This is a genomic window from Runella sp. SP2, assembly GCF_003711225.1.
Taxonomy (GTDB): Bacteria; Bacteroidota; Bacteroidia; order Cytophagales; family Spirosomataceae; genus Runella.
On sequence record NZ_CP031030.1, the window covers coordinates 4,782,354 to 4,840,024 of the forward strand.

A 57,671-nucleotide genomic window follows, 5' to 3' on the forward strand; every position below is an offset into this window, starting at 1 on the left:
GCTGTGGAGAGGGGTTTGCCCTAAAATATTTTTTCAATAAAAAATGGGATGTTACAGGACTAGATTTTAGCGATTTTGGTTGCGAAACCAATAATCCTGATGTCAAACAATTTTTAATTACAGGGAACATTTATCTAAATCTCCAAAAAATCACTCAGTCTGGACAAAAGTATGATATCATTTGGTTAGACAATGTTTTAGAACACGTAACAGACCCTCTTGAATTATTGAAAGATTTAAAACAAATCTCAGCACCCACAACAGGTATTTTAATCATTGATGTACCCAACGATTTTTCAAAGATTCAAGAAAAGTTAATAGAGTTGAATAAAGTAAATCAACCATTTTGGGTTGTACTACCAGATCATTTGTCATACTTTAATCAAGAAGGTCTGGTTAATATTTGTAAAACCGCAGGATGGGATAAAAAAGGATTATTAGCAGATTTCCCTATTGATTGGTTTTTGCTCAATGATGCCTCTAACTATATTAATCACAAATCAACAGGAAAACAAGCTCATTTTTCTCGAATGATTGTTGATAATTTAATGCACGATATTTCAATAGAGAAAACCAACAAGCTTTATGAGGTCTTAGCTGAAATGGGGTTAGGGCGAAGTATTATTGGTTTTTTTCTCAACAAATAAGATGATGAGAAATTATAAATGCTTAAAAAATAGAGTCTTCGAAAACTCCCATTATTCACTACTTCCAATACGAGATGAAGACAAAGTCTCGATTATGAATTGGAGAAATGAACAAATTGATGTTCTCAGGCAAAAAGAGCCTTTAACACTAGAAAAGCAAGATTGGTATTTTAAAAATGTAATTTCACCGTTGTTCGAACAAGCAAATCCGCCTCAAATTTTATGGAGTTTTTTTAAACAAAATGAGTTAATTGGTTACGGTGGTTTGGTGCATATTAGTTGGGAAGATAAGCGCGGAGAAGTCTCTTTCTTGTTAAATCCAGCACGGATAGAAGATAATCATACTTATAGAGAGGATTTTCTAAACTACCTCTCGCTTTTAAGTAGAGCTGCATTTGAAGATTTAAGTTTTAATAAAATTTACACCGAAACTTTCGACATCCGAGATTTTCATATCAGTGTTTTAGAGGAGGCTGGCTTTTTAAAAGAAGCGATACTAAAGCGCCACTGGCGGATAAATAACCAATGGGTTGACTCAATTTTTCACTGTAAATTTCAAAAGTAGGTAATTATTATGTTTCAAAATAAAAGAGTTTTTATCAGTGGCGGGGCAGGTGTCATTGGACAAGAGCTTGTAAAAAAGCTAACAAATCAAGGTGCTTTATTATTTGTTGGAGATTTAAAGTCAAAGCCACAAGCTTTTGATGATTCGGTTTTGTATCGTCAAGGCGATTTAAACTATATTACAAAAGAAGAAATTGAGAGTTTTGCGCCCGAATATTTCTTTCACCTTGCTGCAACTTTTGAGCGTTCTACAGAATCGTACGGTTTTTGGGAAGAAAATAACCTTCACAACCTTCATTTGTCGTCGCATTTGATGTCAATCATTAAGGATACGCCAAGCATCAAGAGAGTTGTCAATTGCTCTAGTTATCTCATTTATGACCCCAAATTATATAGTTTTGATACCTCTGCGATAACAGCAACACGATTGTGCGAAACAGACCCCATCTATCCGCGTAACTTAACTGGAGTTGCCAAACTTAATCATGAGATAGAATTACGTTTTTTACATGACCATAAATCAAGTCAATTTACGAGTGTTAGTGCACGCATCTACAGAAGCTATGGTCTAAATTCACGTGATATTATTTCCCGATGGATAAGAACGTTACTTGAGAATCAACCATTAACCGTATTTCGTAAAGAAGGTCTTTTCGATTATATATTTGCCAGAGAAGTTGCTGAAGGGCTCCTGAGATTAGCAGCAAATCATCAATGTGTAGGTATTTACAATTTAGGAAATGATAATGCACGTAGGGTATCCGAAGTTCTTGAAATCCTCCGTAAATATTTCCCCAATTTACAATATACAGAAGTAGAAAGTGATATTCCTTTTGAGGCGTCGCAAGCCAATATGGATAAAACTTTTCAAGCGATTGGCTGGAAGCCTACATTACAATTGGAAGACGCCATTCCAGAAATGATTGAATTTGAAAAAACGAATGGCTTTGAAGACACTACGGTTCATTACAAAAATGTACTTATTACCAGTATTTCAAAAAAAGTACCGCTGATTGAAGCCGTTAAAAAAGCGGCTAAAAAACTAGATAAGTCTATCAAAGTTTTTGGAGGTGATATTTCAAGTGATTGTTTAGGAGCCTATTTTGTTGATGTTTTTTGGAAAATGCCTTCAATTTCAAAAATTACCTTAGAAGAAATAGTTGAGTTCTGTAACGAAAATAACATTAACTGTATTATTCCAACCCGAGATGGAGAGCTAATTTTTTGGGCAAAGCATAAAGCACAATTGGAAGGACATGGAATACATGTTATGGTGTCGCATGAATCTACCGTTGCACTTTGTTTGGATAAGCTTGAATTTTCTAATAATCTAGCATCTCACAATGCTATCCCCTCTTCTAAAGATATTGAAACATTCACAGGCATTTCAAAATTTGTTGTGAAAGAAAGGTACGGAGCGGGTTCAATGAACATTGGTATCAACCTTTCAAAAGAGCAGGCACTCGACAAAGCAGCTACACAACAGTCACCTATTTTTCAACCCTACTTTGAAGGGCAAGAAATCAGTGTTGATGCTTATATCTCCAGCGAAAAAAAAGTCATGGGTGTCGTTTCTAGAACCCGTGACCTTGTTGTTAATGGTGAATCACAAATTACAACGACAATTCAAGACTCTGATTTAGAACAATTTTCGGCAGCATTCCTAGAATCATTAGATTTTTATGGCCACGTTGTTCTCCAAATTATCAAGGATAGCAGCCAACAATATCATATTATAGAATGCAACAGTCGCTTTGGAGGTGCTTCAACATTGAGTATTGCGGCGGGTTTAGACTCATTTTATTGGTTCCTATTAGAGTCAAACGGCACAAGCATTGGTTCTTATCCATTTGTTAAAGCCCAAAAAGCATTAAAGCAAATAAGGTATCCTAGTGATGTATTGATATGATATTAGTTTTTGACTTAGACGATACCCTTTATGAAGAAATTACGTTTGTTCATAGTGGGTTCAGAGCGGTATCTTCCTTTTTATCTGAAGGAGATAAAAGCAAATCAGAATCCATTTTTCAACAATTGGTAACCATTGAACACGAGCAAGGTAGAGGTAAAATATTTGACGAGGTTTTACAGGCGGAAAATAAATGGTCTAAAGCCAATGTAAAAAAGTGTATATCTATTTATAGACTCCATTTTCCAAATATTCAACTTCCTGTAGCTACCATTGACTGTCTAAAGAGATTCGCTCTCTATTCAAAATATATAGTTACAGATGGTAACAAGGTTGTTCAGGCAAATAAAGTAAAGGCGCTAGGTATTGATACATATTTCAAAAAAGTATTTATTACGCATCGTTATGGCGTTCATCATGCCAAACCCTCGCCCTATTGTTTCAATAAAATAGCTTCACTTGAAGCCACTAACCCTTCAAACATCATATATATTGGGGATAATATCTCGAAAGATTTTGTAGGGATTAAGCCTCTTGGTTTCAAAACAATACAAGTCTTGACAGGTAACTACAAACACTATCAGAAACCTGAACCGTACCAAGCTGATATAAAAATAAACGATTTAAGCCAACTTACCCAATCGCTGATTGACAGTCTAAAGCATTGTTAGTTAATAATTTTCTAACTAATGATAAGAAGTGTATATTTGTTTCATAATTTAATTATAACAAACTATGAAAACATTAATAATTATTTTTATTTCATTGGTTGCAATTATTGCAAAAGCTCAAGATCAGTCACCTGATAGGTGGGTAGATGATGGAGAAACAACAAAGATTACTCTACCACAAAATGGCAAGTTAAGTGTTACTAAAAACGCTGTATCTGACTTATATGTAATGGAAAATGTTGCTCAATGGAAAATGTCAGATGCACCTTTGGATTTCTTGAAAATTTTAAATGCCACTGGGGTTAGCGAGACATTCATCCCCATGTTTCTTGGCCATAATCAAACAGATAATAGAGCAAGTATGTTTATGATTGGCTCAACTAATTATAATAATGACTATGGAGTCGAACCCATTGTTATTTTTGATGCAAGAAAATATGGTGATGCTGAGGCGCTAACAGATGGCTCAGAAATTGCCAATAGAGCACTTTTTAGATGGCAGAGTTATAAAACCCCTTACATGACCCTTTCTGCTAAAGGTGCATTAGGCATTGGTACAATAACTCCTCAAGCCCAATTACATACCACAGGCTCGGTTCGGTTTGAGGGTGTACAGGGAGGACTAGGAAATGCACTTCTTACAACTGACGCTCAAGGAACTTTATTAAGGAATTTCTTGCCAAACAATTCAACCGTTGCGATAGCTACTACCTCTCCTGCTATCAATAGTCTGCCAAGATTTAATCAATCGAACGTACTGGTTAATAGTCAATTGTACGACAACGGTACCAATATAGGCATTGGCGGCGTTCCTGTTCCAAACGCAAAAGTAACCGTCTATGGAACCATAAATGCGCTCTCTGACGCACGTACAAAACGTAATATTGCTCCAATAGCCAATGCGTTACAAATAGTAAACCAATTGAATGGTTACTATTACAACTGGAATACTTCCGACGAAAAGCAGGTGGGGTTAATCGCTCAAGAAGTTGAGAATGTATTACCTGAGTTAGTATCGCACAGCGAAAGCGGCACCAAGTTCCTGAACTATGACGGCCTGACCCCCGTTCTAGTAGAAGCTATTAAAGAGCAGCAACAACTTCTTCAACTGCAAGCTGCCCAAATAAAAGAGCTTCAAAAAGAAATCGAAAAATTAAAAAAACGATAATGTTTGCCAACGAAATTCAAATTGGTCACGTGACCATAAGCCCCGACCATAAGCCGTTTATCATCGCCGAAATGTCGGGTAATCACAACCAATCGCTTGAACGAGCGTTTGAATTGGTGGATGCAGCGGCCAAAGCTGGTGCTCATGCGCTTAAACTTCAAACCTATACACCTGATACCATCACGTTCAACGGAAAATCCGAAGAGTTTTTTATTCATGATCAAGACTCTCTTTGGAAAAATCAAAATCTATATCAGTTATACCAGCAAGCTTACACACCTTGGGAGTGGCATGGACCTATTTTTGACCGAGCCAAGTCTTTGGGAATGCTTGCTTTTAGTAGCCCTTTTGATTTGACTGCCGTTGATTTTCTTGAATCGCTGGAAGTTCCCTGTTACAAAATTGCCTCGTTTGAGAATACAGACCATACTCTTCTCAAAAAAGTGGCCAAAACGGGTAAACCTGTCATTATGAGTACAGGAATAGCAAGCATTGCCGACATTCAAGAATCGGTTAAAGTACTCAAAGACAGTGGTTGTACTCAACTCGTACTCCTAAAATGTACCAGCACTTACCCTGCAAGCCCTGAGAATACGCACTTGCTGACCATTCCGCACATGCGCGAGCTCTTCAGATGTCCTGTAGGGCTTTCAGATCACACGATGGGCATTGGTGCGGCAGTGGCTTCAGTAACGTTAGGTGCACGGGTGATTGAAAAACACTTCACGTTGCGTAGAGCTGATGGAGGCGTGGACTCCGCATTTTCCCTTGAACCTGAGGAGATCAACGCTTTGGTGGTTGAATCAGAACGGGCATTTTTAGCAATGGGGCGAGTTAACTACGAATTATCGCCCAAAGAGCAAAAAAGTCTTTTACATAAACGCTCGCTGTACGTGGTCAAAGATGTCAAAGCAGGTGAGGCTTTCACGGCGGAGAATGTTCGCAGTATTCGTCCTGCCAACGGATTGCATACGCGTTATTACGAGCAAATTTTACAAAGCCACGCTTCGCGCGACATTGAAGCTGGTACTGCATTAGAATGGGGGCTAATTGCCTCGTCATAGGAATGACCCAAATCAAGAAACAAACATTTCAGAGTACGATTTTTTCTTACTTAAGCGCAGCAGTTGGCTTGGTAACTCAGGGGTATGTTATCCCTAATTTCTTTGCAACTGACCAAAATGGGCTCATCAGCCTGTTTTTGTCGTTGATGCTACTACTGCCCTTATTTGCTAACCTTGGATTCAACGGAGCGGGAACACGCTATTTCCCCTATTTTCGTGATGCCAAAACCAACGACCATGGCTACGTATTTTTAGCCCTGCTCTTTTCCTTTATTGGGTTTATTATCGTCGTTGTTTCGCTTTGGTTTTTCAAAGAAGGGCTTATCGAAGAATACCAAAAGAAGTCCATTCTGTTGGTCAAATATTACCCATATTTGCTACCTATCGTGGCTTTTATGCTGATATTCAACGTCTTTGATGTTTATTCTCGTCTGCATTACGACTCCGTGACGGGTACGTTTTTAAGCCAATTTGTATTGCGCCTCAACAACCTGGTGGTGGCACTTTTGTATGCCTTACGTTGGATAAACTTCGACCAATTCATGGTTATTTGGTGCACAGGAATTTCACTGCCAATGGTGCTCATTGTACTCAAAACCATTCGAGAAGGGCGGTTTTCGTTACGCCCTGATTTTGTTTTTTTGAAACAATCCCAATTATTGCTTCCCATTCTTAAATTTTGCGCGCTCTCCATTATTGCCTCGCTTTCTTCGCAAATTGTCCTCTACATCGACAAAATCATGATTACCGATATGATTGACTTGAATGCCGTAGGGGTCTATAGTACAGCATCGTTTTTTGGGACGGTCATAGCGATGCCTATGATTGCAATGCAGCTTATCGCAGGGACTGTGGTAGCCGAAGCGTGGAAAAATAACGACCACGAAAATATTGCCAAAATTTACCAAAAGAGCTGTTTGATTCAACTTTTTGTAGGGCTGTGGGTATTTCTCGGAATCTGCGTCAACCTCGACAACATTTTCGAGTTTTTACCGCCCGCCTACGAAGCGGGTCGATGGGTGATTGTGTGGATTGGTCTTTCAAAAGTGTTAGACATGGCAACGGGCATCAACGGTACCATTCTTAACACCTCAAAGTATTATTACCTCGATACGATTTTCTTTATTGTCCTTATTTTTTGTACCGTATTACTAAATCACCAATTGATTCCTACTTTCGGGATTGAAGGGGCTGCGATTGGAGCGGTTGTTTCAGTATTCATTTACAACCTTTGCCGTTATGGACTCCTTTGGTATTTATTTGGCTTTCAACCTTTTAATTCCAAAAACGCCATTGTTATTGGGATGGGAATTGCTTCTTTTGGGCTAGTGAGTTTACTACCAAGTTTAACAGGCAGCCCGATTGCCATACTTGGAGACATGGCTTACCGTTCCATTACCATTACGTTGCTGTTTGTGGGCGGATTTTATGTGATTGGCTACTCCCCAGAATTTAACCAACAGTGCAAAACTATCTATCAAAAAATCTGGGGAATAATAAAATAAGACTTTCCAAGTTTAAATTAAAAACTTGGAAAGTCTATTTGGCCCTAACTTATGGTTTTCTTAACCAATAATTGAGACAAGTTTGTCCGTGGCCGTAGGTTGACACTTTCATTACCTCCGCTGCTTTTCCTTCAAAACCTTTGTTAAATTTTTCAATTTTAAAACCAGCCTTTTCAAAAATCGGCGGACAGATAGTCTCAGTTAAAATCAACGGGTGCATTTTGTTGGTCACATAATGCTCATCAAACGACAAAAATGCCCTTGCGCCAGGTTTTAGATAGGTATATAAATTGGCGATGATTTCGTCAAAATTATAACAGTGGTCAAGCACGTTGATACTAAAGATAAAGTCAACTTGCCCTACCAATTCAGGAATAGACTCTTCGGCGGGCGTAGAAAAAACTTTCCACGCGTCACGTAAATCCGTCCACGGAATTTCGCGCAATACGTCGTCGGCCATTGGTTCCAATGCCACCAATTTGGCATTTTTAAAATATTTACCACGCAGCATACTCCCTGCTCCCACATCCAAAACTACCTTGCCCGCAAACTCATCCGCTTCAAATCCCCATGCTTTAAACAAGACACTTGTTTGCTGCAAAAACCCTTCCGTTTGGCGCCATGTGTCGTTTTTGTGAAAAGCGAACTCTCCTTTTTGGGCCTCTGCTTTCCATTTACTAGGGTCGGCGGCCGTTTTAGATTGACGTGTTGTTCGAAAAAAGACCTCAATGAGTGGTTCTAATTGGCGATATATCTTCCCGATAAGCGACATAATATTTCTTTAAGTGAATAGTTGAAAGAAGGTACAAAGATAAAGCAAATAGCAGTCCTTTTTGGCCTAGGCTACATTTATTCCTACCTTTGACAATTAGTGAATCCCTATTTTGTGACTAAGCGACATCATTTTCATGACTCGACATTTATTCAACGTCCATAGTCCGATTACCTATTTCATGGCACTGGAAGTGATTCGCATCGAAAAGATTCCCGTCGAAGCAGTTACCCTTCTCATTAGCCGTAATTTCTTGCCTCCAGACGACACTTACCAAGCTATACCACTGCCTTTTTCGCATTATCCGATAGATTCGTTTGCTGTTCAAATCACTTTTTGGAAATCTTGGAAGAAGGTGAGAGAATTTGACCAATGGCTTGAAAAAATAACGCAACAGCAGCCCTTTGTTCTCTACGCTGCCCATGCTTACAGCAGTATTTTTCACCTCATGGTGACGCATCCGATGTGTCAGGGCTATTATTATATTGAAGAAGGGTTAGTGGCTTATCGACCTCCCGCCGATTGGGACATTCAGAAGCCCTTTAATCCGCTTCGTTCGGTACTTTATTATCTTAATTTCGGTCAAAGGAACCTTCCAAACCGTAGTTTTTTTACGACAAAATTGGGACGTTATTTGGGTGCATTTGGCGTATCACAACACTCTTTTCCTACGCTTACCAACCTCCAGGTAGTTGGTTTACCTTTCCCTAAGATTGAAGCTGAGGAAAAGTACCAGTGCGTTATTGTTCATGACAATATTTATGACCACCATGGTCTGACACCAGACACCTACCTTCGATGGATTGACGTGATTGTGACCGATGCCCTCAAACGTGGTTTTACCGGTATTCATCAAAAATTTCACCCCGCTCAAGGGCAAGCCTCATTGCAGGCCATTGAAGCGTTTATGCAGCAAAAAGTCGCTGGGAAGGCAAGCCTACACACATTAGGTGCCTCTGACTCTATCGAACAAATTTCCCTCAGTCAGCGCCCTGTTATTTATGTTTGTATAAGTAGCGTTGGGCTTTATGCTCATTTGGCTGGTTCGGAGGTTGTGAGTATCTACAAAATCTGTTGCCAAGATCAGCCCGTTTTTCAAGATTTTGGGCATTTGTTGCCGAGTTTTTACCTCGAAAATGTCACTTATTTGTCGTATCCATCTCAAACTTAATGCCCAATGAATCAACCATTGGTTTCAGTCATTGTCCCTTGTTATAATTACGGTCGGTTTATTGCCGAAACGCTAGAAAGTCTTCAAAATCAAACACTTCAAAATTGGGAGTGCGTCGTTGTCGATGACGGCTCTACCGACGATAGTGCTGAGGTTGTACAAAAATTTGTAGAAAGCGACCCCCGTATTCGTTACGTTTATCAGCAAAATCAGGGACTTCCTGCCGCTCGCAATACGGGGATTAGGGCCACAACAGGGAAATACATTCAGTTTTTGGATTCTGATGATTTATTACAACCCGACAAGCTCCAACAACATGCGGCGTATTTGGAAACACATGCTGAGGTTGAACTTGTCTATGGCGGGCTACGCTATTTTTACGATGGTACCTCTGAACTTATTTTTTCTCCCCAACATAAAAACACCCCTTGGACCCTCGATAAATCTGGTGAAGGAATAGAACTTTTGCCATTTTTAGTGATTTCTTGCGTCATTATGCCTCCCATGCCCGTGATGCGGCGAACGACAATAGAAAAAGTAACTGGGCTTTTTACGGAAGATTTACCTTCGTGTGAAGATTGGGAGTTTTGGATTCGGTGTTGTTATAAAAACGTCCAATTTACTTATTTGGATTTGCCCAATACCTTGCCGCTCATGCGCTTACACCAAACCAGCATGACCCGTAATCGCATCGTCATGGTCAACAGTTTTATTGAAGTTCGGCAACGGTTACGCCCCATTTTACCCACCCCTCAGCTAGTCAAGCTCAACGAAACGTTATTAAATAATGATTTTGTTGAAAAATGTATCTTAACCCTCGAACGTGAAGGGCGTATGGCTGCGATACGCGAAGCATTTTACTTGTCTATTGAACGAAAAAGTAGTATTTTACTCGGGTGGAGTGTTTTACTTTTTGCCTTACCGCCAACGTGGGCAGTAAAGCTTCTTCAACTCCAACGTTCATTTCACAAACGTTTTTATCACTGGGTATTTAAAAACTAAACTTATGAGAACCGTACCTTTATTTCTACTACTTTTCTGTGCCTACGTTACCGTAGCCCAAACGCAATTTTCGGTCAGTTTTCCCAAATCAAAAGGAAGTACCTTCGACGGCCGTTTAATGCTTTTCTTGGCCAAAGACAACAAATCTGAGCCGCGTTTTCAGGTGAGTGACGAAGCCAACTCTCAGCAGCTTTTTGGACAAAACGTGGACGCTTGGCAAGCCGACAAACCTGCATTGGTAAGCGCCACCGCTTATGGCTACCCTGTCAAAGCCCTCAAAGATTTTCCTGCGGGTGAGTATTGGGTACAGGCCCTTTTGCACAAATACGAAACGTTTAAACTCAAAACAGGCCATACCGTAAAACTACCGATGGACCGCGGCGAAGGTCAAAACTACCGCACAGCTCCAGGTAATTTGTATTCAAAACCCTTCAAGATCAAGTATGACCCCAAGGCCAAACAGGTAGTAAAAATTGTACTTGACCAAGAAAACCCACTTTTGCCCGAGCCCAAAGACACGAAGTACATCAAACACATCAAGATTCAGAGCAAACTCCTGACCGAGTTTTGGGGACGCCCCATGTATTTGGGGGCTCACGTACTTTTGCCGCATGGATTTGATGAACATCCTGAAGCAAAATACCCCATTTGTATCAACCACGGCCACTTCCCCGCCGACTTTGATGGTTTCAAAGAAACACCTCCTCCTGCCGACATGGACACGACGGATTACATCGCTCGTTTTGGGATTTATGGGTATAAAAAATTCGTTTGGCAAGAAGCCTATAATTTTTACAAACAATGGACAAGCAAGGATTTTCCTCGAATGCTCATCGTCGAAATCCAACACGCTACGCCTTACTATGACGATTCGTACGCCGTCAACTCGGCCAATATGGGGCCGTACGGCGACGCCATCATGTACGAGTTGATTCCCCAAATTGAGAAACAATTCAGAGGCATTGGGCAAGGTTGGGCGCGTTTTCTCTACGGTGGCAGCACGGGAGGCTGGGAAGCTCTTGCGGCCCAAGTGTTTTATCCAGATGAGTTTAACGGCTGTTTTGCGGCTTGTCCTGATCCCATTACGTTTGAAGCCTACACGGTTGTTAATATTTACAAAGACGAAAACGCATACTTTTTGCCAAGCGACTTCAAGAAAACGCCGCGCCCTGGAATGCGCAACTACCTTGGCCAAGTAAAATGTACCATTGAAGAAATCAACCAGCGCGAACTGGCCATTGGCGACAACTCCCGCTCGGGCGACCAATGGGATATTTGGCAAGCGACCTACTCACCAATGGGCGAAAATGGGTATCCTAAGCCTATTTGGGACAAAGAAACGGGTAAAATCGACCATAGTGTAGCAAAATACTGGTCAGAAAACTACGATTTGATGCACATTCTCAAACGCCAATGGGCGACAGTCGGGAAAAAATTACAAGGAAAAATCCACATCTACTGCGGCGATATGGACAATTATTACCTCAACAATGCGGTCTATTTAATGGAGGATTTCTTAAAAACAACCAAGAACCCGCATTACGACGGCGAAGTAAAATACGGCGACCGCTTTGAACACTGCTGGAACGGCGACCCCAACGTGCCTAACTACGTGTCGCGGCTTCGATATAATACCATGTATATTCCTAAAATCCTGAAGCGTATCGAAGCAGGTGCACCTGCAGGAGCCGATTTAAAGAGTTGGCGGTATTGATATTATCTAGCACTTCTATTGGCTTTTATAACAGTAGAAGTGCTAGATAAACGATTGTTTATCCAGCCAGTTGTTAGTAACTTGCATAGCCAATAGACTAATACAATGCAGCATCTTGAAAGAATTACGATCGACCCAGAAATATGCCATGGGAAGCCTGTCATCCGTGGGATGCGTTGGCCAGTAGAAGTTATGATAGATATGATAGGCTCAGGAATGTCTTTTGATGATATTTTGAACGACCACCCAGAACTGGAACGTGAAGATATTCTTGCTTGCTTGAGTTACGCAAAACTATTGGTTTCTGGATTTTCATTGAAAGAAGCTGCCTAAATGAAATTTCTTTGCGATGTCCATATTTCCTTTAAGCTCGTCAAATTTTTGTCGAACAGCGGCTTTGAAGCATTTCATGTCAACTCTTTAGAAAATAAATGGCACACCAAAGATTCAGAAATTTGTCAATTTGCTGATAAAAACGACTTGATTGTTGTTACAAAAGACGAAGACTTCCGAAATTCCTTTTTTCTTAGGCATAGTCCGCGCAAATTGGTTCGTGTAATTTTAGGCAACATCTCTAATCAAGAATTACTCACTTTATTTGAACAGAATTTACTTCTAATAAACAAGTTACACAAAGAAGGTTCCTTCTATGTTGAATTAGGGCATGGTACCAATATCTACAAACTGCCAAATCTCTAACAGTTCCTAAATCGTATGAAACTACTCTGGTGGGGAGGAATAATGGGATTATTGATGATAGCTGGCTGTCAGCGAGCCAGCAAAGTACCCAAACATAACCCATACTTTTCATTGACTGATACCACGGAAGTACGCGTACCGAACAGTGTTTGGGAAGAAGTTCTGGACGATGGTGTTTATACCGTTACGCGGGAGGGCTCAACCGAAGCTCCTTTCACCAACGAATACCACGATTTTAAAGGCGAAGGCAACTATCACTGCGCCGCCTGTGGGAATTGGCTATTTCGCTCAGCCCAAAAATACGACAGTGGCACAGGTTGGCCCAGTTTTTGGCAACCTGCTACACCTAATTGTCTGTTGTTTCGCAAGGACTATTCAGAACGTGAAGAACGCATTGAAGTACGCTGTCGGCGATGCAATGGGCATTTGGGTCACCTTTTTTACGACGGCCCCGCTCCTACTCGGCAGCGGTATTGCATGAATTCGTTGGCGTTGAAGTTTGTAAAAATAGCTTCAAATAACCATTGATAATCTCCAAAAACTCCACAAAAAAAGCCGCTCCAGTGGAACGGCTTTTTTCTTAACAAGCTTCTCTAAACCTTCAAAATAATTAATGTTCTACTTCTTCCTCTACGTGGTGGCCGTTGCCGTTTGAGGTACCATTATTGAAAGCATACACTGCTTCAGCTGCTGGCTTTTTGCCCAAACGGAACTTCAAACGCTCCACAATCCAGTACATGGTTGGAACTACAATCAACGTAAGCGTAGTACTGAACAACAACCCGTAGATAATGGTATAAGCCAGTGGCCCCCAGAACAAGGCACTAAAACCTCCAATGAAAATTTGTGGATTAAATTCGGTAAACAACGTCACGAAGTTGATGTTCATCCCCAATGCCAACGGAATCAAACCCAAGATACAAGCTGAGGCCGTTAACAGTACGGGCGTCAAACGAGCGGCTCCTGCTTCAATCAACGCCTGACGAGTGGGGTAACCACGGGTTTTTAATTCGTCTGTAAACTCAATCAACAAGATACCGTTTTTAATCACAATCCCCGCCAAGGCAAAAATACCTACCCCTGTCATGATAATAGACATGGTTTTTCCCGTAATCATGAATCCAAGGAATACACCAATCAAGCTAAACAGTACCGTAAAGAAGATGATAAGTGGCTTGCTAGTAGAGTTAAATTGGGTCACCAAAATCAAGAAAATCAACAAGATAGCCCCTAAAAACGCTACCCCTAAGAACTGCATTGACTTCATTTGTTCTTCTTGTTCACCCCCCAAACGAATCGTATAACCTTGCGGAAGGTCTAGGCCATCCACCACGTCTTGAATTTGGGCATTCACATCGTTGGCATTGAACCCACCAAGTACGTCCGACGACAACGTCACTACGCGCTCTTGGTCTTTGCGGTTGATACCACTGTAGGTAGTTGCATAACGAATGTTGGTCAATGTACTCAAAGGAACTTGGCGCAATACACCACCAAGGTTCATATCGCGATATACCACGTTCATGCTCAACAATTTCTCAATCTGGTTGCGATCTCCTTCTTTTAACCGTACCATGATCGGATAATCATCTTTATCATCACGGAATTTCGACACTTCAGTTCCGAACAGCGCTCCACGAATTTGCAACGCAATCTGCGCCGTGCTGATACCCTCACGGGCTGCTTGCTCGCGATTGATGTCAATCACAATTTCAGGTTTGTTCAACACCAAATCCGATTTCAATTCTTCAATTCCTTGAATTCCTGATTTGACGATGGCATTTTTTACTTTTGCGGTAACATCAACAAGTTGGTCAAAATCTTCGCCCGCAATCTCAATCGTCACTGGCTTGCCCGTTGGAGGCCCATTACTTTCTGGTTCAGCCGTTACTTGTGCGCCTGGAATTCCTTTTACTTTCTCACGCACTTTAGCCAAAATATCAGCCGTAGAAACTCCGTGATGAATACGTTCTTCGACACTCTTGAATGCCACCGTAATTTTTCCTTTGTGTGGCACTACCGTACGGTCGGGGTTGAATGGATCGCCCGCGTTGATACCAATGTTCGTAATCACCGAGGCTACGACTGGACTATTTTTTCCAATTACGCTATACACCCGGTCTTCCAACTGCTTCATTACCTCGTTGGTTTTAGAAGCATCCGTTCCTTGCGGCATCACGCAATACACATACACAAAATCAGGGTCACCACTTGGGAAGAAAACTGATTTTGGAGGAAAAGCTCCCATCAACACAAACGTTCCAACTAATATCCCAATCACTCCCGCAAATACGCCGTAAGGACGGCGGCCCGTAATTACCCACGCAATCACTTTACGGTAACCGTTTTTGAGACGTGGAAATACGTTTTCTTGGAAAGGAACAATGATTTTTGGGGTCAGAATGTAGTGGTTAAATACATATAGGATAGCAATAAATAAAAGCAAGTTACCAATCCCAAAGTTAATCAGATACCCTACCCCCGCGAGTCCTAGCAACACAAACAATGGGGTGCGAATCGACTTAAATGATTTATCCTCGTTGGCATGTTCTTCAACGCGTTTTAGTGAAGACGCGGCAAAAACGGGGTTCATTACGTAAGCCACAAACAACGACGCAAACAAGGTGATAATCAGCGTCAATGGCAAGAATTTCATAAATTCACCCACAATACCTGGCCAAAACAACAATGGCAAGAACGGCGCGATGGTCGTCAGCGTACCCGATAATACTGGGATAAACACCTCACCTGCCGCATACGAAATGGCTTCGGTACGGGTCAGTTTTTTATCGTCATTATAAACGCGGTGGGCGTTTTCAATCACCACAATCGCGTCGTCCACCACAATCCCGAGTCCCAATAAAAACGCAAAGAGTACAATCGTGTTAAGGGTGAACGTAATACCCGTTGCCGAAGCAATAACGGGGAATAACACAAACGCCACCAATGTTGATAAAGGCACTGAAAGTCCAACGAAAATCGCATCTTGAACCCCCATAAAGAACATAAGTACCAATACTACGAAGATAAAGCCCAAAATAACGGTGTTGAGTAGGTCGTTCAACTCTACTTTGGTACGCTCCGAACTATCGTTGGTCAAACTTACTTTTAAGCCGTCAGGAAACTTCGTTTCTTCGTATTTTTTCAAAATTGCCTTAATCTCATCCGCCGCCGAAATAAGGTTTTCACCTCCCCGTTTGATGACGTTGAGCGTAATTACCGTTTTTCCATCTAAACTTGCATAGCTTTGTTTTTCGGCAAAACCGTCTTTCACTTCGGCAATTTCTGCCAAACGAAGTGTAGCACCTGTCGAAGAACGAACAATGATGTTTTCCAATTGACGTACATCTTTGAACTCCCCTACTACGCGCAAGTTACGGCGAACGTTGTCCACGTTTAACTCACCACCCGAGACGTTGATGTTTTCACCCTGAATCGCGTTTTGAATTTCGTAAAACGATACCCCTGCTGCCTGCATTTTGTACAAGTCGAGGTTGATTTGGATTTCGCGATCAAGCGCCCCTACGATGTCCACCCGCGTAATTTCGGGCAGCGACTCGATTTCATCTTTGAGTTGTTCGGCATAATCTTTCAACTTTTTCAACGAGTAATTCCCCGCCAAGTTGATGTTCATAATTGGAAACTCCGAAAAGTTTACCTCCTGCACCGAAGGGTCTTGCTTACGGTCAGACGGAAGGTCCACCAACGCTTTATCAACGGCATCCGCTACGCGTTGTTTGGCTTCTTGTGCCTTGATTCCCGTCGAAAACTCCACCGTAATCAACGAGAAGTCTTGAATCGAGTTTGACTTAATTTTTGTTACCCCACTCGCCGCTTTGATTTGCTTTTCGATGGGTTTCGTAATGACAGTTTCAATATCCGAGGGGCTCGCGCCAGGATAAATCGTCGAGACAATCACCGTCGGAACGGCGATTTCAGGAAACTGTTCTTTGGGCATCGTGAAATACACGAACAAGCCCGCAAGAGAAATTATAGCTGTAAAAAGATAGACGGTGGTTTTATTTTCTAAGCACCAGCGCGTCACTTTGAAGTCTTTTAGGGTTGTCATAACCTTACGGTTTAGGTTAATCGTTGTCAATTAATTGGTTACCAACATCAGTACGGTTAACCATTAACGAATAACAATTAACAGTTTTTAGAAACTGATTGCCTGACCATCGACCAAGTCTTGATAGCCGTCTGTGATGATTAAATCGCCCGATTGGAGTCCCTCCAAGACTTCGATTTCTCCGTTGTAAGCTACCCCCGTTTTTACCTTGCGGCCTTTGGCTACTTTTTTGTTACCCTCGGTAACGGCTACGTACACCACATCGCCAAACTCGGTACTTTGAATATAATTTTGCTTGATTACCAACACATTAGACTTATTGATATCGGCAATATTCAACACCGAAAGCATGTTTGGCTTAATGTCTGAACTGGTCGGAATCGCCACTTCGATTTTGAAGGTACGGTTAGCTGGGTTTACCAATTTGCTAATGAACGTCACACGGGCATTGATTTCACGGTTCAAATCGGGCAAAACTACCTTTACAGCGTCTCCCATTTTGATGTGACTGATATAAACGTCAGGTACGTTGGCCGTTGCTTTGAGGCTTCCCAAGTTCACGATACTTGCCAACGGCATTCCTGGCGCAGCTATTTCACCCGTTTTGGCCATCACGCGCTCAACGGCTCCACTGATAGGCGCATACACGTTGTACAAATCCACTTGTGTTTCGAGAACGGCCAAGTTTTTCTCCAACGCTTCTTTGTTGTTTTTGGCTTGCAAATACTGGATTTCTGTTCCAATTTTTTGGTCCCAAAGTCCTTTTTGCTTTTCAAACACAACATTTGCCAATTCCATTTGTGATTTCAAAGCCGCAATCTGGTCGCGCAGAATCGCGTTGTCGATTTTGGCTAACAGCTGCCCTGCTTTCACCGTTTGTCCCTCTTTTACGTAAACCGTGGTATAAGTACCCGCCATACGAGGGGTAGCTGTTGCCGTATTTTTGGTTTCAACCGTTCCTTGAATTTCAATAAAGCTTTTGAAACTACGCGTTTGAAGCGCTTCCGTAACCACAGGAAACACTTTCTCAGCGGCCTTCATACTTGGGTCAGCCGCCTTGATTTCGGCATCCAGCTTGGCAATTTTTTCGGTCAATGTCTTTGACTCTGCTTTCAATTTAGCAAGCTCTTCTTTTTTACCCGCCAACGAATTATCTGTTTTTCCGCCACCACAGGCAGTCACAAACACCGAGAGGAAGAGCACCGCTACACCCGCGCGAAGCCCTGTGTTGAAAGGAGTTTTTTTATTGCTAGTATATGTTGTCAACGTACTCATAATAAAGTTTTTAAAGATTAGAAGGATAATTTTCCTTTTGCTTTGTCGAGGTCGATTTTGGCAAGTAGCAAATCATACAACGAAGCGAAATAGTTGGTTTGAGCTTCTTTCAAGGCCGACTCAGCATTGATGACCTCGATGTTTGACCCTGTTCCTGATTGGTATTTGATTTTAGAAACCCGCACCACTTCTTGGGCCAAATCCATGTTCCGTTTTTGACTCTTCAACGTTTCAAGGCCATTGATGATGGTAATGTTGGCACTCCGAATCTGCAAGTCAATCGACTGCTCCACCAGACTCATACTTTGTTTTACTTTGTCCACCGTAAACTTGGCTTGTTGGATTTTGTATTTTTTCGCAAAACCATCAAACACAGGGATACTCACGCTCAAGCCGATGTTAGCGTTATTGAACCAAGGAGATGTAAACAACTCCGAAAATTTATTACGCCCCGTGTTATAGCCATAACCTGCAAACGCCGCCACAGTAGGATAATATCCCCGCTTGTTGTTTTCAACGTCCATTTCAGAAAGCAATAAATTGCTTTTTAGAATTGAATAGTCAATACGCTGGTCATAACTAAATGCGGCATTGTTTTCTGCTTTGACATCCGCTTCAATTCGAGCCACTTCATTTTCGTTGATACGGTCACTAAGTACAATGACTTCATCAAGTTTCATCCCCATCTGGAACTTGAGCATGTAATAACTCAAATCTACTAAGTTTTGTACCTTCGAACGCTCCGTTTTGAGGTTGTTAAGTGAGACTTCCAAACGGTCAACATCGAGTTTTTCAACAAACCCTTTTTGGTTCATGGCACTCATTTCGCGGGTCAAGCTATCCAACCGTTGAATGTTCAAGTCCAAAAGTTTGGCTCTTTCCTCCGCTACTAACACGCTGTAATACGCTTTTGAAACGTTTTCAGCCACTTGAATCTTTGATTGAGTTACATTTTTAACGGCCAATTCACGATAGGCTTGGGCGGCTTTCAGACCGAGTAACCATTGAGCATTAAAAATAATTTGGTTGAGCTGTGCTGCTGCATTGCCTGAGTACTTTACTCCAAAAGGAATAGCAACTGGAGGATCATCGGGTGAACCCCCAACGAATGCTGCTGGTAAAATCGCTTTTTGGATAATTAAGTTATCCAAAATGTTGACCGAAGCACTCACTTGGGGCAACCCTACTGAGCGAATTTCTCCAATGCGCGACTCGGCGCTTTGGGCGTCAGTTTGGGTATTTTTTACATTGATGTTGTGCGTTAATCCGTATTGAATGGCTTCTTGAAGAGAATAACGCGTTTGGCTGTACGTCGGAAACAGTGGCAGCATAAGCAGTACCAGCCATTTCCATTGCGGTCGAAATTGTGGCATATAGTAAAGTGTTGATTGTAAAATTGTGGGATTGTAAAAAAAATGAGCTGTTAATAGGTATTCTTTTGACTAAAAAAAGCCATGGTGGATATAGGCGTTGAAAGCTGTTTGGTTACATATTTCTCATACAGATTTAGTCCTTCGATGGTCACGATTCCGCGTAAAAAGTGGTCGAGTAGTTCCAGTTGCGTATCCAATGGGTTAAACTGTCCCAGTGGAAAGAGGTACGGATCTAAGCCCATTTCTACTTGTTCGAGTCTCAAACGCGACAGTATATCTACGTTGATAGTGGAGCGGTACAATCCCATTTCAATTCCTTTTAAAAGGTTTCTTTTGACCATCTCAAGGATAAATTCTTTTTTATACTTAGAGAACAAATCCCACGCTTGTGGGTAATACCTCTTGATGTCAAAAATGGCTGTTGGGTTCATTCCCGCCATCGTTTGGCGCATCATTTCAGAAGTCATAACTACCTCTGCAATCGGGTCGGGCGCTTCATTTTGCATTTGTTCGGCAATGGTACGGTCACAAGCAAAATGGTGCTCAACTCCTGCATACACCATCGCGTTTTTGTCTTCAAAATGCTGATAAATGGTTTTTTTAGAAATGCCCAATTCCCTTGCAATGTCGTCCATCGTTACGCTTTTTACTCCGTACCGAAAAAACAATTCTTGGGCTTTATCTAAGATTCTTTCTCTCACTCTTACTGTACTTAGTTTTTCACTTTTTCTATACGAAACTTAGGAAACTCAATGAAAGTTCAAAGTTTCCAAAGTTTTTTCAAAAAAAGTCATGGCTGTGTTTTAGGCTCTAAGTATCTAGAAAGTTGATTATTATCTATAATACAAAATAAATGGGCGATAGTGACAACCCTATGTCAGTAGGGTTAACTTTTTTTTATGAAATTTTGAGGCGGTACGCAAAAAATAAATTTTGTACTTTTCAAATAATAAATTTAACCTTAGTTATTTTTCAAAAATTGGATTACGTCCAAAAATATCAACCGCTACAAAAGTAAAAACCCACTTTACGGTAGCATACAGAAACTACGTAAAGTGGGTAAAAACAGGGACGAAAGGGAAGAAAAGGAGGATAAACCTGCGTTTACAATTCTTCGTTTAGGAGATTTTCCGCCTTGAGCTTAATATTTTCTTCTTCTACTAGGCGGTTGATTTCTTTGATTACATCAAAAAAAACGACTAGCTTATCCAAGGGTATTTGGTCGCGCAGCATCGTATTAAACGAGATGACTCCTTCGCGGGCTTGTTCACGTTTTCTTTTCCCTTCATCGGTCAAAAAAACTTTCACAAAACGCTTATCGGTTTCGTCAGTTTCTCGACGAATCCAGCCGCGTTCTTCCAACGCTTTCAGTGTTCGGGTCAGACTGCGGGGTTCCATCCCGATTGACGGCCCAATCTTGGTAGCAGGCGTCCCGTGTTCGAGGTCAATATTTAGCAGCACATATCCAATGGCCATCGTCATGTCGTAGCGACGAGACGCATAGGTATTGTACATTCTCGAAATGGCGTGCCAAGCCCATTTAATATGAAAATCCACCGTTTTTTCCTTGCGCATTGCCTATTGTGAGTTGGTATCAGTTTAGGCAAATATAGAAGTTAATCTTTAACTTAGTAGGCTTGCATACTATTTTTATTATACTGCCAAACGAAATTTAGTAGCGTACTTACGAACAGCGCGACCAATAAATAACCCACCAATCAGACCTGGCATAATCCAAGTGGCAATATAGACTGCTTGAGGCGCTTCGGGAAAAATATAGCGGATGTTGACTAAAGCAAACGCGGTAAACGTAGCAATGTACGACCCACCCATCCGCTCAATGTGAATAAAAAACCATTCTTTGGTTCCGTACTTTGCTTTTTCGGGAGCAAGATACTTCCGAATATCGTAAAGGGCATTGGTACCGCTAAAAAAACCAAATGCTAAAAATAATATGCTCATCGATGAAAAGTGCCCCGTTTGAAAGAAATGTTGGACGTAATACATACCATACCCCATCATTGTCAATGACGCTGCCCCCATGACCGACGAAATTGCCCAATCATACCATCGAACGGGCTCACTTCCACGTTGTTGTAGGGCTCTTTTTCCCGTAAAACACATGTAAAAGCTAAAAACAGCAATGCCTGTCAAAAACAAACGTCCATCCGTAAAAGGGCTCACTAATACCAAACCCACCGAAGAAAACGCCACAATCACCATCGACCAATAATACACCAAGCCCGTTCGGTTGTGAAGGGTATTCCCTTTTTTGGAAAGCATCGGAACAATTCCTACCCCAAGGGCTAAAAACCCAAAAGCAATGTGCGTGATAAGGAAAAAAGTTTTCATGGCCTGTGACTGGTTATTGGTTGATTGATGAACCAAAACTCGTACAAAATCAGGCACAAGGATAGCAAAACACGACGAAGCGTCGCATCTTTGGCGTGAAGTGTCGCCCCGAAAGAGTGGAGAAATTAGCGTCTGGTCTCTGCAAACGCACGACAAGCTTCTACTAAAGTTTCAGTGTCTTCGTCGGTATGCCAAGCGCTCAACACAATGCGGGTGTTGGCCCTGTCGGTTGGCTTAGGATAGGCAAAACTATACACAAAAATACCCCGCTCAAGCAAAAATGGATACAAGTCGTCGTGGGGTGTGTAAAACACTGGAAATAAAGCGTTAGAAGCATTAAAAAGCCCCAAAGGAGCAAGTTGAGTAGCGCATTGATGAATGTTTTTAACCAAACGTTGGTATGCCTCGGCATACAGGTCAGTGGCGTGTAGATACGCGTACAGGTGATCAGGGGCAATGGGTGAGCAACCGCCAAAGTAAGCCGTCGAACGAATTTTTTGTAGGGTATTTTTATCCGAAAATACCACTCCGCCTGGGAGTCCCATCGCTTTGGCCAAAGACGCCGTAACAATGACCCGAACGTGGGGTAACGACGGAATTTGCCCCCAAATACCTTTTCCCTCTTCGCCAATCACTCCTAATCCGTGCGAATCATCAACAAGCAAGACCCATTCTCGGTCGTCGGGAAGGCGTGTTATCCAATCAAACGTGTATAATTTTCCGCGTAAAGCATCCACGGAATTAGTGACTAAGCATACTTTAGCTGTATCCTGAAAAGACGATGGTTTCACTAAGTTTTCCACCCACTCCTCAAAACTCTCCGCTGGAATCGACACTTGAGGCAAATGCCACACCGCAGGGTGGACATCGGGAGAATACACAAACTCGTATCCATCTAACATCAAATGTCGAATTGCCACTTGCCCTGCCAACATCCCAGACGACAACGTCAGCGCGGCCTCCGAACCTGTCCAAGCCGCTAATTTAGCCTCTGCTTGTTCATAGATACGCAACTGAAGGTTTCCGTTGCGCGAGCTCCCATACACACTTCCGTACGCGTGCAATCCTTCTTGGATTAAAGCTTGAAAAGCAGGATTTTGCGGCAAACCTAGGTACGCCGTACCGCTAAAATACAAGTACGTTTTTCCATCGAGCACAATCGTCCGATTAGGCAAGTGGGTAATTTGATGATAACTAGCAGAATTCAAAACAGGTCAACGTTGGTACTAATGCAATTGTGCACCTGTACCGTTTTCGGTGGCAAAAATAATTTTTCCAAAATCAAACTGAACTCCCGTTGCAGGGTCGTTGGCGATAAGCAACGTACCGTCCATGTCCACGTAATCGAGCATGGGAAGCAAGTGCGCAATCGCCGAAATACCCACGCTGCTTTCGTTCATGCAACCTACCATCGTTTTCAGGCCAAGGGTTTTGGCTTCGGCCAACATTCGGCGTGCGGGCGTAAGACCGCCGCATTTGGTCAATTTTACATTGATTCCGTGAAAATAGCCCGCACATTTGGCCACATCTGCTTCCACAATGCAACTTTCATCGGCAATGCAGGGCAGCGCACTTTCGGCATAGACTTGTTTCATTCCCGCCCAATCGTCGGCACGCAGGGGTTGTTCGATAAACTCAACACCTAATTTTTTTAATTCATAACTATACTCGATGGCTTGCGTCGCCGTCCAAGCGCAGTTTGCATCTACCCGAAACACCGAATCAGTATGGCTACGTAGGGTTCGGACAATATCCAAATCCTCGGTTGTACCCAGTTTAATTTTGTACAATGGCCAAGGAAATTCCTTCATTTTAGCCACCATTTTATCAATGTTATCAATCCCGATGGTGTAATCGGTAATCGGTATTGCATCAGCTGAAAGCCCCCACGCTTCGTAGAGTTTTTTCCCTTGTTTTTTTGCCCAAAGGTCGTTGGCAGCTTCGTCCAAAGCACATTGCGCAAAGGGCATATCGTGAAGGTATTGGTTGGTCAACTGCCAAAACTCCTCGGGAGATGTTAGGGTATCGTTTTCAATCAAACCTCTTATTTGCTCCAAACGGCCTATCATTCCGTCAATAGTAATACCGTAGTATTTATTGGAAGTAGCCTCTCCAAAGCCCCGAAAACTCCCTTCTCGAAGTTCTACAATGAGCGTAGGTTGCACATCGCGCGAATCGTGTGCGATGGTAAAGGTATGGCGAAGCCGTAAGTCGAAGCGATGAAAGTGTAACTGCATACGTCTAAAAACAAAAGAGGAGACAAAAGTACATCTTTTCTCTCCTCTTTGCGTTGCTTAATCCGTCGAAAATCCTGGCGGACAAATAATACTATAAAATGTATAACTCAGGGTAATTGACGTGTAGTAGTATTTATCGCGGGTAGTTGGATTGCCAAGTTGGAGTTTTTGACCCAATGGCACGTTATCTCCCAAATCGTCCAAGTAATCGGTAAAAAGAACCCTAGTACCAAACTCAAACTCTAAACTCCACGGTCGTTTGAACTCCCATTTTACTCCCGCCCCAAAAGGAATGTTCATTTGGGTTGTTTTGTAGTCGGCCGTTTTTGTGCGCGGTTTAAATTTATAAAAACCCAATCCACCCATGAGGTAGGGTGTCCAATTGACGTCTTTGCGGCGTTGTGAGTAATTAAGAAAGTTATACTCAAGTATCAAATCCCCTTCAGTTACCCTAGAACGAAACGACCCATTACGGGCCTGATTGAAAGGATCAGACGAGCGACTGTCTTTTGCCCCAATGATGCCCATATTTCCACCGAGTCGCAACGAAACTGCTGGCGACATATTGTAACGCACAAAAGCATGACCTCCAGGCAAATAGTTTTTAGGGTTAAAAAAGGGGGCGTACTCTCCCTTGTAATTAAACCCTCCTAGTCCAGCGCCTATGTTCCACCGCTGAGCTGCGGCCTGTAAAGAAAAGGCTCCCAAAAGGAAGCCGATAAAATAAGTGTGCAGTTTGCTATCCACGTATGATAAATTCTTGGTTTTTGCCCTTGTTAACTTTTAACGAAGTCCAATGAATTAACGAATTGGCGGGCATTTAATTTTAGTAGGTAACACATACGTTACGGTGATGCTAGAGAGCATGTAGGCATCTTTCCGAACAGGATTTGCTCTCGGATCTCCTTGTTGCCATCCACCTAAAGGACCATTTGCAAACGGATCGCTAGTTGGGTCATTGGGATTGACAATTCTGGCCACTGTTTCAGTACGATCACGTCCAGTACGTGCTGCAATTCGCTCAAGCGTACGGTTTGACATCGCTCGTGCCATGTCATTTTTAAGAATGTCAGGATTTGGATAAAAACCACTTGCATCATCCAAAAAATCTGACCCAGAAAAACGGAAGCCACCTTCTACCCCAACATTCCACTGGTCATTGATTTTCCAAGTAAAGCCCAATCCAAAAGGAATTGAATACGTTACCAACGAGTAAGGTTTCTCAAACCCTGGCTGTCCTTGGCCTTCCGTGCCTAGTGGTTGAAGGGCTATCCAGCGCTTGTTTTTAGGATACCTGTCGTAAGATGTTGAATCAGGAACCATTGCTTTCGGATTATGAGCAAGCAGCGCAACTCCAGCAAAAATGTAAGGGGTAAACTTTGCGCGACGATTTGGGCTACGTCCATCTCCCCAAAACTTGTAAATACCTACCAAACTAAATTCTTTGAGGTTGTTACGAAAGTGCAAGTTCCGAACATAAGAACCTGAAAACGGCGTACCTCCGCGGTTATAATACTCATCGTCACTAAAAATTTGTGCCCACGTAAACCCAAAACGAGCTGCCAAATGCGGTGTATAATGCTTCGTATAAGCGGCATTGATGTTCCAGCGCATGGTCTTAAACAAGGTATTCACTGGGCTTCGATAGGGTGCCAAATCACCTGCATAGCTAGACGTCCCCGCCCCAAAACTCACGGTAGAGTACTGCTCAAATGGCGTTCGACGACGACGTTGTGCTTCCGATTGGAGCGTCACAAACAGCGTAAACAACACGATTCCGACAATTATCTTATAATTCATTCGCTTTACTGGATTGATGCGTGACTTTGTGTTCAACGCAAAAATGAATCTTTTTATTGAATATCCCCGCAAAAATCGCGCCTAAGATTAATTACGGGCATCTAACCCCCAATGTAGTTTTGTACGTAGGGTTTGTACAAAGTTATCTTGTTTAAATTTAACCAAACGTGCTTTAAAAACCGATTTCTTTAACGTCAGTGACACCGCTACATCTACAATGCGAAAACGGGAATCTAACGAAACAAGAAAGTTGTTACTACGACTTTCCACCCGAAAACTTAGCTGACTTCCATCAGGAATAATCATAGGCCTGACATTGAGGTTATGGGGACTAATCGGGGTGATGACAAAAACTTCATTGGTTGGTAAGACGACAGGCCCACCGCAGCTCAATGAATAACCTGTTGACCCCGTAGGAGTTGACACAATAAGCCCATCTGCCCAATACGAATTTAAAAACTCTCCGTCTAAATACGCATGAATCGTAATCATCGACGAAGTATCGGTTTTTGTGATGGTAAAATCGTTCAGTGCAAAATTGTAGTCTTCAAACAAATCATTGTCTGAATTGAGGCTAACTAAGGTTCGTTCTTCTAGCTGGTATTGACCATCAAACAGCGCGCTAAGCTGAGCAGGAATACATTCTGGCGAGACGGTGGCTAAGAAACCCAAGCGCCCCGTGTTTATCCCTAAAATTGGTATCTGACGCGAACGAGATTGCATAACCGACTCCAACAGTGTACCATCGCCGCCAATGCTAAAAATAAAATCAGCATCGGGCGCCCCGTGCGGATGCGGGTACGTTTTTGGCGTATGTGGCTCTATTCCAGCTTGAAGAAGATGGGTATAGAAGGAAGCAGAAATAGAAAAATCTACCCCTTTGTCTCGAAGAATATCAAATAAAGCCTGTACATAAGGCTGAGTTTCTGTGGTAAAACTACGTCCGTGGATGGCGATTTTCATCGGTATCGCTTCTCTAATAAGTAAGGACGCAAAGGTAGAACTTTCTACGATTAGGTTTCTAAATAACGTAACAATAAATCAAGGCGATGACGGTCAGGGTTTTCCACGGGTGCATTACCAAAGACGTTCTCTACCGTGTAGCCAAAGCGTTCTAGGGTGGCTACTACGGCCGACACTTCTGTACGATTTAGCTTCAAAGTCAGCGTGGCTTCATCAAGTGCGCCGTACTCGGCTCCCGAAAAAAAGCTGCTAATAATTTTTGTGCTGTTGGATTCGACCAATCGGCTAATTTCGGTCAATGAATAATCTCGGTTGGCCATTTTGAGCACAATCACCGCCCCTTTTTCTTGGACTCCAAGCAAATTGGCAAACTTAGAAATCATGTCACTTACCAAAATTGTACCTGCATACAAATTGTCTTCGTCCAGTACTGGAACCGTGTCCAATTGGTAGTGGTTAGCAATTCCCATTACTTCAAAAATGTGTTGAAATGATGTTGCATGAACTGGGTTTGGCGGAAGGTTTAAGTCCGAAAGCTGCTTTTCGTCGTCAGGTAAACTCAATAATGTGTCCTCACTGAGCAAGCCTTTATATTCTTCCTCTTCCACCAAGGCCAACTGACGTAGGCCATACTCGTCCATTAAGTCAACCGCCTGCCCCACCGAATCGTACGGTCGTAAAACGGGGGTCGTAGAGTTAATAAGTTCTTCAGCGAGCATGTTGATGTGTATTTTTTGGAAAACTTAGAAAAGTTATTTAAAGTTTCCAAAAATATTCTGTGAATTTATTACAAACAGTACCAGTAAGCCCCAATTGTCGCTTAAAGTTTCTCTACGATAAACTCAACCCTACGGTTGCGACGGCGCTCTGCTTCGGATGTTCCTTTGGAAACGGGGCGGGTAGAACCCAAGCCTTTTGCTCCCACCCGCGCGGAGTCAATGCCTTTGGCTACCAAATACTTTTTCACGGCGTTGGCACGGTTTTGCGATAATTCTACATTTTTATCAAAATCACCCAAATTGTCGGTATGACCTTCTACTCGGATTTCCATGTTGGTATTTTCGCGCATGAGTTGAACGAGACGGTCGAGTTCAGAGGAAGAGGCGGGTAATAAATCAAACTTACCCGTATCAAAATAAATATTGTTGAGCGTGATGCTTTCTCCTACTGCCACGGGATTGAGGACAATTTCGTTGGCTACTTCCTCTCCTGCCTTGGCTTGGGTCAAATCAAACGCACCACTAGCAGGAAAATATCCTTTGGCCGCGGCTACGTATGCGTATTTATTACCCGCATCCAAGCTAATTTTAAATTTCCCCGACGACGCCGACAACTGCATCGAGTCCAGTCCATTGTCTTCACTCGGTACGACGTAGCTGATTTTTGCGGCAATCGGTTTTTTCGTTTTAGCATCTATCACCGTTCCCCGCAATGTCACCACTTTGGCTACGGGCGCTTCTGGTTTGCTCTCAATGGGCGGCACGGGCGTTGGTGTATTGGCAATAACAGGCGGTTCTTCTTTTTTAGGTTCAGGCTTGGGTTTGGGCGGTACTCTTCTCGGGTTACGAATGTGTACACCAAAGTAATTCCAATACCGCTTTCTTCCGTAATCTTTTCCCTCAAACATATCAAATACCTCTACTCCTGGATCAAGCCTTTCGTAATATACCGAAAATTTCACCACGTCGCCTGGGTAAACCGTGCGGGTTTCGGGAGCAACAGGGATACCTACCGCTTTGATAAATTTGTATTTCTTCGCTGTATTTTTGGGTTCGTACAAACGAGTTTTAGGATCCACCTCAATGGTATTTTGATCTAAATTTCCTTGACGGTCACCGAAAAAATCGCGAAGAGTGGGATTGCGTTGCGCAAACTCAAACCTAAAATGCAATATCGTATAGTCATCGGTCAGCTCCACTTTGGTAAGTGCCACTTCGGGCTGCGACTGTTCTTCAACGTAGGGGCTTAACGTGGTAATTTTCTGAGCCATCGCCCCAAATGAAACCCATAAAAATAAAAGTAATGCGTAGCGTAGTCGTTTCATGGTCTTAGCAAAGATTCTTTTTACTCGCCCGAATAACGTCTCTGAAAAAAGATTAGTGCTATTTGTTTGTTAAAAATCGTTAATTCTCCGCCATTCAACTCCACTTTTTGACCATTTCTACCAATGTATATTTTTAAATGGAAAAGTATTTAGATAATTGTCTAATTATTTAATCAACTATGAATACCCTTTTCCGTGCTCTTAACGACCCCACTCGACGGCAAATTCTAGAAATCTTGCGGGAAGGCGACCTTACTGCGGGAGAAATTGCCGAACGGTTTGACATGACCAAACCGAGCATTTCTCATCACTTAGATTTGCTCAAGCAAGCCGAACTCGTCAGTGCCGACAAACGAGGCCAATTTATCTATTACACCCTCAATACTACCGTTTTAGACGAATTACTGTCCTGGATTTTTACCCTTAAAAACCAATGAAAAAGATCTTAGAATACCTCACCTGGGTCGCTATTGTGCTTCCCCTTGTTTATCTATTTTTGGTGTGGAATCAACTGCCCGACATCGTCCCAACGCACTTTGGCCCAAGTGGTAAACCCGATGCCTACGGGCCTAAATGGACGCTTATGATATTAAGCGCCGTTTCCGTTGGCGTATATTTTTTGTTGCGGTACGTTCCACAGCTCGACCCTCGTCTCAACCAAGCTAGTTTATCAGAACATTATCCCAAATTAGTGCTGCTGATTGTAGCCTTTCTAGCGTTGGTGCATTGCTTGGTTATTCGCGCCTCCCTCTCGGAAATGGCAGGCGAGAGCTTTACGACGATTTTGCTGGTCGGGGTATTTTTACTGTTTGCAGGGATTGGGAATTATTTTAACAACATTAAATCGAACTACTTTGTAGGCTTCCGTACTCCTTGGACGCTCGAAAGCGAAAGTGTCTGGCGCAAAACCCACCAATTTGCTGCCAAATTGTACTTCGGAATGGGGCTATTAGGCGCTTTTGTGGTCATTTGGCTACCCGAATTGTGGAGGCTTTTTTGGACGCTAGGGTTAATTTTTGGCTCAACAATCTGGATTGTGGCGTATTCATACCGTGTATATCAACAAGAAAAAAAATGAAAAAGTGGATAAAAGTACTCTTGTGCTTAGGAATTGGACACACGAGTTTTTCGCAAACGTGGTACGAGGGTACTATTTCAACGCTCAAATTTGGGCTCAAAATAACTACTACTTCCCAAACCGTCCAGGTTTTTATTCCTGAGCAGGGAATGTTTGAGCAGCCCTTAAAAAACACTGTATTTCAGGGAGATAGTTTGCGAGGTGAGCTAAAAAATGTCAATGTTTTGCTCAGCGGCAAAATGGATTCTTTATCGTTTGAAGGTCAGTGGAAACAAAATGGTTTTCCTACCCCGTTGCATCTAAAACGGGTAGCAGAATTATCGTTTTTTAAACGCCCCCAAATGCCTAAAGCGCCTTTTCCGTACCGCGATGAAAAGGTCAAATTTACGAACCATGACGGTTCGATTACTTTTGGCGGAACGCTCACCTTGCCCGAAGGAAAAGGCCCGTTCAAAACAGTGGTGCTTATTTCGGGTTCTGGCCAGCAAGACCGCGATGAAAGCCTTTTTGGGCACAAGCCTTTCTGGGTCATCGCCGACCATCTAACCCGACAAGGCATCGCCGTGTTGCGCGTTGACGACCGAGGAGTTGGCGAAACGACGGGTTCAGTAGGAACTTCCGCCGAGTACGCCCAAGACGTTTTGGACGCCATTCGTTACCTCAAAACGCGAAAAGAAGTTAACCCAAAAAAAATAGGTTTAATCGGCCACAGCGAAGGCGGTGTCATTGCACCTCTTGCAGCGATACAATCAAAAGACGTGGCGTTTATTGTTTCCTTGGCGGGCTTGGGAATCAGTGGAAAAGAACTACTTCTCCGCCAGAGCGACGATATTTTGAAACAAATGGGTAGCAATGAAACCTACCGAAATCAAGTGCGTAGTCTCAACGAAGTCATCTACTCAACGGTCGCTCGGTTACCGCTGGAGGGCGACATCAAAGATAGCCTTCAAGCCACCTTTGACCAATGGGTGAAAACCCAACCCGAGCGTGTGTTGGGGCAATTGGGGTACAGAACTGAACAAGGTCGCAAGGGTTTTCTGAAACAAATCGACGCCATGAACTCGTCTTGGTATCGGTATTTTATCAAATATGACCCGCAGCCTGTTTTGTCAAAAATCACGATTCCTGTCCTTGCCCTCAACGGTAGTAAGGACGTTCAGGTGGCTTCTCAACCCAATTTAGAGGGTTTTAAAAGCGGTTTGACGGCTGCTGGCAATAAACAATTTGAGACGGTTGAACTGCCTGGACTGAACCATTTGTTCCAAAAATGTAGTAAGTGCACCTCCGCCGAATACGGTCTTTTGGAAGAAACATTTTCCGTAGAAGCCCTTGAATTGATTGGTAATTGGCTGAAGAAGAGATAAAATTACACCTTCCCGAAAGTTCTTTACCTTCCCGAAAGTTCAAAACTTTCGGGAAGGTGTAATTTTATTTCAAAAACTGCTCCCAAAGAAGTTTTCCCGCTACGCCCAAAAATACCACGCCTGTAATGACGTTGACGTACTTCATGCGCTTAACCGTGATAAACTGACGAAGGCGCTGGGCATAAACCGCCAAGGCAGTCTGGGTGCCAAACACCCCTACGAGGCTCATGCTGAAGAAAATAATCATTTCGGCCAAATCATACCGACCTTTGGTGCGAAGGTACGTAGCAATAGCCGCCCACGACATAAAATTGACGGGGTTGAGGGCATTGAGGGCCACGCCTTTTAAAAACAACTTCACCATCGAACGCTTGCTACGTGGTTCGTCTTCTTGTTCTTCCGACGCAATGGTCGGGACGCGAAAGAAGTTTTTAACCCCCAAAACCACCAAAAAAATAATTCCAATGGCCCCTACCCATTTGTCAAAGTGCTCAATTTGGGGTAAAAAAGACGTTCCAAAAATGGCCGTAAAGCAAAAAAAAGCATCGCTCGCTACCACACCCAAAACGATTTGAATTCCGCTTTGATAGCCGCGCTCAACGCTGGTTTGAATCAATGAAAAAAAGACAGTTCCAAAAGTAAGACAGAGTAAAACCCCCGTAATGAGGCCGTAAAGTGCAGCAATAAGCATTCGTTTTTAGTTGTTGTTGAATATCATTTTCTTAAATCCCTCGCAGTCGGGCTATTTTTAATAAGCCCATGACGCTGAGTGAATCCGTAATTTCGGAGCGCATCACCATTTCAATGGCGTCGGTCAGCAATAGTTTCCGAACGTGCAGTTGTTCGGTGTCTTCTGGCTCAGCTTGGGCTTGGGTAAGTTCTTCGGCGATGTACAAAAAACCCTCCTCGTCACCCACAGAATTGGAAAGGTGAACGCGCGCAATTTTTGTCCATTTGGCCGCAATCAACCCCGTTTCTTCTAGCAATTCTCGTTTGGCTCCTTCAATAGGATCTTCGTCCATCGGGCCACCCCCTTCAGGAATTTCCCACGAGTATTCGTTCAACGGATAGCGATATTGCCCTACCAAGTAAGTGTACCCCTCGCTGTCGATAGGAATCACGCCAATGGCTTTATTTTTGTAATGAACTACCCCATAAATCCCCGTCCCTCCGCTGGGATTTATGACATCTTCGTGACGCACTTGAATCCATTTATTATCGTAAACCACTTGGCTTTTAAGGGTTTTCCAAGGGTTAATGTTTTCGTTTGGTAAAGACATACGGTTGATCGATTATCAAATTTTAATGGTCGAATAAGTCTTGTTCAGGATAATTGTTTTCCCCGAAACTCATACCTTTGCGGCCAATTACTTTTAAAAAAGTCGTGCAAGTTAGCCAAAAATCTAAATTTCGGTGGATTATCGTCTCCCTTGTGTTGAGCATAATCCTGATGAGTATCAAGTTCGCTGCCTATTATTTGACCCACTCCAACGCCATTCTTAGCGACGCTCTTGAGTCCATCATCAATGTCATTGCTAGTGCCTTTGCGTTCTATAGCATTTACCTTTCTTCTCAGCCCAAAGATCATGACCACCCCTACGGACACGGTAAAATTGAATTTTTTTCATCGGGTTTTGAAGGAGCACTTATCATCATAGCTGGGGTCTGGATTGCCGTAGAAGCCATCCAGCATCTACTTCATCCTCAACCCGTTGAGCACCTCGACTGGGGCGTTCTGCTTATTCTGTTGACCGTTGTCATCAACGGAGCGTTGGGTTATTATTTACAAAAAGTAGGTAAAACGACCCGCTCGGAAGCCCTCGTTGCCGACGGAAAACACCTTGTTACTGACAGCTTGAGTAGCGTTTTGATTTTGGTGGGATTAGGTTTGTTAATGCTTACCAAAATTCAATGGATAGACAGTGCGGCATCGTTGGTATTGTCTCTGGTAATTTTTTACAACGGATTTAAGCTCATCCGTACCTCCGTAGGTGCTTTGATGGACGAAACCGACCCCGAGTTGTTTGAACACGCCGTGGATATTCTGCGCAACTACAAACAGGACTATTGGATAGATGTGCACAACATGCGGATTCAAAAATACGGCTCAGACCTCCACATCGACTGTCATTTGACGCTCCCCTATTATTGGGATTTGCAACAAGTGCATAAGGCGGTTCATGAATTTGAGGACGCACTCGAAGCCAATTACGTTGGCAACGTGGAGCTTTTTATCCATGCCGACCCTTGCCTCCCCGACTGCTGCAAGTACTGCCGTCTCGAAGGCTGCCCCGTGCGAAGCAAAGCTTTCAAAAAGGACATTGATTGGAGCATTCACAACTTGTCGAAAAATCAAAAGCACTTCGTAGAAGCCGATTGACTGCAGGGCCAACTGGAGGAAAAAGAACAGCAAGAACTCGAAGAAGTACTTTGACCTATTTTACCACTTGCCAAACTCCGTAAAAACTCACCATTAAAATCGACACGACGCTTAACCAAAAGAAGAAGTTGTAGGTAGGTGTGGGTGAAAGAGACGCGGGCAACTCTCGGTAGCGAAACACCAACGCCGCCCAAAGCACCAATAGCAGCAAAATAGACGTCGCAATGCCGCCCAAAAGAATCATCGTGACGGGCATCTGAATCAATAAAAAAAGCACGCACCAAATGATGGGGAAAGCCCATGAAAGCATTCCTATCACGCGTTTGCGCGAGGCTTCGTCGTCAAATTTGACCCAACCTAATTGCCCAAACGCATCGCCAAAAATGCGTGACCAACTGGCCGTCGCGGTAAAAAGGGTAGAATAAAGCACAAAAAAAGCGCCAATCAAGAAAATCACTTTGGCCCATTCACCCAGCGTTTGGGTAAAAAGCTTTGAAAGGGTTTCGACCATGGCGTAGCCTTCGGGCACCTCGCCGTGTTGGTGCAGCAATGCCGCTCCCAACAAATAAAAAGCGGCCGTTACAAGGGTATAAACCACCATCGAACACACGGCATCCAAGTACATCACTTTTATCCAACCTTTGGCGCGGTCGGCCCATTCGGGCGTGCCGTCGTTGGGGCCTGCGTAGGCCGCGTAGCCTTTTTCGATGCACCAATAATTGTAAAACATGATTTCGTCGCCCCCGACGCCCGTGATTCCGAAAGCGCCAATCGCCACGCCCGTCACCGCAGGAGGAAGCGAGAATGATAAGCCGCTGCTGAGTTGCTCCCAGCTAATGGCATAAGGGGTAAATTGCAGTAAAACGAGGGAAATCAATACCGTGATGGTGAAAAGAATAATCATAATCAAAGCCCCTTGCTCGACGGGTTTATAAAAACCACGATAGACCAAAACAGCCGTAACTAATGCCGCAATCGCGGCCCAAAGGTTTGTTCCTAAAAACGGAAACGCCATGTTGAGTACAATGGCAACGCCGCCCACAATCCCACCGACTTGCAGCAGTTTTAAGCCTTGCAGCGACAACCACAGCCAAATACTCCAATGCGCTTTTCCCCACTTTTTACCATCGAGGCGGTTGAGTGACTGCATGGTAGGGACGCCCGTATAAATCGCATTTTTTCCAAACTCCAATTGCAAGGTTACTTTAACTAAACAACTCACCAACACCACCCAAAAAGTCACAAAACCCGCTTTGGCCCCCAACGCCGTCGTCGCAATCAGCTCGCCCGACCCCACAATGGCTGCCGAAAGAATAAAACCAGGGCCAAGGTAACGAAAACGCTGAAAGAGGGTTTGGGGAGGCGCAAGCATAGCAACGGGGGTTTATGCCTTGGGATGGGCTTGTTTGTAGATTTTTTTGAGTTTTTCAATCGAATTGTGGGTATAAACCTGCGTCGCCGCCAAGCTACTGTGTCCCAGCAAATCTTTGATAGAATTAAGGTCGGCACCGTTATTGAGCAGGTGCGTCGCAAAGGTGTGGCGCAGTACGTGAGGGCTACGCTTTTGGAGCGACGTCACCGCCGACAAGTATTTTTTCACAATACGCTGAATCAGGACGGGATAAGCGGGTTCGCCTTTGTTAGTCAAAATCAGGCTTTGCTCAGGAGGGTTCGGAAACTGCTCGTTTCTAAACTGCTGGTATTGCTTAATCATCTCCACCAAGCCTTTATAAATCGGCACCACGCGCTCTTTACTGCGTTTACCAAAGACCCGCAACGTTTGGTCATAAACATTCACGTCACCATCACGGAGGGTAATCAACTCGGCCAAACGCATTCCTGTGCCGTACAACAACTCCAAGACCAATCGGTCGCGCGTGCCTTCAAAATCAAGCGGAAACGTAATCTCGTCAAAAAGCAACTGCAGACTTTTTTCTTCAACAAATTGCGGCAATGGCTTGTCGGTTTTGAGCGACGACACCCGCAGCATGGGATTAATCGTAATGGCTTTACAACGCAACAGATACCCATAAAACGACCGCAGCGTGGCCAATTTTCGGTTCACGCTGCGGTGGTGTAATTCGGCTTCCACCATGCTTACTGCCCACCCTCGAATCATTCGAAAATCGGCCTTGGCCAAATCTTGCAGTTGGTAGGTTTTCTCCAAAAACTCCTTAAACTGCTCCAAGTCTTTGGCATACGCGGTGAGGGTATGCTGGCTCAAGCGTTTTTCGTAGGTGAGGTGTTGTAAGAAGGTTTCTATCATTTTTTAGAGTTTTCTAATGCGCATATTTTTGTACCAAACTTCATCCCCGTGGTCTTGGAGCGCGATTTTACCTTTGGCGTGCGGGGTCGCATACGCCCATTTCGTAAATTTACTTTTGGCCAACTGCGCCTTCCACGCATCGCCACCGTACTCGTATTCAACCACTTTTACGCCATTGACCCAATGTTCGATGTGATTGCCGTTGATCACAATTTTAGCTTTATTCCACTGACCCGCAGGTTTTGCTACCCACTTACTTGGGGCTTGCATGTCGTAATTCGCGCCTGTTTTTTGTTTATCGTTGATTTTCACCATTTTACCGTTATCGTTAAATGGCGGATACCCTTCATCATCAATCACTTGAAACTCAGGCCCTGAGTAATAAGGTGGATGTTTGGGATCTTCAATGACTTTGTACATCACACCGCTGTTCATCTTCGCTGGAATTTTAAATTCAAACTCTAGCTCAAAACTTTCAAATTCTTCATCGGTGACCAAATCACCCGATTTTCCGTGGGTCATCAACGAACCGTCCATGACCATCCAGCCCGTCACTCCTTGTTTCCCGTAGGTATGCCACCCTTTGGTGGTTTTTCCATCAAACAAATTTTTCCAAGGGCCAGGCTTCGTCGCCTGCGCAGTGATCCCAACAATCACGAGCGAGAGGAATAATACAATACGACTCTTTTTCATCTTTTGTATAAATTGGTTTTAATTTTCTACAAATGTTTCGCCTCTCCGAGGCTGTTTTTAAAAAAAATGCGTTTAACCTGCAAGAGATAGTAAATAACGTAAATCTTTTGCTGACTCCTATACTTCCCCATAACGAAACCACGGAATCCAATGACTTACCCGCTCTTGGGGAACACCTTCAAAGAACTTGTTGGTGGCCATTCCCATCCAAAAGCGGGGGTCGAACAAAAGCCTTTCGCCACTTTTTAATTTCATTTCCCAATACCTAATATCGAGGCGTGAATCGGTTGCATGAATGATTATTTTTTCGATTTCATGTACCGAAAAAACACGCTCTCCATCTGCTTCCCCCACGCCCATCATTTTATGGATAGGGTCGAAGGTCACGGGGCGGTTTTTGGTCAATATCCGATAATGATAATTCGGGTAAATAAATAACGCAGCTGCGCCAAATAACAGTGAAGCTATAAATCCCACCGCTAACATTGTTTCAGCATTATTGGTACGTGGAAAATTGCGCAGAAACATCCAGGCCAACACAAGCCCCATAAAAATAAAAACTCCACCCATGATTGTATCAAAACTTCTCCAATACTGTTTATCCGAGATGTCGTAGGTTTTTATCTGTCCCACCAGCTCATAGTCTTTTTCTACGGCCGCAATCAGCTTTTTACTACCATACACCAACCAGCCAAACAGTCCAAAAATGAAGGCAAAAATCCAGAAAACGAACATAGCTTATTTCTGTTTGCTCACAGCCACCCCGATTTTTGAGTCGGCCGTGCCGTAATATAAAAACCATTTCCCTCTAAACGACGCCAACCCTTCGACAAAACATACTTGGTTGATTTGCCCCGTAATTTCGTACGGTTTGTCGGGTTTTAAAAAATAATTTTCCGAACGGTCTTTCAACTGCGTTGGGTTTTCGGGGTCAAACAAAAACTGTCCTGCGGCGTAGGTACCTTCGGGCAAATTGCCGTCTCCCGTTTGATTATAATTCATCCCGTTGTAAATCAAGACAATGCCGTCTTTGGTTAAAAAAGCAGGCGGTCCTGACTCCAATAAACGTGAATCGTGTTTGCCGTTGCGGGTTGTGGCCACGGCCACGCAATTGACATCTGAGACGTCCAACGGTTTGTAATCGGCTTGAGTAGGCCGAGTAGCAGGGTACCAATTTAACAAGTCGTCGGAGGTAGCCACGTACAAACGCGCTTGGTCGCCCCAATACATCCAATACCTACCGTTGATTTTGGTCGCAATGAATTTATCGCCTACCTTTCGACACACAATCGCCCCTGATTTTGACCAAAAGTCTCGGGTTGATTTGATAAAATTTCCAAAAGCTAATCCATGTTTTTGCCAATGAATTAAATCAGCAGATGACGCCACGCACAAACGCGCCAAATTACCATCGTACGAGGTATAAGTCATCACATAACGCCCATCTTCGGTTTCGACAATGCGCGGGTCTTCGCAGCCGCCTTCCCATTCGTACTTTTTCATAAAATCGTTGTCAGGATAAAAGACAGGTTCGGGCATTCGTTTGAAGTGAATACCATCGGCACTAACGGCCAACCCCAAACGCGACGTACCCGCATATTTACCGACTTTATCTTCAGCCCGATACACCATATACACTTTGCCATTGCGCACCACCGTCGCGGGGTTAAAAACGTCCTTTTCTTCCCAGTTAACCACCTCGTTTCGCACAGGACATTTAAAAGTCGTACCAGCTTTGGCTTCCAAAATAGGATTGGCGGCATCCGCTTTTTGGAAAGGACCAATCATCCACGGTTGTGTTTTTTGGGCAAATGACAACGAGCTTGTTAAGCCCAAAATAAGCACTAGTTGTTTCATGGTTTTACGTATCGAATTTTCGTGCATCAGGTTGCTCACCGTTGTGCATCAGGTTGCTCACAACCTGATATTTCCACAAATACAGTTTGCAAACATTTTTACCCTATTAAAAAACAAAAAACCCGTAGAAGAAGCCAGCACTTTGACTTTTCTACGGGATTTGAAGAAGTATAAAAAACGTACTTTACTTAGTCGAAGCAAAGAGACGCCGCGCCCAAAAGGCCCGCATCGTTGCCCAACGTAGCACGTTTAATCGTAAGATCTTTCAAATAGTACGGCGTCAACCAGTAGTTGAGGCGGCGCTCCACGGCAGGGAGGATGTACTCAAACGAAGCCGACAAGCCACCACCAATCAAGATTAATTTAATGTCCAAAATACGAATCATGGCTACCAAGCCATCGCCCAACATTTCGCCTACTTCGTTCCAGATATTGAGCGCCAATTCGTCGCCTTCTGCGGCGGCAGCCACCAAACCTGTGGTTGAAATAGATCCATCACCTGGCAATTGAGTTACGCTTGTGTAGCGGCTACGCATGTCGTTGGCAAGATCTAGCAATTCTTTTTTACCAATGTTCCGCTCCAACACTTTCCCGTTTCGCGATGGAATGTGCCCAGGCTCCATGGCGTTGCCATCGCCACCCACAAATACCTTACGGTTGATGATAGCTGCTCCCCCTACGCCTGTTCCAAGCGTAATGAAAATATAGTTTTCGTCGATTTTTTCTTCGGCAAAATAAAACTCTCCGAGTGCTGCGGCATTGGCGTCATTTTCTAAGAAAAACTGTACCCCCTCAAAGCGTCCTTCGAGGTACTCTACCAACGGAACATTGTCTATTTCGGGGATAGCCGTAATCTCAAGAGGGACAGTCCGCTTACGGTTAATCATCCCAGGGAGACCTATACCTACTTTTTTAATGTTGGGGTATTCGTGCAATTGAATCGCAATGGCGTCACCTAAATGTTTTTCGAAGTGTCCCATTTCTCGCCAACTTGCCGTATCGTGGCTGTAGAAATTAGAAATTCGACCCGTTTCGGTGTCAACAACGCCCATTTTAACGTTGGTGCCACCAACGTCTATACCCAAGTATTGTTCCATCAGTGCGTGTAAATCGTTATTCAGTGAATGATAATGAAAAGGAGACTAAGTGCGCAAGTTACCAATTTTCGACCCAAAATTCCTAAAATCATCCAATATCTCCTAATTGTGGGCGTATCAAAATCTCTTCTACCACCGCTCCAGGAGTTAGGTTATAGGCCGACCAAATGGATTCAGCCACGTCTCTTGCTTGAATAAAGCGTTCTTTGGGCAATTCTACTCCTTCCCAACTTGCTGTTAGGGTAGCCCCTGGCAAAATCGCCGTTACTTTAAGCCCGTGCGGCTTGAGTTCTTCCCGCAAAACTTTGGTCATGCCGTAGAGCGCAAACTTTGAAATACAATACGACCCGCCGTTGGTATAGGCGGTGATACTTGCCGTAGAACAGAGATTAAAAATATGCCCTTTTTTAGCCGAAATCATCTTTTCAATCACCCCACGTGTCAGGTAATAGGCACTGTACAAGTTGGTATCAATCATGCTTTCAAGCGTACCTTCGGGTTCGTTGTGAATTTGCCCAGGGGCAAACAAGCCCGTGTTGTTAACCAAAACCGCAATGGGCCGCTCTAAACTATGAATATATGCCACAAATGCCTCTACTTCAGACTTTATGGCCATATCGGTCGTTTTATAAAATAGTTGCTGTTGGGGAAACTTGGTTTGAAGTTCGTGTTGGAGTTCAATTAAATCGGCTTCACGGCGCGCACAAGTAGCGATGTCAAATCCTGCTTCCATAAAACGTTCGATGGTCGCTTTTCCGATTCCTTTTGTTCCTCCACTGACAATTACAATAGGGGTCATCTTAAAAAAATGTTATTTTCGTTAAACAAAGGTTAAGATAAAGTTTTACTTTTGTTGGCTTTTTTAGAATAAAAAGCAATATTTAGCTCATAAATACGATTTTGATTCAACTTAAAAAACTTACACTTCTTTCATGAATTTCTGGCACGTGTGTTCGGCCTTTGTGACGGCTTACCTGTTGGGATCTATTCCCTCTGCCATTTGGTACGGTGAAGCGTATTTTGGGATTGATGTTCGGAAATTTGGTAGTGGAAATGCGGGTGCGACCAACACATTTCGCGTGTTGGGAAAACGCGCAGGAACCATTGTTCTTTTGATTGATGTCTTAAAGGGTTGGACAGCCACAATGCTCGCCAACATTCTTTTTTTCTTAGAGGTAATCGACGGTACCCAAATTCTAACATTCAAACTTTTACTCGGTGTAATGGCAGTTTTAGGCCATTTATACCCCGTTTTCACGCGTTTCAAAGGCGGAAAAGGGGTTGCGACTTCGTTGGGAATGGTGCTTGCGATTGATCCGCAAGTTGCTTCCGTTTGTATTGCCATATTTGTATTAGTCTTATTGGCCTCCAACTACGTTTCTTTGAGCAGCATTGTCGCCGCTTTTGCCTTCCCCATGATGTTGGTCTTGGGGGTTTTTGGGCAAGCCAGTACTCTTTTAATCGTTTTTGGGTTTCTTTTGTTTGCGATTGTGGTCTTAACCCACCAAAAAAACATCGTTCGCCTCTTCAACGGCAGTGAAAGTAGGGTCTATCTGTGGCGACGTCGCAATAAATAACGAAACATTGGCGGTTTACGGTAGTTCCATTATGTTTGTGTTGTAATGTTATCAATTTCAACACCTTTTTGAACTACCCTCGCTGTAATGTCGCTTACTATCGTCATCATTCTTGTTTCTGTTGGTCTGAGCTGGTACGCTTGGCAAAATCCCTCGTTGCTCGACAAATGGGTTTTTAATCCCGTTCGTGTTTCTAAATACAACGAATATTATCGCTTTCTTACTTCGGGCTTTATCCATGCCGACGTCGGGCACCTCATTTTCAACATGTTCAGTCTTTACTTTTTTGGGGAAGCCATGGAGATGTTTTTGGGGGGGTATTTTGGCAGCAACGGCACTATTTATTACCTCCTTCTCTTTTTGGCGGGAATCGTGGTGTCAGATATTCCCACATTTTTGAAGCACCGCAACAACAGTAATTACAATTCCCTTGGCGCTTCGGGCGGCGTATCGGCGCTTTTGTTTGCGTTTATTCTATTGGCACCACTCCAAAAAGTGTGTCTCTATTTCGCGATTTGCGTGCCAGGTTTCATTTTTGGGGGCATTTACATGGCTTATTCGTTTTATGAATCTCGCCAAAATCGTGGTCGTATCAACCACGACGCCCACTTGTACGGTGCGCTTTTCGGCATTGTATTTATGGCCTTCCTTCTGCCCGAATCTATCCCTAATTTTATCAGCCAAATCGCCTCTTGGAGATTATGGTAGTTGATATTTTTCATTCATCCAAACCAAAACCATGAACAAACTTTTTTTGAAAGCAGTACCGCTATTGGCGCTGTGCTTCACGCAAGCAATTGCCCAAGACGCCTCTACCCAGTTTGCCCAAACAATCACGGCCCAAGACCTAGAGCGCCATTTGCGCGTCATTGCGCACGATAGCCTCGAAGGGCGCGATACGGGCTCGCCAGGGCAAAAAAAAGCGGCCAATTACGTCGCTAATTTCTTCAAATCCGTCGGACTACAACCGATTGTTCCCGCCGTCGATGGCTCAAAATCATACTTTCAACCTTACGCACTTTACCAAAAAAGCTGGGGCGAAGTATATTTGGCCACCGAAAAAGAGCGCTACGAACTCCAAGATGATTTTTACCTGAACGGCATCATTAATGTGCTTTCGGAAGAAAAAGTCCCCGTTGTTTTTGCGGGCTACGGCATCGAATCCGATAAGTACAACGATTACACCAACCTAGATGTAAAGGGCAAAGCCGTGCTAATTTGGGAAGGCGAGCCGAAGGACAGCAAAGGCAACTTTTTGCTTTCGGGCGACGATAAAGCCACCAAATGGAGCAACGACAACATGGCTTGGCAACGCAAAGCTAACCTCGCCAGCAGCAAGGGTGCCAAATACGTGTTGATTGTTTCGGAACTCACTGGTGACGATTTTACCAAAGAACTTAACCGTCGAATGTTGATGAGTCAACGCTTCAACCGCCTTTCGATGAAGCCTTATAACGAAACGCCTAGCAGCTACGCTACCTTTACCATTTCTAAGAAAATGGCGCTTGATTTATTGGGAGTCAAAGAGAAAAAATGGTCAAAAATTCAACAGGGAATTACGAAAACGGGCAAACCACCCGTCAACGCTATTTCCGAAAAAACCATTCGTCTCAAAGCTGAACGCAAAGACAACATTATAATGACTGAGAACGTCCTTGGGTTCTTGGAAGGCACCGACAAGAAAGACGAAGTTATCGTCATCTCAGCGCATTTAGACCATATTGGCATTTCTTCTGACGGACAAATTAACAACGGCGCCGACGATGATGGCTCTGGTACGGTGTCTATTCTTGAGTTGGCCGAGGCGTTTTCTAAAGCCAAAGCCGCAGGAAATGGCCCTCGCCGTAGCATTTTGTTTATGACCGTAACGGGCGAAGAAAAAGGGCTTTGGGGCTCCGAATATTACACTTCCAACCCCGTCATTCCGTTGGCAAATACCGTTTGTGACCTCAACATCGACATGATTGGCCGCGTGGACGTTGCTCACAAGAATGACCCCAAATACGTGTATCTGATTGGTTCTGACAAACTTTCGTCGGAGCTTCACGCCATTAGCGAAGCCGCCAACGAAAAATACACCAACTACAAGCTAGATTACACCTACAACAACCCCACCGACCCCAATCGTTTTTATTATCGCTCTGATCATTACAACTTTGCCAAAAACAAAGTACCCGTTATTTTCTATTTTACAGGGGTTCACGAAGACTACCACCGCCCTGGCGATGACGTCGAAAAAATTATGTTTGACAAGCAGACAAAAATTGTTCAGCTTGTCTTTCATACTGCGTGGGAATTGGCCAATCGGGACGAACGTATCAAAGTCGATAGCAACAAGCCCTAGTGAGAAGGGTTGCTCACAACCTCATGTGTGACGAGGGTTGCTCACAACCCGACCTATACTCAAAAGCACTGATGACGTCGTAGATGTCTCCTAGCATCGACATGACAAAAAAACTCCTAAACAGGAAACCAAAAACCCTAAACCGAAAACCAATAAATGCTCATTTTTGAAAACCTCGCCGCATTTCGGGCCCACGTAGGTCAAGAAATTGGCACAAGCGAATGGGTGACAATCACCCAAGAAATGGTCAACGATTTTGCCAAAGCCACTGGTGACCACCAATGGATTCACGTAGATACCGACATGGCTGCCAAGTACTCTCCGTTCAAAACAACCATTGCCCACGGTTTTTTGACGCTCTCCTTGGCGCCTAAGTTTATGTATGAATTGTACCAAGTAAAATCAGCAAAAATGGGGCTCAATTACGGCACCAATAAAGTTCGGTTTACGTCGCCCGTACCCACAGGCAGCCGCGTACGAATGCACGCCACCCTCAAAGAAGTTGAAGACCAAGAACCCAACGGCGTAAAGTCAACCATGACGCTTGTCTTTGAAATAGAAGGACATCCCAAACCTGCCTGTGTGGCCGAGATGATAAGTTTAGCTTTTGAATAGTCCTAAAACCTTTTTTAACCATGCGTTTACAAGATAAAGTTGCCATCATTACGGGAGGTGCCCGTGGAATCGGGAAAGCCACTGCCGAAATTTTTACGCGCGAAGGTGCCAAAGTGATAATCTGGGATATGCTCGACGCGGGCGAACAAACCGCCCAAGAGCTCCGCGATAAAGGCTTTTCTGCTGAATTTACCAAAATCAGCGTCACCGACGTGCCTGCCATCGAAGCCGCCGCCCGCGATATTTACGAACGCTACGGACAAATTGATATTTTGGTCAACAACGCAGGCATTACCCGCGACAAATCGTTGCTCAAAATGTCGTACCAAGAATGGGCACAAGTCATTGACATTAACCTCAACGGGGTCTTCAATTGTACCAAAACCATTGTCCCGTACATGGTAGAGAAAAAATATGGCCGAATCATTTGTACTTCTTCCGTGGTGGGTCAAACGGGAAATTTTGGTCAAACCAACTACGTAGCCACCAAATCGGCCATCATCGGAATGGTGAAAACGTGGGCCAAAGAACTCGGCAAGTACAACATTACCGCCAATGCCGTAGCGCCTGGTTTCATCAAAACCGAAATGACCGATTTGATTCCAGAAGAAGTCCGTAACCAAACCGTAGCGGGCATCCCTGTAAAACGGATGGGACTTCCTGAAGACATCGCCAATGCGTACCTGTATTTGGCCTCCGAAGAAGCGGGTTACGTCAATGGACACACCCTGAGTGTCAATGGTGGAGTTGCCTAAAAGTATGCTTGCATACTATTTTTCAAAATTGTACATTTGAGCCAAAGTCAAAACAAACTCTTACACTTCACAAACAGTAAAGCACGATGGTATTAGAAGGACTCAACTTCAACTTAACCGAAGAGCATTTAGCCGTAAAGGAAGCAGCCCGCGATTTTGCTCAAAACGAGCTCCTACCAGGAGTCATCGAACGCGACAATGAACAAAAATTTGACCCAAAACTCCTCAAACGCATGGGCGAATTGGGCTTTTTGGGAATGATGGTTTCGCCCGAATACGGCGGAGGTGGAATGGATACGGTTTCGTACGTGTTGGCGATGGAAGAACTGTCGAAAGTGGACGCGTCGGCCTCGGTGATGGTGTCGGTCAACAATTCGTTGGTTTGCTATGGTTTAGAAGCCTACGGTACCGAAGAACAAAAACGAAAATACCTTACGCCACTTGCATCGGGGGAAATCATTGGGGCGTTTTGTCTTTCTGAGCCCGAAGCAGGTTCGGATGCAACCTCTCAACATACCACGGCCGAAGACAAAGGTGACTATTATCTTCTCAACGGTACCAAAAACTGGATTACCAATGGAAACATTTCATCAGTATGCCTAGTAATGGCCCAAACCCATCCCGAACTCAAACACAAGGGCATCAACTGCCTGATTGTCGAAAAAGGCTGGGACGGATTTGTAGTGGGTAAAAAAGAAGACAAGATGGGAATCCGTGCGTCGGATACGCATTCGTTGATGTTTACCGACGTGAACGTTCCCAAAGAAAATCGCATTGGCAACGATGGTTTTGGATTTAAGTTTGCCATGAGTACCCTCAACGGTGGCCGCATCGGAATAGCCGCCCAAGCCCTCGGTATTGCCGCAGGAGCGTTGGAACTATCACTCAAATACGCCAATGAACGCAAAGCCTTCGGAAAAGCTATTTTCGAGCACCAAGCCATTCAGTTTAAATTGGCAGAAATGGCCACAAAAATCGAAGCAGCACGCTTATTGGTATATAAAGCCGCCCGCCTCAAAGACGAACACAAAGACTATGTACAAGCTGCGGCCATGGCCAAGCTCTTTGCGTCGGAAGTAGCGATGTGGGCTGCCACCGAAGCTGTACAGATTCACGGCGGTTATGGCTACGTGAAAGAATTCCACGTAGAGCGATTAATGCGCGACGCAAAAATAACTCAGATATACGAAGGTACCTCAGAAATACAAAAATTGGTGATAGCCCGAGAATTGCAAAAATAAGAGGAGCGGGGTTTCCCACTCCTCTTATTTTTATTGGCATGTTATGTCAATTGGAATAAATAGGTTTCCCTATATAGACCTGAATTGGATGCATAACCAAATAGGGTTCTATCAAATCTGTTTGATAGGAAGCCCCTCTCAATGTACTATCGTACTGAATGTCGCCATTAAACCAGTGAATATGCCAAAACCCTTCAAGAGTTTTAACCTGTGGTTTGAAACGTTCTTTGCATTTAGAATAGACTTTATAATAAACTGGTAATAAGAAGGAAATACTTTCTACCGGTTTTCCCTCCCTCAATTGAGGCTTCCATAAACTATCTGATGACTTTACCATTTCTTTTAAAAAATTGGAGATGAGCTTAGGAGCTGTCACTGTACAGTCAGTGTTAAATACTTTCCCTGTAGCATCTACTTTGAACTTAACATAACAAATAGACTCTAAACAGAGCGTATCAAGGTGGTCAGCTTTTTCCAATAACTCAAGCCTTCGTTTCGCAACATAAGCAGAAAAATATTCGGTAGGGTTATTTTTCTCTCCTATGAATACAGGCATTCTATCTTGACAAATAGCATTAATACCTAATACAAAGAATATCAATGCATAAACATAAGTACTTTTTCTTTTCATCGTACTATGAAGTTATTATCAATCAAACTAATTGCAAGGATTTGCACCTAAAGTCCTATTATAACCATACTTGGCTCCATGAGACAAAGCTTGGTTTACATCAAAATCTGCACCATAAGCATTCTTAACATTACTATCAAAATACGCAGGATCAGAGTTTTTAACATCTGCTAAACCATTTATTGTTATAGCCCTCGCATCAAACTGTGAAATACCTGTAATACTCTGCAAAGCATCCGCCAACTCTTGAAGGTCTTTTGCTAACATTTCTCTGTGCTCAAGTTGAGTTCCTGCAGGAAACGCTATAGCAAAAGGGTCGTGAACTCCATACTTAACATGCATAAACTCATGTAAAATAATAGCAATTCCATATTCCTTTGAAAAGTTCAACATTTCATTTGGCTTAAACCGTATCTCAGTTTTTCCTGAAGGTGAAAATTGCGAACGTATAGTTGCTGCTGGAAAAGGCATGCTCTCATCCACCAAAAACTTCATTTGTGCTTGCGTTACCCCGCCCCCAAAATAATCTTCAATCCATTGTGCAGCTCTAGATTTTGGCCCTTGTAAATTTTTTTGTAGCCCATCCTTTAACAATTCTTCAATGCAGGGATATGCTTCTAGCGCAGAATAATCAATTTCTATTATCGACTGTGCTGGTTCAATTGGTACACCCCCTCCACTTCCTCCACCTATGGCATCCATAATGTTGTAATTTCCTGGTTGTAAATTTGAACCACTGTAAGTGCACACCATTCCTGTTGTCGTATGCAAAATTACCGTCACATCTACACAGTTTGTTCCACACCCACTTACTTCAACCGTTTGATAAACTATTGGTACTTGGATACAAGATTGGACACGAGCTTGTTTAGGTTGCTCAACGTCAAAACTCCTTTCTACTTTTCCATTTTTGTATTCTACCCCCGCTTTTAGATTACCCATTACATCACAAATGAAGACCCAACCATCAAATTTCTTTAAGTCTTTCGGCTTATTGCCTTTTTTAATACCTTTACTGTCGTTTGGTAAAAATTGAAGAAGTCGTGCCTCATTTTCACCTTTCTGGTTCTTAAATACCACAATACCTTCTTCGGCAATTACTAAATCTTCTTTACTTGCTTTGTTTTTCCCTTCTCCAAGAATACCAACAGCTAACTTTTTTCTATCCCCATATAAAACTGGTGTGTAAATATAGTTACTATTACCCTTTTTGAAAATTTGAGTTTGCTTCCAAGGAACTATTCTTTGTACGTCATTTGGAGACGCCCCTCTACGTAGCCCTGCTGCATAAGTTTTAAGATACCAATCCCGTGCTTCATCTACACTAAGTTCTTTAAGTAGAGACACTTGCGAATCTACCAAATTAGTTCTACATGAAGACACTACAACCATAAAAAAAGTTAGCATTAGCAAAAAATGTGTTTTCATAGTTTTAAAGTTTAATTGTTAGTTAAAACAAAAATATAAAGAATACGAAAAAATACAACATATATGTTCTGATTTTTTTTAATAGGTTTTTGTCGCTTTGCAAACCATGCAAAACGTCAAAAATTCCGTTTTTCTTAAGCTTATAGGAGAGCGAATCAGAGCTTTGAGGAAAGAGCGTGGGTTATCTCAAGTTGACTTAGGCGTTTTGATTGGAAACCACGGTGAACAAATAGGTCGTATAGAAAGGGGCGAGTTAAATGTCACAATATGTACTCTAAAAATAATTGCAGAAGGGTTAAAGGTGAAGTTAAAAGACCTGATTGATATTGAAGGCCACTAACAAAGTGTTTGAATAGTACCTCAGAAATACAAAAATTGGTGATAGCCCGAGAATTGCAAAAAGCCTGAATAATCCAATTTTAAGGGGTTTTTCAAAAAAAAAGTGCGCGTTTCCTTGCGGGATTCGCGCACTTTTTTTTATATTGAAAAAAATTCCACACTTGTATTAGATTTGTACAATTATTAGTTTTGTACAAATTTTCAGAAAAACGCTAATTTTGCATTTACTTAAACGGGACGCACTTAACCCATTTTCAAATGGAAGATTATAATAAAATCATCGAATCGCTGGGAGTGAAGTTCATCAAGGCTCGTCACATCCGGATGTTGCAAACTATTACCATTAAAAACTTTTATGACGTAGAGAACTCCTTGATGATTCTTTACGACGGGGAAGTGTCTTTTGGCAACGAAAAAATCGAAGTTGGGGACATGCTTTTTATACCAGGAGGAAAGCACGCCACTGTTACTTACAGCAGCGGTGACAACGTGCAACCAAAGGTAGTAAGCAACGAAGAGTTCTTGACCCGCCGCGAATTGTATTTCGATACACTGCGCGACTCGTCACAAGTGGGCAAAATACCTCACTCATTTGGGCTTGTGGCCTTTGACGCCAAGGTATTTGACTCGGTCAACTTCTTTACGTCGTTGGACATTCCGCCGTTTATCATCAAGCATAACGCCTACCTTGGTCGTTTGATTGGTGAGATTTTGCAGGAAGATTTTAACGACGTGGCAGGACGCGGACGTATCATCAAAATTAAAACCGAAGAACTTGCAATTGAAGTTATTCGCTACATTTTGAAAAACCGTCTGTTTGTGGAGCAATTGGTCACCAACAGTACCTACTTCAAAGACCCTCGTTTGATTGATATTTTTGCCTACATCAAAGACAATTTGGGAGGCGATTTGTCGAACAAGGTATTGGCCAACGTCGCCAACGTATCGGAAGATTACGTAGGTCAGTATTTCAAAATGTTGACCCAAATCAACCCACAAGACTACATCGAATACCAACGGATGGAAGAAGCCGTTAATTTGCTTCGTACGTCGAAGAAAAGTATTCGTGCCATCGGTGCTGAAGTTGGCTACAAAGACACGGCCTATTTTTGCCGTCGTTTCAAAATGATGTTCGGCATTCCAGCGGGCAAAATGCGCCGCCGCGAATCGCTCATGAACGTCTAATTTTCATGGCATTTTCATCGCTGACAGTACAAGTGAAAAAATGAATTACCCAATAAAGCAACTTTCATTCATGAGAGTTGCTTTATTGTTTCTGGGAGGTTTTGGATTAACTTTGCTCAAAATAAAAAAACCTTTCACTCGTATGAAAACACTATTTCGCTTCTCTTGCTGGATGTTAGGTATGGGGCTTTTGCTCAGTTCCCCCACATTTGCCCAATTAAAAGGCACTTGGCAGCAAAAAAGTGACGATGGAATCATCACTTCGCTCATTTGCTCGGACGACTACTTGATGATGACTCGCTACAAAGAAAAAGAGTTTATTTATACCGAAGGCGGAACGTACAAAATCACCAACGGCACCATTGCCTACAAAAGCGAGTTCAATTCTGCGGATACCTCCAGAGTCGGCAAGACCTTAAATTTCAAAATAACGATTTCGGGAAAAAAATTATCGGTTGAAAACGTAGGTGAATGGCAACAAATGGACGACGGTAGCACACCTGCCTCGGCCTTGTACCGTATCACAGGCCGCATGGGCAACGACGGGAACATTGCTCCCATGCAACGTGGCCCCCGTAAAACCCTCAAAATGCTCACAGGAACGCGTTTTCAATGGGCAGCCATCAACCCCGAAACCAAGCAGTTTTCGGGTACGGGCGGCGGTAGTTATGTTATCAAAGACGGAAAATACACCGAAACAATTGAATTTTTTAGCCGCGACAATAGCCGCGTAGGTGCATCCCTCACCTTTGATTACGAACTCAAAGACGGCAAAGATTGGCACCACAGTGGCCTAAGCAGCGCAGGGGCTAAGATTTACGAAGTCTGGAGTAAGGAGCAGTAGTGCAAGGGGCACAAGGCAAATGTGCAAAGGGCAAGGGGCAAATATGCCGTGTGGAGGGTTTCTCAAAACCCGACCTCCCGTGAAGAGAGTTTCTCAAAACCCGACCCTCCGCGCAGTAACCCTTTTTAAAAACATAAAATGAAGTTAAACGCAAATGACGATTTCTCAATTATACGATTGCTTTTTGGCCTGTAATGGCGTTTCAACTGATACCCGACAAATTGTTGAAGGCTGTTTGTTTGTAGCCCTGCGGGGAGATAAGTTTGATGGAAATGTTTATGCCAAAGATGCGTTAGAAAAAGGAGCAAAATACGCCATTGTGGATAACTCTGAATACGCTGTGGATAACCGTTTCCTGTTGGTGGAAAACAGTTTAGAAGCGCTTCAACAATTGGCCAACCACCACCGTCGTCAACTCAACATCCCAGTAGTAGGCTTGACAGGTTCCAATGGAAAAACCACTACAAAAGAGCTGATTGCGGCCGTTTTAAGTAAAAAATTTCGCACTTACGCTACCAAAGGCAATCTTAATAACCACATCGGTGTGCCGCTCACGCTATTGGCCATCGACAAAAGTTACGAAATGGCCGTCGTAGAAATGGGTGCCAACCACCAAAAAGAAATTGCCCTTCTCAGCAGCATCGCCGAGCCTACCCACGGCATGATTACCAACATTGGCAAAGCCCATTTGGAAGGTTTTGGAGGAATTGAAGGAGTCCGCAAAGGCAAAGGAGAATTATTTGATTGGCTTTCGACTTCGGGCGGTACGGTGTTTGTCAACGGCGCCAATGCGACCCTCCAAGAAATGGCCAACGAGCGCAATTTTAGTGAAAAGGTACTTTACCTAGCCGATGCCACTGCCCCGCAACTGTTAGAAGATACTCCTTTGGTGATTTACCAAGATGCCCACCAACAAACCGTTCATACGCATCTGACGGGCCGGTACAATTTTGAAAATATCGCCGCAGCTTTGGCGATTGGCGCTTATTTTGGCGTTTCGGATCAAGATGCCAACGCCGCCGTCGCAGAGTACAATCCGACGAATAATCGCTCTCAAATCATTCAAAAAGGAAGCAATACCGTAATTATGGACGCTTACAACGCCAACCCCTCTTCTATGGCAGCCGCTATTGAAAACTTTGGGAAGTTGAAAGCCGAGCGTAAAATGGTAATTTTGGGAGATATGCTCGAACTAGGCGACGAATCGCCCACGGAACACTTAGCACTGGGAAAATTGGTAGCGGCGCAAAAATTTGACGTTGTCATTTTGGCGGGGAAGCTCATGAAAGATGCCTTGTCTGCTTTGCCAAAAGCCTATTATTTCCCCGATAAATTCTCATTACACAACTGGGTTATTGATCATCCTCAACAAAACACCCATGTGCTTATCAAAGGCTCAAGAGGAATGGGATTAGAGACCGTTGTTCCGTATTTGTAGGTATTAAATTGCAATCATAACATGGCGCGCGATAAATTCCATTTCATCTTTATCTGGCCATGCCCGAAGACGTCTATGACATTTTACTTAATGATGATTTTGGACGTCTTACTATTGAAGAAGAAAAACTCAAAATAATTTTGTTTCGACCTATTGAAAAGGATATTTCAAGATGGATACAATAGAGCACTATAAATCAATCATCAAGAAAGTTCTCAAAAATCACGCTTCTGGTTATCAAATGCCCAATACCGAAGAATATACTGAGCAACTAATCATTGACGATGAACATGGCCATTACCTTCTTATGGGAGTTGGTTGGCAACAGTATAAGCGTTTACATGGTATTAATTTACATATTGACATTATTGGTGAAAAAGTCTATATCCAGCAGGATTGGACTGAACGAGGAATTGCCTTAGAGTTAGAAGAGCAAGGTATCCCCAAAAAAGACATTGTGTTGGCTTTCCATGCGCCCTATCGGCGGCCATTAATCGAAGAATACGCCGTTCGTTAAATTGCATTAATCATTTACCTTTTTATATTTTTCAACTTTCTTGTAATTTAACACAAGGTTTTGGAATCTGATTTCTTAACTTTGTGTTAACAATCCGTCACACACTTCATACTCTCTGATGAGCGACGTAATCAAGCACGAATGTGGTATTGCCCTCATTCGCCTCCGGAAGCCGTTTCAATATTATATTGACAAATACGGCACACCCCTCTACGCAGTTTACAAATTACACACCTTGATGGAAAAACAGGTCAACCGCGGTCAAGATGGCGCGGGTGTAGCCAACATCAAGCTCGAAGTTCCGCCAGGGCACCGCTACATTAGCCGTTACCGTTCGGTCGACCAACAACCTGTCGCAGAGATTTTTACGAAAGTCCAGAAGAAATTCAAAAAGGCTTTCAAAGAACTCAAAGGCGACGATAAAGACCTTCGCTACGACGCTAAATGGCTACAAGAAAACGTGGCATTTACGGGCGAGGTTTGGTTAGGTCACCTTCGCTACGGTACCCACGGGGCCAACGAAATCGAGAACTGCCACCCCATGCTCCGTCAAAATAGTTGGCGTAGCCGCAACTTGGTAGTAGCAGGGAACTTCAACATGACCAACGTTGACACGCTTTTCAACAAGCTTGTTTCGCTGGGACAGCACCCCAAAGACCGCGTGGACACGGTGACGGTAATGGAAAAAATCGGGCACTTCTTGGACGAAGAAAACCAGCGCGTTTTTGACCGTTTCAAGGGAATTTACGAAAATCCCGACCTCTCCGACGTCATTGAAGACAACATGGACATGGTGCGCGTGCTTCACCGCTCATGTCGCGATTTCGACGGTGGCTTTGCCATGTGTGGAATGACAGGCTCGGGACAAGCGTTTGTGGTTCGTGACCCATCGGGTATCCGCCCTGCGTATTATTATGCCGACGACGAAGTTGTGGTAGTTGCGTCCGAAAAACCTGCCATCAAGGCCGCTTTCAACGCCAACTACGCCGACATTCAAGAAATAAAACCTGGTCATGCGCTCATCATCGACAAATATGGCGAGTACGATCAGCACCAAATTTTAAAGCCGCTCGAAAAACGTTCTTGTAGTTTTGAGCGGATTTATTTTTCTAGGGCCTCTGATCCAGATATTTACCACGAACGTAAGCAACTTGGTCAGCTTCTGATTCCGCAGATTTTGCAGGAAGTAGATTACGACCTCGAAAATACCGTCTTCTCTTACATTCCGAACACGGCCGAAACCGCCTTTTTTGGATTGATTGAAGGCTTGGAAGACTATTTGGCCAAACAACGCAAAAAAGCCGTTGCCGATGGCAATCTCTCCCCTGAAGAATTGGACAAAATTCTTTCGTTCCGCCCAAGGATTGAGAAATTGGTGTCGAAAGACGTTAAACAACGAACCTTCATTACCAGTGATGAGGCCCGCGACGAAATGGTATCGCACGTGTATGACATGACCTACGAGGTAGTGAAAAAAGGCGTCGATACAATTGTGGTCGTGGATGATTCTATCGTGCGGGGTACTACCCTCGAAAAGAGTATCTTGCGTTTGCTCGACCGCCTTGGACCTAAGAAAATCATTATTGTATCGTCGGCTCCGCAAATCCGCTATCCCGATTGCTACGGTATTGATATGTCGAAGGTGAAAGATTTTGTGGCGTTCCGTGCCGCTTTGCAATTGCTCAAAGAACGCGGCCTCGATAACCTTCGCGAAGAAGTATATGCCCAATGCGTTGCCGCATTGGAAACGGGAAATGCCACGCAGCAAAACTACGTCAAGGCGCTTTTTGATCAGTTTACAGACGAAGAAGTATCGCGCAAAGTAGCCGAAATTGTTCGTCCCAAAGACCTCAAGGCCGAATTGTCGATTCTTTTCCAAACGGTTGAAAACCTGCACAAAGCCTGCCCCAACCACAGCGGTGACTGGTATTTCACAGGAAATTATCCAACCCCTGGCGGAAACCGCGTTGTGAACAAAGCCTACGTCAATTTCTACGAAGGACGGGGCGTAGTGAGAGCTTACTAACCCTACTTTGAAACAACCATACCCTCCCCTGTTCGTCACGGCGAATGGGGGATTTTTTATAGTAGTTTAAAGCCTTGGCAATCTTCTTGATGTATGTTTCCGCTTTCACGTCGCCGATTTTTACAGTCAGCTGGTAGTTTGGCCAGCATGGCTTTACTGCCTTCCTTTCGGATAGCTGCACAGCCGTTGTACCTTGGTGGTCCTATTTTTTTAAAAAGCGAAGACCCCGTCGAATTAGCCAAAGAACATCGGCGGTTGGGATATAGTGCAGCTTACGTTCCCAAAGTAGAATTAAAAGATAGCGTCCGCATCGCGGCTTTGCGGAAGGCATTTGCGGAGCAGAATGTCCTCATCGCAGAAGTAGGGGCATGGGTCAACATGCTAGACCAAGATGCCGAAAAACGCAAGAAAAATAGAGAATACGTCACCGAACGCCTCGCTTTGGCCGAAGAAATTGGCGCGTTGACCTGCATCGACATCGCGGGCTCGTACAACCCCAAACAATGGGACGGCCCCGACGCCCGCAACCTTACCAAAGAATATTTTGACGCAACGGTCGAAAATTGCCGTGCCGTCATCGACGCCGTTAAGCCCAAAAAAGCCAAATTTGCCCTCGAAATGATGGGATGGAGCTTGCCCAACGATGCTGATTCCTGTTTAAAATTCATCAAAGCCATTGACCGACCTGCTTTCGCGGCGCATATCGACATCGCCAACATCATCAACTCTCCCGAACGGTTTTATCAAAATAAAGCATTGATCAACGATACCTTCAAAAAACTGGGGAAATGGGTTGTGTCTTGCCACGCCAAAGATGTCGTGGGAAAAGATGTGCATTTCGCCGAAACCATGCCTGGGCGCGGTGGCATGGACTACGTGACTTACCTGCGAAACGTAACCGCACTTCCGCGCGCCGTTCCGCTCATGCTAGAACACCTACGCACACCCGAAGAATACGATGAAGCGCGGTTGTTTGTCATGAAAATAGCCAAAGAAACAGGAATCCCACTGGCCTAGGCTAATCCTCACGCACATACCTGCTGCGGTTGGAACTAACACAAAGGTTCAGAATAAACGTATCTTCCGACCACTCGATGTCCCAAGTAGCGCAACCAATGCAATCTACTAGCGCACACATTGGGTTGTTGGGAATCGCGCTTTTGGGAACAATTTCAAAACGTTTTCCATTGACGGTCAATGCCGCAGGAGCGCAACACAATTCCTGTCCATTACCCGTTAGCAGTACACCATCTTCGCGAATAAGAATATAATTCGCCGTTGAGGCGTTGATACTGGTCAACGTCCATTCTTTCTTCCCATTGACGGTCGATTCATACGCCTCCAAACGCCACTTGCCTACCAAGGGCGCAATGGTTTCGGGAACAACTGCTTTTGGCTTACAGCCTCCTAACGCAACAATCAACAGCAAAAAAATAACTGGTTTCATCGGGCTTCGTCTCTTTTATAACAAGACGTTTTAGAGAACGTTTTCGTTGGAACGGCCTTTTAAACAAAGCATATTCGGTCTTTTAAACAAAGTCCCCAAAAAATCACTGCCCTACCTTTGTCCCATCAAAAACAACAAAAAATGGGACACAACAATTATCAAGGAGCGTTACAGAAACCGATAGGTTCAGGATTTAACGCAGCATCTACAACCAATGATGTCATCAAAGGGATTGACCTTACGGGAAAAATTGCCATTGTGACGGGGGGAAACACGGGCATCGGCTTAGAAACGGTCAGAACACTCGCTGCCGCAGGTGCCACCGTCATCGTACCCGCAAGAGACGTAACAAAGGCAAAACGAAATTTAGCAGGCATCCCGCGTGTTGAATTAGAAACCATGGATTTGATAGCCCCTGAGTCCATTGATGCTTTTGCCAAAAAATTCGTCGCGTCGGGTCGCCCCCTTCATTTACTTATCCACAATGCAGGCATTATGTGGGTGCCACTTCGCAGAGATAGTCGGGGAGTTGAATCTCAACTAGCGACTAATTATCTGGCGCAGTTTCAGCTTACGGCAAGGCTGTGGCCTGCGCTGGTAGCCGCCCGTGGGGCAAGGGTCATCAACGTATCGTCCGACGGACATCGCTTTGCCCCCTTTCACTTTGATGATCCCAATTTCCTCCACCGCGATTATGAAACCCTCCAAGGCTATGGTCAATCCAAAACAGCCAGCAATCTTTTTGCCCTTGAGTTAGATTACCGTGGCAAATCGTCTCAGGTACGCGCTTACTCCCTCCACCCAGGCTCTATCCATGGCACGGAATTGGGCAGGGAAGCTCCCATAGAGCTGTTTCAACAAATGGGTTTTTGCGATGCAGACGGAAATTTATTTCCCGAAATAGTCGCTTCGCTAAAGACCATTTCGCAAGGAGCTGCCACCACGGTTTGGTGCGCTACCAGTTCGATGCTCAACGATATTGGGGGCGTGTATTGCGAAGATTCAGATGTAGCTGAATTATCAACTGACGCCTCTCAATCAGGCGGTGTACAACTTTATTCCTTGGACGAGGCCAATGCCAAACGCCTTTGGGAGTTAAGCGAGACGTTAACAGGTATTCAATTTCAAATGACTTAATCGACAAATACGCCATTCAAACCCTTGATTTTCAACCATGACTGCCAGCAAATACATCGTTATTCCGATTCTTAGCTGCCTATTACTCCTTATTGATTGGTACGTATGGCAAGCCGTAAAAATAGTTTTTCAGAACAGCACAGTCCAAGTACAGCAGTTTGTCAAATGGGCTTTTTGGAGCCTTACTACAATCATTATTTTCGGTTTATGGCTTTACAATTTTGCTCCCCCCGACACCTTAGGGCGCCGCTTACGAACCGCAATTTTATTCAGTTTGTTTGCCGTTTATGGTTCCAAACTGCTATCCGTTACCCTCATTTTTTTAGGAGATGCTGCTCGTTTTTTTACTTGGGCAAAAGGGCAGTTTTTCCCAAACAATGAACTGCCACAGGTACTCTCCGAAAGTCCTGACA

At 43.7% G+C, this 57,671-nt stretch carries 58 protein-coding genes (2 of these 58 cut by a window edge); 32 read left to right on the forward strand and 26 right to left on the reverse strand.

Annotation, left to right across the window (positions count from 1 at the left end; all coding sequences use genetic code 11):
* The 7 genes from DTQ70_RS19105 to DTQ70_RS19135 form a co-directional block, all read left to right on the forward strand.
* Positions 1–647, forward strand: partial view of a bifunctional 2-polyprenyl-6-hydroxyphenol methylase/3-demethylubiquinol 3-O-methyltransferase UbiG gene (locus DTQ70_RS19105; protein WP_122932289.1) — the 3' portion only. Its footprint begins 241 nt before the window's first position; 647 of the gene's 888 nt are visible here — the last part of the coding sequence; its start codon lies off the left edge, out of view; it ends in the stop codon at positions 645–647.
* A gap of 94 nt (positions 648–741) precedes the next feature.
* A complete protein-coding gene (locus DTQ70_RS19110) occupies positions 742–1,212 on the forward strand; it encodes a GNAT family N-acetyltransferase (protein WP_206019539.1) in 471 nt (156 codons plus the stop codon).
* Positions 1,213–1,221: 9 nt separating this feature from the next.
* Positions 1,222–3,120 (forward strand): NAD-dependent epimerase/dehydratase family protein, encoded by a 1,899-nt coding sequence (locus tag DTQ70_RS19115; RefSeq protein ID WP_122932290.1) that lies wholly within the window; start codon positions 1,222–1,224, stop codon positions 3,118–3,120.
* The gene (locus tag DTQ70_RS19120) at positions 3,117–3,791 is read left to right on the forward strand and encodes an HAD family hydrolase (protein WP_122932291.1); all 675 of its coding nucleotides are present in this window, start codon (positions 3,117–3,119) and stop codon (positions 3,789–3,791) included. The genes DTQ70_RS19115 and DTQ70_RS19120 overlap by 4 nt, the downstream gene beginning before the upstream one ends.
* A gap of 64 nt (positions 3,792–3,855) precedes the next feature.
* Positions 3,856–4,959 carry a tail fiber domain-containing protein gene (locus tag DTQ70_RS19125; protein WP_122932292.1) on the forward strand — a complete coding sequence of 368 codons (1,104 nt, stop codon included), beginning with the start codon at positions 3,856–3,858 and terminating at the stop codon, positions 4,957–4,959.
* Positions 4,959–6,023, forward strand: coding sequence for a pseudaminic acid synthase (gene pseI / locus DTQ70_RS19130; protein ID WP_122932293.1), 1,065 nt, complete (start codon positions 4,959–4,961; stop codon positions 6,021–6,023). Before DTQ70_RS19125 ends, pseI begins: the two co-directional genes overlap by 1 nt.
* 2 nt (positions 6,024–6,025) lie before the next feature.
* Positions 6,026–7,528 carry a lipopolysaccharide biosynthesis protein gene (locus tag DTQ70_RS19135; RefSeq protein ID WP_164490114.1) on the forward strand — a complete coding sequence of 501 codons (1,503 nt, stop codon included), beginning with the start codon at positions 6,026–6,028 and terminating at the stop codon, positions 7,526–7,528.
* A 49-nt stretch (positions 7,529–7,577) separates the two neighbouring features.
* Here the strand turns inward: DTQ70_RS19135 and DTQ70_RS19140 are convergent, their stop codons facing one another.
* Positions 7,578–8,300 (reverse strand): bifunctional 2-polyprenyl-6-hydroxyphenol methylase/3-demethylubiquinol 3-O-methyltransferase UbiG, encoded by a 723-nt coding sequence (locus tag DTQ70_RS19140; protein WP_122932295.1) that lies wholly within the window; start codon positions 8,298–8,300, stop codon positions 7,578–7,580.
* Between the two features lie 136 nt (positions 8,301–8,436).
* Here DTQ70_RS19140 and DTQ70_RS19145 point away from each other — a divergent pair, with 136 nt between their 5' ends.
* From DTQ70_RS19145 to msrB, 6 genes are all read left to right on the forward strand, one after another.
* The gene (locus tag DTQ70_RS19145; RefSeq protein WP_164490115.1) at positions 8,437–9,471 is read left to right on the forward strand and encodes a hypothetical protein; all 1,035 of its coding nucleotides are present in this window, start codon (positions 8,437–8,439) and stop codon (positions 9,469–9,471) included.
* A 6-nt stretch (positions 9,472–9,477) separates the two neighbouring features.
* Entirely contained in the window at positions 9,478–10,473 is a 996-nt protein-coding gene (locus DTQ70_RS19150; RefSeq protein WP_122932297.1) for a glycosyltransferase, read from the forward strand.
* A gap of 4 nt (positions 10,474–10,477) precedes the next feature.
* A complete protein-coding gene (locus DTQ70_RS19155) occupies positions 10,478–12,187 on the forward strand; it encodes a hypothetical protein (protein WP_122932298.1) in 1,710 nt (569 codons plus the stop codon).
* A 105-nt stretch (positions 12,188–12,292) separates the two neighbouring features.
* Positions 12,293–12,520, forward strand: coding sequence for a DUF433 domain-containing protein (locus DTQ70_RS19160; RefSeq protein WP_122932299.1), 228 nt, complete (start codon positions 12,293–12,295; stop codon positions 12,518–12,520).
* Positions 12,521–12,886: a DUF5615 family PIN-like protein gene (locus DTQ70_RS19165; RefSeq protein WP_122932300.1), complete on the forward strand. Its 366-nt coding sequence runs from the start codon at positions 12,521–12,523 to the stop codon at positions 12,884–12,886.
* 15 nt (positions 12,887–12,901) lie between these two features.
* Entirely contained in the window at positions 12,902–13,414 is a 513-nt protein-coding gene (msrB, locus tag DTQ70_RS19170) for a peptide-methionine (R)-S-oxide reductase MsrB (RefSeq protein ID WP_229599967.1), read from the forward strand.
* 82 nt (positions 13,415–13,496) lie between these two features.
* Here the strand turns inward: msrB and DTQ70_RS19175 are convergent, their stop codons facing one another.
* From DTQ70_RS19175 to DTQ70_RS19235, 13 genes are all read right to left on the reverse strand, one after another.
* Positions 13,497–16,955: an efflux RND transporter permease subunit gene (locus DTQ70_RS19175; RefSeq protein WP_229599968.1), complete on the reverse strand. Its 3,459-nt coding sequence runs from the start codon at positions 16,953–16,955 to the stop codon at positions 13,497–13,499.
* A gap of 87 nt (positions 16,956–17,042) precedes the next feature.
* Positions 17,043–18,230 (reverse strand): efflux RND transporter periplasmic adaptor subunit, encoded by a 1,188-nt coding sequence (locus tag DTQ70_RS19180; protein WP_122932302.1) that lies wholly within the window; start codon positions 18,228–18,230, stop codon positions 17,043–17,045.
* A 17-nt stretch (positions 18,231–18,247) separates the two neighbouring features.
* On the reverse strand, positions 18,248–19,603 hold the full coding sequence (locus tag DTQ70_RS19185) for a TolC family protein (RefSeq protein WP_206019541.1): 1,356 nt from the start codon (positions 19,601–19,603) through the stop codon (positions 18,248–18,250).
* 50 nt (positions 19,604–19,653) lie between these two features.
* Positions 19,654–20,304 (reverse strand): TetR/AcrR family transcriptional regulator, encoded by a 651-nt coding sequence (locus tag DTQ70_RS19190; RefSeq protein WP_122932303.1) that lies wholly within the window; start codon positions 20,302–20,304, stop codon positions 19,654–19,656.
* Positions 20,305–20,707: 403 nt separating this feature from the next.
* Positions 20,708–21,178: a MarR family winged helix-turn-helix transcriptional regulator gene (locus DTQ70_RS19195; protein ID WP_122932304.1), complete on the reverse strand. Its 471-nt coding sequence runs from the start codon at positions 21,176–21,178 to the stop codon at positions 20,708–20,710.
* 78 nt (positions 21,179–21,256) lie between these two features.
* Positions 21,257–21,955: a DUF2306 domain-containing protein gene (locus DTQ70_RS19200; RefSeq protein ID WP_122932305.1), complete on the reverse strand. Its 699-nt coding sequence runs from the start codon at positions 21,953–21,955 to the stop codon at positions 21,257–21,259.
* A 125-nt stretch (positions 21,956–22,080) separates the two neighbouring features.
* On the reverse strand, positions 22,081–23,163 hold the full coding sequence (locus DTQ70_RS19205) for an aminotransferase class I/II-fold pyridoxal phosphate-dependent enzyme (protein WP_122932306.1): 1,083 nt from the start codon (positions 23,161–23,163) through the stop codon (positions 22,081–22,083).
* A gap of 18 nt (positions 23,164–23,181) precedes the next feature.
* Positions 23,182–24,192 (reverse strand): dipeptide epimerase, encoded by a 1,011-nt coding sequence (locus DTQ70_RS19210; RefSeq protein ID WP_122932307.1) that lies wholly within the window; start codon positions 24,190–24,192, stop codon positions 23,182–23,184.
* Positions 24,193–24,249: 57 nt separating this feature from the next.
* Entirely contained in the window at positions 24,250–24,939 is a 690-nt protein-coding gene (locus tag DTQ70_RS19215; protein ID WP_122932308.1) for a DUF6089 family protein, read from the reverse strand.
* 54 nt (positions 24,940–24,993) lie between these two features.
* Positions 24,994–25,992, reverse strand: a complete 999-nt coding sequence (locus tag DTQ70_RS19220) for a DUF6089 family protein (protein WP_164490116.1) — start codon at positions 25,990–25,992, stop codon at positions 24,994–24,996.
* An 87-nt stretch (positions 25,993–26,079) separates the two neighbouring features.
* Positions 26,080–26,955, reverse strand: a complete 876-nt coding sequence (locus DTQ70_RS19225) for an NAD kinase (RefSeq protein WP_122932310.1) — start codon at positions 26,953–26,955, stop codon at positions 26,080–26,082.
* 50 nt (positions 26,956–27,005) lie between these two features.
* The gene (locus DTQ70_RS19230; RefSeq protein WP_122932311.1) at positions 27,006–27,674 is read right to left on the reverse strand and encodes a CBS domain-containing protein; all 669 of its coding nucleotides are present in this window, start codon (positions 27,672–27,674) and stop codon (positions 27,006–27,008) included.
* 101 nt (positions 27,675–27,775) lie between these two features.
* Complete coding sequence (locus DTQ70_RS19235; protein WP_122932312.1) at positions 27,776–28,999, reverse strand: OmpA family protein; 1,224 nt, start codon at positions 28,997–28,999, stop codon at positions 27,776–27,778.
* Positions 29,000–29,178: 179 nt separating this feature from the next.
* Here DTQ70_RS19235 and DTQ70_RS19240 point away from each other — a divergent pair, with 179 nt between their 5' ends.
* The 3 genes from DTQ70_RS19240 to DTQ70_RS19250 are packed head-to-tail and all read left to right on the forward strand — an operon-like array spanning position 29,179 to position 31,441.
* Positions 29,179–29,436: an autorepressor SdpR family transcription factor gene (locus DTQ70_RS19240; protein ID WP_028524127.1), complete on the forward strand. Its 258-nt coding sequence runs from the start codon at positions 29,179–29,181 to the stop codon at positions 29,434–29,436.
* Positions 29,433–30,077, forward strand: a complete 645-nt coding sequence (locus DTQ70_RS19245; protein ID WP_122932313.1) for an SdpI family protein — start codon at positions 29,433–29,435, stop codon at positions 30,075–30,077. Before DTQ70_RS19240 ends, DTQ70_RS19245 begins: the two co-directional genes overlap by 4 nt.
* Positions 30,074–31,441: a S9 family peptidase gene (locus tag DTQ70_RS19250; RefSeq protein ID WP_122932314.1), complete on the forward strand. Its 1,368-nt coding sequence runs from the start codon at positions 30,074–30,076 to the stop codon at positions 31,439–31,441. Before DTQ70_RS19245 ends, DTQ70_RS19250 begins: the two co-directional genes overlap by 4 nt.
* Before the next feature lie 64 nt (positions 31,442–31,505).
* On the opposite strand, the gene DTQ70_RS19255 is transcribed toward DTQ70_RS19250, so the two are convergent.
* Both DTQ70_RS19255 and DTQ70_RS19260 read right to left on the reverse strand, forming a co-directional pair.
* The gene (locus DTQ70_RS19255; protein ID WP_122932315.1) at positions 31,506–32,132 is read right to left on the reverse strand and encodes a LysE family translocator; all 627 of its coding nucleotides are present in this window, start codon (positions 32,130–32,132) and stop codon (positions 31,506–31,508) included.
* A gap of 31 nt (positions 32,133–32,163) precedes the next feature.
* Positions 32,164–32,721: an NUDIX hydrolase gene (locus DTQ70_RS19260; protein ID WP_122932316.1), complete on the reverse strand. Its 558-nt coding sequence runs from the start codon at positions 32,719–32,721 to the stop codon at positions 32,164–32,166.
* Positions 32,722–32,891: 170 nt separating this feature from the next.
* Here DTQ70_RS19260 and DTQ70_RS19265 point away from each other — a divergent pair, with 170 nt between their 5' ends.
* Complete coding sequence (locus DTQ70_RS19265; RefSeq protein ID WP_310588002.1) at positions 32,892–33,821, forward strand: cation diffusion facilitator family transporter; 930 nt, start codon at positions 32,892–32,894, stop codon at positions 33,819–33,821.
* A gap of 55 nt (positions 33,822–33,876) precedes the next feature.
* Here the strand turns inward: DTQ70_RS19265 and DTQ70_RS19270 are convergent, their stop codons facing one another.
* The 7 genes from DTQ70_RS19270 to DTQ70_RS19300 form a co-directional block, all read right to left on the reverse strand.
* On the reverse strand, positions 33,877–35,193 hold the full coding sequence (locus tag DTQ70_RS19270; protein WP_122932317.1) for an Nramp family divalent metal transporter: 1,317 nt from the start codon (positions 35,191–35,193) through the stop codon (positions 33,877–33,879).
* Between the two features lie 12 nt (positions 35,194–35,205).
* Complete coding sequence (locus DTQ70_RS19275; RefSeq protein ID WP_122932318.1) at positions 35,206–36,087, reverse strand: tyrosine-type recombinase/integrase; 882 nt, start codon at positions 36,085–36,087, stop codon at positions 35,206–35,208.
* 3 nt (positions 36,088–36,090) lie between these two features.
* Positions 36,091–36,780: a DUF1080 domain-containing protein gene (locus DTQ70_RS19280; protein WP_122932319.1), complete on the reverse strand. Its 690-nt coding sequence runs from the start codon at positions 36,778–36,780 to the stop codon at positions 36,091–36,093.
* 117 nt (positions 36,781–36,897) lie between these two features.
* Positions 36,898–37,515 (reverse strand): hypothetical protein, encoded by a 618-nt coding sequence (locus tag DTQ70_RS19285; RefSeq protein WP_122932320.1) that lies wholly within the window; start codon positions 37,513–37,515, stop codon positions 36,898–36,900.
* A gap of 3 nt (positions 37,516–37,518) precedes the next feature.
* On the reverse strand, positions 37,519–38,637 hold the full coding sequence (locus tag DTQ70_RS19290; protein WP_122934481.1) for a glycoside hydrolase family 130 protein: 1,119 nt from the start codon (positions 38,635–38,637) through the stop codon (positions 37,519–37,521).
* A 188-nt stretch (positions 38,638–38,825) separates the two neighbouring features.
* Complete coding sequence (locus tag DTQ70_RS19295) at positions 38,826–39,734, reverse strand: ROK family protein (RefSeq protein ID WP_122932321.1); 909 nt, start codon at positions 39,732–39,734, stop codon at positions 38,826–38,828.
* Between the two features lie 88 nt (positions 39,735–39,822).
* Positions 39,823–40,533 carry an SDR family oxidoreductase gene (locus DTQ70_RS19300; RefSeq protein WP_122932322.1) on the reverse strand — a complete coding sequence of 237 codons (711 nt, stop codon included), beginning with the start codon at positions 40,531–40,533 and terminating at the stop codon, positions 39,823–39,825.
* A gap of 133 nt (positions 40,534–40,666) precedes the next feature.
* Here DTQ70_RS19300 and plsY point away from each other — a divergent pair, with 133 nt between their 5' ends.
* The 6 genes from plsY to DTQ70_RS19330 all read left to right on the forward strand — a co-directional run bounded on the left by plsY (position 40,667) and on the right by DTQ70_RS19330 (position 46,266).
* Positions 40,667–41,311 (forward strand): glycerol-3-phosphate 1-O-acyltransferase PlsY, encoded by a 645-nt coding sequence (plsY, locus tag DTQ70_RS19305; protein WP_122932323.1) that lies wholly within the window; start codon positions 40,667–40,669, stop codon positions 41,309–41,311.
* Positions 41,312–41,398: 87 nt separating this feature from the next.
* Entirely contained in the window at positions 41,399–42,019 is a 621-nt protein-coding gene (locus DTQ70_RS19310) for a rhomboid family intramembrane serine protease (RefSeq protein ID WP_122932324.1), read from the forward strand.
* A gap of 31 nt (positions 42,020–42,050) precedes the next feature.
* Positions 42,051–43,655, forward strand: coding sequence for a M28 family peptidase (locus DTQ70_RS19315; RefSeq protein WP_122932325.1), 1,605 nt, complete (start codon positions 42,051–42,053; stop codon positions 43,653–43,655).
* A gap of 156 nt (positions 43,656–43,811) precedes the next feature.
* Positions 43,812–44,270 carry a MaoC family dehydratase gene (locus DTQ70_RS19320; RefSeq protein WP_122932326.1) on the forward strand — a complete coding sequence of 153 codons (459 nt, stop codon included), beginning with the start codon at positions 43,812–43,814 and terminating at the stop codon, positions 44,268–44,270.
* 20 nt (positions 44,271–44,290) lie between these two features.
* Positions 44,291–45,025: a 3-oxoacyl-[acyl-carrier-protein] reductase gene (fabG, locus tag DTQ70_RS19325; RefSeq protein ID WP_122932327.1), complete on the forward strand. Its 735-nt coding sequence runs from the start codon at positions 44,291–44,293 to the stop codon at positions 45,023–45,025.
* A gap of 86 nt (positions 45,026–45,111) precedes the next feature.
* On the forward strand, positions 45,112–46,266 hold the full coding sequence (locus DTQ70_RS19330; protein ID WP_122932328.1) for an acyl-CoA dehydrogenase: 1,155 nt from the start codon (positions 45,112–45,114) through the stop codon (positions 46,264–46,266).
* A gap of 46 nt (positions 46,267–46,312) precedes the next feature.
* Here DTQ70_RS19330 and DTQ70_RS19335 read toward each other — a convergent pair whose 3' ends face one another.
* Positions 46,313–46,897: a hypothetical protein gene (locus DTQ70_RS19335; protein ID WP_122932329.1), complete on the reverse strand. Its 585-nt coding sequence runs from the start codon at positions 46,895–46,897 to the stop codon at positions 46,313–46,315.
* Positions 46,898–46,924: 27 nt separating this feature from the next.
* Positions 46,925–48,325, reverse strand: a complete 1,401-nt coding sequence (locus tag DTQ70_RS19340; RefSeq protein WP_122932330.1) for a hypothetical protein — start codon at positions 48,323–48,325, stop codon at positions 46,925–46,927.
* A 106-nt stretch (positions 48,326–48,431) separates the two neighbouring features.
* Between DTQ70_RS19340 and DTQ70_RS19345 the strand changes: the two genes are divergently transcribed.
* From DTQ70_RS19345 to DTQ70_RS19375, 7 genes are all read left to right on the forward strand, one after another.
* Positions 48,432–48,665 carry a helix-turn-helix domain-containing protein gene (locus tag DTQ70_RS19345; RefSeq protein WP_122932331.1) on the forward strand — a complete coding sequence of 78 codons (234 nt, stop codon included), beginning with the start codon at positions 48,432–48,434 and terminating at the stop codon, positions 48,663–48,665.
* 257 nt (positions 48,666–48,922) lie between these two features.
* Complete coding sequence (locus DTQ70_RS19350) at positions 48,923–49,849, forward strand: AraC family transcriptional regulator (RefSeq protein WP_122932332.1); 927 nt, start codon at positions 48,923–48,925, stop codon at positions 49,847–49,849.
* A gap of 142 nt (positions 49,850–49,991) precedes the next feature.
* Positions 49,992–50,693, forward strand: coding sequence for a membrane or secreted protein (locus tag DTQ70_RS19355; protein ID WP_164490117.1), 702 nt, complete (start codon positions 49,992–49,994; stop codon positions 50,691–50,693).
* 154 nt (positions 50,694–50,847) lie between these two features.
* Complete coding sequence (gene murF / locus DTQ70_RS19360; RefSeq protein WP_122932334.1) at positions 50,848–52,131, forward strand: UDP-N-acetylmuramoyl-tripeptide--D-alanyl-D-alanine ligase; 1,284 nt, start codon at positions 50,848–50,850, stop codon at positions 52,129–52,131.
* Between the two features lie 172 nt (positions 52,132–52,303).
* Entirely contained in the window at positions 52,304–52,648 is a 345-nt protein-coding gene (locus tag DTQ70_RS19365; protein WP_122932335.1) for a XisI protein, read from the forward strand.
* 118 nt (positions 52,649–52,766) lie between these two features.
* On the forward strand, positions 52,767–54,674 hold the full coding sequence (locus DTQ70_RS19370; RefSeq protein WP_122932336.1) for an amidophosphoribosyltransferase: 1,908 nt from the start codon (positions 52,767–52,769) through the stop codon (positions 54,672–54,674).
* A gap of 93 nt (positions 54,675–54,767) precedes the next feature.
* Positions 54,768–55,691, forward strand: coding sequence for a sugar phosphate isomerase/epimerase (locus DTQ70_RS19375; RefSeq protein ID WP_122932337.1), 924 nt, complete (start codon positions 54,768–54,770; stop codon positions 55,689–55,691).
* 1 nt (position 55,692) lies between these two features.
* Here DTQ70_RS19375 and DTQ70_RS19380 read toward each other — a convergent pair whose 3' ends face one another.
* Positions 55,693–56,121: a hypothetical protein gene (locus DTQ70_RS19380; RefSeq protein ID WP_122932338.1), complete on the reverse strand. Its 429-nt coding sequence runs from the start codon at positions 56,119–56,121 to the stop codon at positions 55,693–55,695.
* 141 nt (positions 56,122–56,262) lie between these two features.
* Here DTQ70_RS19380 and DTQ70_RS19385 point away from each other — a divergent pair, with 141 nt between their 5' ends.
* Both DTQ70_RS19385 and DTQ70_RS19390 read left to right on the forward strand, forming a co-directional pair.
* Complete coding sequence (locus tag DTQ70_RS19385; protein WP_122932339.1) at positions 56,263–57,258, forward strand: SDR family NAD(P)-dependent oxidoreductase; 996 nt, start codon at positions 56,263–56,265, stop codon at positions 57,256–57,258.
* Positions 57,259–57,295: 37 nt separating this feature from the next.
* Positions 57,296–57,671, forward strand: the 5' portion of a protein-coding gene (locus DTQ70_RS19390) for a metallophosphoesterase (protein WP_122932340.1). Its footprint extends 896 nt past the window's final position; only the first 376 of its 1,272 coding nucleotides appear in the window; it begins with the start codon at positions 57,296–57,298; its stop codon lies off the right edge, out of view.

Coding starts and splice junctions, on each gene's coding strand:
- DTQ70_RS19310 (WP_122932324.1), top strand. CDS start 41,399: ATGTCGCTTACTATCGTCATCATTCTTGTTTCTGTTGGTCTGAGCTGG.
- DTQ70_RS19355 (WP_164490117.1), top strand. CDS start 49,992: ATGAAAACACTATTTCGCTTCTCTTGCTGGATGTTAGGTATGGGGCTT.
- DTQ70_RS19175 (WP_229599968.1), bottom strand. CDS start 16,955: ATGACAACCCTAAAAGACTTCAAAGTGACGCGCTGGTGCTTAGAAAAT.
- DTQ70_RS19260 (WP_122932316.1), bottom strand. CDS start 32,721: ATGTCTTTACCAAACGAAAACATTAACCCTTGGAAAACCCTTAAAAGC.
- DTQ70_RS19290 (WP_122934481.1), bottom strand. CDS start 38,637: ATGAAACAACTAGTGCTTATTTTGGGCTTAACAAGCTCGTTGTCATTT.
- DTQ70_RS19220 (WP_164490116.1), bottom strand. CDS start 25,992: ATGAATTATAAGATAATTGTCGGAATCGTGTTGTTTACGCTGTTTGTG.
- DTQ70_RS19320 (WP_122932326.1), top strand. CDS start 43,812: ATGCTCATTTTTGAAAACCTCGCCGCATTTCGGGCCCACGTAGGTCAA.
- DTQ70_RS19370 (WP_122932336.1), top strand. CDS start 52,767: ATGAGCGACGTAATCAAGCACGAATGTGGTATTGCCCTCATTCGCCTC.
- DTQ70_RS19270 (WP_122932317.1), bottom strand. CDS start 35,193: ATGCTTGCGCCTCCCCAAACCCTCTTTCAGCGTTTTCGTTACCTTGGC.
- DTQ70_RS19195 (WP_122932304.1), bottom strand. CDS start 21,178: ATGCGCAAGGAAAAAACGGTGGATTTTCATATTAAATGGGCTTGGCAC.
- DTQ70_RS19160 (WP_122932299.1), top strand. CDS start 12,293: ATGCAGCATCTTGAAAGAATTACGATCGACCCAGAAATATGCCATGGG.
- DTQ70_RS19315 (WP_122932325.1), top strand. CDS start 42,051: ATGAACAAACTTTTTTTGAAAGCAGTACCGCTATTGGCGCTGTGCTTC.
- fabG (WP_122932327.1), top strand. CDS start 44,291: ATGCGTTTACAAGATAAAGTTGCCATCATTACGGGAGGTGCCCGTGGA.
- DTQ70_RS19380 (WP_122932338.1), bottom strand. CDS start 56,121: ATGAAACCAGTTATTTTTTTGCTGTTGATTGTTGCGTTAGGAGGCTGT.
- DTQ70_RS19330 (WP_122932328.1), top strand. CDS start 45,112: ATGGTATTAGAAGGACTCAACTTCAACTTAACCGAAGAGCATTTAGCC.
- DTQ70_RS19245 (WP_122932313.1), top strand. CDS start 29,433: ATGAAAAAGATCTTAGAATACCTCACCTGGGTCGCTATTGTGCTTCCC.
- DTQ70_RS19335 (WP_122932329.1), bottom strand. CDS start 46,897: ATGAAAAGAAAAAGTACTTATGTTTATGCATTGATATTCTTTGTATTA.
- DTQ70_RS19140 (WP_122932295.1), bottom strand. CDS start 8,300: ATGTCGCTTATCGGGAAGATATATCGCCAATTAGAACCACTCATTGAG.
- DTQ70_RS19145 (WP_164490115.1), top strand. CDS start 8,437: ATGACTCGACATTTATTCAACGTCCATAGTCCGATTACCTATTTCATG.
- DTQ70_RS19255 (WP_122932315.1), bottom strand. CDS start 32,132: ATGCTTATTGCTGCACTTTACGGCCTCATTACGGGGGTTTTACTCTGT.
- DTQ70_RS19200 (WP_122932305.1), bottom strand. CDS start 21,955: ATGAAAACTTTTTTCCTTATCACGCACATTGCTTTTGGGTTTTTAGCC.
- DTQ70_RS19230 (WP_122932311.1), bottom strand. CDS start 27,674: ATGCTCGCTGAAGAACTTATTAACTCTACGACCCCCGTTTTACGACCG.
- DTQ70_RS19235 (WP_122932312.1), bottom strand. CDS start 28,999: ATGAAACGACTACGCTACGCATTACTTTTATTTTTATGGGTTTCATTT.
- murF (WP_122932334.1), top strand. CDS start 50,848: ATGACGATTTCTCAATTATACGATTGCTTTTTGGCCTGTAATGGCGTT.
- DTQ70_RS19125 (WP_122932292.1), top strand. CDS start 3,856: ATGAAAACATTAATAATTATTTTTATTTCATTGGTTGCAATTATTGCA.
- DTQ70_RS19265 (WP_310588002.1), top strand. CDS start 32,892: ATGAGTATCAAGTTCGCTGCCTATTATTTGACCCACTCCAACGCCATT.
- DTQ70_RS19120 (WP_122932291.1), top strand. CDS start 3,117: ATGATATTAGTTTTTGACTTAGACGATACCCTTTATGAAGAAATTACG.
- DTQ70_RS19165 (WP_122932300.1), top strand. CDS start 12,521: ATGAAATTTCTTTGCGATGTCCATATTTCCTTTAAGCTCGTCAAATTT.
- DTQ70_RS19365 (WP_122932335.1), top strand. CDS start 52,304: ATGGATACAATAGAGCACTATAAATCAATCATCAAGAAAGTTCTCAAA.
- DTQ70_RS19345 (WP_122932331.1), top strand. CDS start 48,432: ATGCAAAACGTCAAAAATTCCGTTTTTCTTAAGCTTATAGGAGAGCGA.
- DTQ70_RS19240 (WP_028524127.1), top strand. CDS start 29,179: ATGAATACCCTTTTCCGTGCTCTTAACGACCCCACTCGACGGCAAATT.
- DTQ70_RS19225 (WP_122932310.1), bottom strand. CDS start 26,955: ATGAAAATCGCCATCCACGGACGTAGTTTTACCACAGAAACTCAGCCT.
- msrB (WP_229599967.1), top strand. CDS start 12,902: ATGAAACTACTCTGGTGGGGAGGAATAATGGGATTATTGATGATAGCT.
- DTQ70_RS19110 (WP_206019539.1), top strand. CDS start 742: ATGAATTGGAGAAATGAACAAATTGATGTTCTCAGGCAAAAAGAGCCT.
- DTQ70_RS19295 (WP_122932321.1), bottom strand. CDS start 39,734: ATGGAACAATACTTGGGTATAGACGTTGGTGGCACCAACGTTAAAATG.
- DTQ70_RS19340 (WP_122932330.1), bottom strand. CDS start 48,325: ATGAAAACACATTTTTTGCTAATGCTAACTTTTTTTATGGTTGTAGTG.
- DTQ70_RS19150 (WP_122932297.1), top strand. CDS start 9,478: ATGAATCAACCATTGGTTTCAGTCATTGTCCCTTGTTATAATTACGGT.
- DTQ70_RS19275 (WP_122932318.1), bottom strand. CDS start 36,087: ATGATAGAAACCTTCTTACAACACCTCACCTACGAAAAACGCTTGAGC.
- DTQ70_RS19115 (WP_122932290.1), top strand. CDS start 1,222: ATGTTTCAAAATAAAAGAGTTTTTATCAGTGGCGGGGCAGGTGTCATT.
- DTQ70_RS19210 (WP_122932307.1), bottom strand. CDS start 24,192: ATGCAGTTACACTTTCATCGCTTCGACTTACGGCTTCGCCATACCTTT.
- DTQ70_RS19280 (WP_122932319.1), bottom strand. CDS start 36,780: ATGAAAAAGAGTCGTATTGTATTATTCCTCTCGCTCGTGATTGTTGGG.
- DTQ70_RS19375 (WP_122932337.1), top strand. CDS start 54,768: ATGTTTCCGCTTTCACGTCGCCGATTTTTACAGTCAGCTGGTAGTTTG.
- DTQ70_RS19135 (WP_164490114.1), top strand. CDS start 6,026: ATGACCCAAATCAAGAAACAAACATTTCAGAGTACGATTTTTTCTTAC.
- DTQ70_RS19350 (WP_122932332.1), top strand. CDS start 48,923: ATGGAAGATTATAATAAAATCATCGAATCGCTGGGAGTGAAGTTCATC.
- DTQ70_RS19185 (WP_206019541.1), bottom strand. CDS start 19,603: ATGCCACAATTTCGACCGCAATGGAAATGGCTGGTACTGCTTATGCTG.
- DTQ70_RS19300 (WP_122932322.1), bottom strand. CDS start 40,533: ATGACCCCTATTGTAATTGTCAGTGGAGGAACAAAAGGAATCGGAAAA.
- plsY (WP_122932323.1), top strand. CDS start 40,667: ATGAATTTCTGGCACGTGTGTTCGGCCTTTGTGACGGCTTACCTGTTG.
- DTQ70_RS19385 (WP_122932339.1), top strand. CDS start 56,263: ATGGGACACAACAATTATCAAGGAGCGTTACAGAAACCGATAGGTTCA.
- DTQ70_RS19285 (WP_122932320.1), bottom strand. CDS start 37,515: ATGTTCGTTTTCTGGATTTTTGCCTTCATTTTTGGACTGTTTGGCTGG.
- DTQ70_RS19180 (WP_122932302.1), bottom strand. CDS start 18,230: ATGAGTACGTTGACAACATATACTAGCAATAAAAAAACTCCTTTCAAC.
- pseI (WP_122932293.1), top strand. CDS start 4,959: ATGTTTGCCAACGAAATTCAAATTGGTCACGTGACCATAAGCCCCGAC.
- DTQ70_RS19250 (WP_122932314.1), top strand. CDS start 30,074: ATGAAAAAGTGGATAAAAGTACTCTTGTGCTTAGGAATTGGACACACG.
- DTQ70_RS19155 (WP_122932298.1), top strand. CDS start 10,478: ATGAGAACCGTACCTTTATTTCTACTACTTTTCTGTGCCTACGTTACC.